This window comes from Kitasatospora sp. NPDC007106 (assembly GCF_040634455.1).
GTDB classification, from domain to species: domain Bacteria; phylum Actinomycetota; class Actinomycetes; order Streptomycetales; family Streptomycetaceae; genus Kitasatospora; species Kitasatospora arboriphila.
Genome location: NZ_JBEYFP010000014.1, coordinates 1 through 41,796 on the forward strand (window position 1 = coordinate 1; position 41,796 = coordinate 41,796).

The 41,796-nt window shown below is 74.8% G+C and carries 44 protein-coding genes and 1 pseudogene; 25 read left to right on the plus strand and 20 right to left on the minus strand.

The features are described from left to right. Positions 1-122: 122 nt before the first annotated feature. Entirely contained in the window at positions 123-1,034 is a 912-nt protein-coding gene (locus ABZ641_RS03115) for an alpha/beta hydrolase (RefSeq protein WP_344628423.1), read from the minus strand. A 206-nt stretch (positions 1,035-1,240) separates the two neighbouring features. On the opposite strand from ABZ641_RS03115, the gene ABZ641_RS03120 reads away from it, so the two are divergent. The 3 genes from ABZ641_RS03120 (at position 1,241) to ABZ641_RS03130 (ending at position 2,745) form a co-directional block, all read left to right on the plus strand. Then, positions 1,241-1,897, plus strand: a complete 657-nt coding sequence (locus ABZ641_RS03120; RefSeq protein ID WP_344628422.1) for a TetR/AcrR family transcriptional regulator — start codon at positions 1,241-1,243, stop codon at positions 1,895-1,897. Between the two features lie 124 nt (positions 1,898-2,021). Continuing rightward, positions 2,022-2,249 carry a DUF3107 domain-containing protein gene (locus ABZ641_RS03125; RefSeq protein ID WP_030274939.1) on the plus strand — a complete coding sequence of 76 codons (228 nt, stop codon included), beginning with the start codon at positions 2,022-2,024 and terminating at the stop codon, positions 2,247-2,249. A gap of 205 nt (positions 2,250-2,454) precedes the next feature. Continuing rightward, positions 2,455-2,745: a hypothetical protein gene (locus tag ABZ641_RS03130; RefSeq protein WP_344628421.1), complete on the plus strand. Its 291-nt coding sequence runs from the start codon at positions 2,455-2,457 to the stop codon at positions 2,743-2,745. Between the two features lie 252 nt (positions 2,746-2,997). Here the strand turns inward: ABZ641_RS03130 and ABZ641_RS03135 are convergent, their stop codons facing one another. Further along, positions 2,998-3,735, minus strand: coding sequence for a ferritin-like fold-containing protein (locus tag ABZ641_RS03135; RefSeq protein ID WP_344628420.1), 738 nt, complete (start codon positions 3,733-3,735; stop codon positions 2,998-3,000). A gap of 590 nt (positions 3,736-4,325) precedes the next feature. On the opposite strand from ABZ641_RS03135, the gene ABZ641_RS03140 reads away from it, so the two are divergent. The 6 genes from ABZ641_RS03140 to ABZ641_RS03165 all read left to right on the plus strand — a co-directional run bounded on the left by ABZ641_RS03140 (position 4,326) and on the right by ABZ641_RS03165 (position 10,303). Beyond that, complete coding sequence (locus ABZ641_RS03140; RefSeq protein ID WP_359978771.1) at positions 4,326-6,119, plus strand: DEAD/DEAH box helicase; 1,794 nt, start codon at positions 4,326-4,328, stop codon at positions 6,117-6,119. A gap of 240 nt (positions 6,120-6,359) precedes the next feature. After that, entirely contained in the window at positions 6,360-7,217 is an 858-nt protein-coding gene (locus tag ABZ641_RS03145) for an alpha/beta hydrolase (protein ID WP_344626747.1), read from the plus strand. A 392-nt stretch (positions 7,218-7,609) separates the two neighbouring features. Continuing rightward, positions 7,610-7,756, plus strand: a complete 147-nt coding sequence (locus ABZ641_RS03150; RefSeq protein WP_263103774.1) for a hypothetical protein — start codon at positions 7,610-7,612, stop codon at positions 7,754-7,756. Between the two features lie 237 nt (positions 7,757-7,993). After that, entirely contained in the window at positions 7,994-8,632 is a 639-nt protein-coding gene (locus ABZ641_RS03155; protein ID WP_344626746.1) for a DUF6758 family protein, read from the plus strand. 130 nt (positions 8,633-8,762) lie between these two features. Next, positions 8,763-9,611 carry a PHP domain-containing protein gene (locus tag ABZ641_RS03160; protein WP_344626745.1) on the plus strand — a complete coding sequence of 283 codons (849 nt, stop codon included), beginning with the start codon at positions 8,763-8,765 and terminating at the stop codon, positions 9,609-9,611. An 86-nt stretch (positions 9,612-9,697) separates the two neighbouring features. Further along, entirely contained in the window at positions 9,698-10,303 is a 606-nt protein-coding gene (locus ABZ641_RS03165) for a MarC family protein (protein ID WP_359978775.1), read from the plus strand. Between the two features lie 21 nt (positions 10,304-10,324). Here the strand turns inward: ABZ641_RS03165 and ABZ641_RS03170 are convergent, their stop codons facing one another. Then, complete coding sequence (locus ABZ641_RS03170; protein ID WP_344626744.1) at positions 10,325-10,972, minus strand: suppressor of fused domain protein; 648 nt, start codon at positions 10,970-10,972, stop codon at positions 10,325-10,327. A gap of 405 nt (positions 10,973-11,377) precedes the next feature. Between ABZ641_RS03170 and corA the strand changes: the two genes are divergently transcribed. Then, complete coding sequence (gene corA / locus ABZ641_RS03175; protein WP_263103779.1) at positions 11,378-12,490, plus strand: magnesium/cobalt transporter CorA; 1,113 nt, start codon at positions 11,378-11,380, stop codon at positions 12,488-12,490. Positions 12,491-12,514: 24 nt separating this feature from the next. Here the strand turns inward: corA and ABZ641_RS03180 are convergent, their stop codons facing one another. Next, positions 12,515-13,363 (minus strand): DMT family transporter, encoded by an 849-nt coding sequence (locus ABZ641_RS03180; protein WP_359978802.1) that lies wholly within the window; start codon positions 13,361-13,363, stop codon positions 12,515-12,517. A gap of 232 nt (positions 13,364-13,595) precedes the next feature. Here ABZ641_RS03180 and ABZ641_RS03185 point away from each other — a divergent pair, with 232 nt between their 5' ends. The 4 genes from ABZ641_RS03185 (at position 13,596) to ABZ641_RS03200 (ending at position 17,575) form a co-directional block, all read left to right on the plus strand. Further along, positions 13,596-14,135, plus strand: a complete 540-nt coding sequence (locus tag ABZ641_RS03185; RefSeq protein ID WP_344626743.1) for a hypothetical protein — start codon at positions 13,596-13,598, stop codon at positions 14,133-14,135. Positions 14,136-14,412: 277 nt separating this feature from the next. Beyond that, entirely contained in the window at positions 14,413-15,687 is a 1,275-nt protein-coding gene (locus ABZ641_RS03190) for a CBS domain-containing protein (protein WP_344626742.1), read from the plus strand. Then, positions 15,680-16,315: a DUF1003 domain-containing protein gene (locus ABZ641_RS03195; RefSeq protein ID WP_344626741.1), complete on the plus strand. Its 636-nt coding sequence runs from the start codon at positions 15,680-15,682 to the stop codon at positions 16,313-16,315. Before ABZ641_RS03190 ends, ABZ641_RS03195 begins: the two co-directional genes overlap by 8 nt. Positions 16,316-16,414: 99 nt before the next feature. Continuing rightward, complete coding sequence (locus ABZ641_RS03200) at positions 16,415-17,575, plus strand: Mrp/NBP35 family ATP-binding protein (protein WP_344626740.1); 1,161 nt, start codon at positions 16,415-16,417, stop codon at positions 17,573-17,575. A gap of 111 nt (positions 17,576-17,686) precedes the next feature. On the opposite strand, the gene ABZ641_RS03205 is transcribed toward ABZ641_RS03200, so the two are convergent. The 4 genes from ABZ641_RS03205 to sigE form a co-directional block, all read right to left on the minus strand. After that, positions 17,687-18,364, minus strand: coding sequence for a hypothetical protein (locus ABZ641_RS03205; RefSeq protein WP_344626739.1), 678 nt, complete (start codon positions 18,362-18,364; stop codon positions 17,687-17,689). A gap of 234 nt (positions 18,365-18,598) precedes the next feature. Continuing rightward, the gene (locus ABZ641_RS03210) at positions 18,599-19,018 is read right to left on the minus strand and encodes a sec-independent translocase (protein ID WP_344626738.1); all 420 of its coding nucleotides are present in this window, start codon (positions 19,016-19,018) and stop codon (positions 18,599-18,601) included. A gap of 163 nt (positions 19,019-19,181) precedes the next feature. After that, on the minus strand, positions 19,182-20,207 hold the full coding sequence (locus ABZ641_RS03215; RefSeq protein ID WP_344626737.1) for a zf-HC2 domain-containing protein: 1,026 nt from the start codon (positions 20,205-20,207) through the stop codon (positions 19,182-19,184). Continuing rightward, positions 20,204-21,031 carry an RNA polymerase sigma factor SigE gene (gene sigE, locus ABZ641_RS03220; protein ID WP_344626736.1) on the minus strand — a complete coding sequence of 276 codons (828 nt, stop codon included), beginning with the start codon at positions 21,029-21,031 and terminating at the stop codon, positions 20,204-20,206. Before sigE ends, ABZ641_RS03215 begins: the two co-directional genes overlap by 4 nt. Before the next feature lie 185 nt (positions 21,032-21,216). Between sigE and ABZ641_RS03225 the strand changes: the two genes are divergently transcribed. Continuing rightward, positions 21,217-21,873, plus strand: coding sequence for an O-methyltransferase (locus tag ABZ641_RS03225; protein ID WP_263107973.1), 657 nt, complete (start codon positions 21,217-21,219; stop codon positions 21,871-21,873). A gap of 174 nt (positions 21,874-22,047) precedes the next feature. On the opposite strand, the gene ABZ641_RS03230 is transcribed toward ABZ641_RS03225, so the two are convergent. Beyond that, entirely contained in the window at positions 22,048-22,215 is a 168-nt protein-coding gene (locus ABZ641_RS03230; RefSeq protein WP_014137929.1) for a DUF3117 domain-containing protein, read from the minus strand. Between the two features lie 324 nt (positions 22,216-22,539). On the opposite strand from ABZ641_RS03230, the gene ABZ641_RS03235 reads away from it, so the two are divergent. Next, positions 22,540-23,340 (plus strand): enoyl-CoA hydratase-related protein, encoded by an 801-nt coding sequence (locus ABZ641_RS03235; protein WP_344626735.1) that lies wholly within the window; start codon positions 22,540-22,542, stop codon positions 23,338-23,340. On the opposite strand, the gene ABZ641_RS03240 is transcribed toward ABZ641_RS03235, so the two are convergent. After that, positions 23,325-23,918, minus strand: coding sequence for a DNA-3-methyladenine glycosylase I (locus tag ABZ641_RS03240; RefSeq protein WP_344626734.1), 594 nt, complete (start codon positions 23,916-23,918; stop codon positions 23,325-23,327). The two genes, ABZ641_RS03235 and ABZ641_RS03240, sit on opposite strands and share 16 nt — an antisense overlap. Then, the gene (locus ABZ641_RS03245; RefSeq protein WP_359978782.1) at positions 23,915-24,430 is read right to left on the minus strand and encodes a DivIVA domain-containing protein; all 516 of its coding nucleotides are present in this window, start codon (positions 24,428-24,430) and stop codon (positions 23,915-23,917) included. Before ABZ641_RS03245 ends, ABZ641_RS03240 begins: the two co-directional genes overlap by 4 nt. Before the next feature lie 159 nt (positions 24,431-24,589). Here ABZ641_RS03245 and folP point away from each other — a divergent pair, with 159 nt between their 5' ends. Continuing rightward, positions 24,590-25,402 (plus strand): dihydropteroate synthase, encoded by an 813-nt coding sequence (gene folP / locus ABZ641_RS03250; protein WP_344626749.1) that lies wholly within the window; start codon positions 24,590-24,592, stop codon positions 25,400-25,402. Between the two features lie 16 nt (positions 25,403-25,418). Here the strand turns inward: folP and ABZ641_RS03255 are convergent, their stop codons facing one another. Next, positions 25,419-26,231 carry a TIGR00730 family Rossman fold protein gene (locus tag ABZ641_RS03255; protein WP_344626732.1) on the minus strand — a complete coding sequence of 271 codons (813 nt, stop codon included), beginning with the start codon at positions 26,229-26,231 and terminating at the stop codon, positions 25,419-25,421. Between the two features lie 63 nt (positions 26,232-26,294). Then, on the minus strand, positions 26,295-27,371 hold the full coding sequence (gene dapE / locus ABZ641_RS03260; protein ID WP_344626731.1) for a succinyl-diaminopimelate desuccinylase: 1,077 nt from the start codon (positions 27,369-27,371) through the stop codon (positions 26,295-26,297). 122 nt (positions 27,372-27,493) lie between these two features. Here dapE and ABZ641_RS03265 point away from each other — a divergent pair, with 122 nt between their 5' ends. Then, on the plus strand, positions 27,494-28,492 hold the full coding sequence (locus tag ABZ641_RS03265) for a hypothetical protein (RefSeq protein WP_344626748.1): 999 nt from the start codon (positions 27,494-27,496) through the stop codon (positions 28,490-28,492). 321 nt (positions 28,493-28,813) lie between these two features. Further along, positions 28,814-29,536, plus strand: a complete 723-nt coding sequence (locus ABZ641_RS03270) for a hypothetical protein (RefSeq protein WP_359978787.1) — start codon at positions 28,814-28,816, stop codon at positions 29,534-29,536. A 73-nt stretch (positions 29,537-29,609) separates the two neighbouring features. Here the strand turns inward: ABZ641_RS03270 and dapC are convergent, their stop codons facing one another. Then, entirely contained in the window at positions 29,610-30,755 is a 1,146-nt protein-coding gene (gene dapC, locus ABZ641_RS03275; RefSeq protein WP_359978790.1) for a succinyldiaminopimelate transaminase, read from the minus strand. Between the two features lie 26 nt (positions 30,756-30,781). Continuing rightward, entirely contained in the window at positions 30,782-31,108 is a 327-nt protein-coding gene (gene fdxA, locus ABZ641_RS03280; RefSeq protein WP_030275917.1) for a ferredoxin, read from the minus strand. A 199-nt stretch (positions 31,109-31,307) separates the two neighbouring features. Here fdxA and ABZ641_RS03285 point away from each other — a divergent pair, with 199 nt between their 5' ends. Then, positions 31,308-32,255, plus strand: a complete 948-nt coding sequence (locus ABZ641_RS03285) for a GNAT family N-acetyltransferase (protein WP_344626728.1) — start codon at positions 31,308-31,310, stop codon at positions 32,253-32,255. 37 nt (positions 32,256-32,292) lie between these two features. Beyond that, entirely contained in the window at positions 32,293-33,162 is an 870-nt protein-coding gene (locus tag ABZ641_RS03290; RefSeq protein ID WP_344626727.1) for a transglutaminase-like domain-containing protein, read from the plus strand. Positions 33,163-33,204: 42 nt separating this feature from the next. On the opposite strand, the gene ABZ641_RS03295 is transcribed toward ABZ641_RS03290, so the two are convergent. The 5 genes from ABZ641_RS03295 to ABZ641_RS03315 all read right to left on the minus strand — a co-directional run bounded on the left by ABZ641_RS03295 (position 33,205) and on the right by ABZ641_RS03315 (position 38,996). Next, positions 33,205-33,810, minus strand: a complete 606-nt coding sequence (locus ABZ641_RS03295; RefSeq protein ID WP_263103795.1) for a response regulator transcription factor — start codon at positions 33,808-33,810, stop codon at positions 33,205-33,207. Continuing rightward, positions 33,807-35,048 carry a histidine kinase gene (locus ABZ641_RS03300; protein ID WP_359978794.1) on the minus strand — a complete coding sequence of 414 codons (1,242 nt, stop codon included), beginning with the start codon at positions 35,046-35,048 and terminating at the stop codon, positions 33,807-33,809. Before ABZ641_RS03300 ends, ABZ641_RS03295 begins: the two co-directional genes overlap by 4 nt. An 8-nt stretch (positions 35,049-35,056) precedes the next feature. Then, positions 35,057-35,779, minus strand: coding sequence for an ABC transporter permease (locus tag ABZ641_RS03305; protein WP_344626725.1), 723 nt, complete (start codon positions 35,777-35,779; stop codon positions 35,057-35,059). Continuing rightward, on the minus strand, positions 35,776-36,744 hold the full coding sequence (locus ABZ641_RS03310) for an ABC transporter ATP-binding protein (RefSeq protein WP_359978796.1): 969 nt from the start codon (positions 36,742-36,744) through the stop codon (positions 35,776-35,778). Before ABZ641_RS03310 ends, ABZ641_RS03305 begins: the two co-directional genes overlap by 4 nt. Before the next feature lie 128 nt (positions 36,745-36,872). After that, positions 36,873-38,996 (minus strand): prolyl oligopeptidase family serine peptidase, encoded by a 2,124-nt coding sequence (locus tag ABZ641_RS03315; protein WP_359978798.1) that lies wholly within the window; start codon positions 38,994-38,996, stop codon positions 36,873-36,875. A 299-nt stretch (positions 38,997-39,295) separates the two neighbouring features. On the opposite strand from ABZ641_RS03315, the gene ABZ641_RS03320 reads away from it, so the two are divergent. From ABZ641_RS03320 to ABZ641_RS03335, 4 genes and pseudogenes are all read left to right on the plus strand, one after another. After that, complete coding sequence (locus ABZ641_RS03320) at positions 39,296-39,490, plus strand: DUF2304 family protein (RefSeq protein ID WP_030275935.1); 195 nt, start codon at positions 39,296-39,298, stop codon at positions 39,488-39,490. 28 nt (positions 39,491-39,518) lie between these two features. Then, positions 39,519-40,406, plus strand: coding sequence for an N-acetyl-1-D-myo-inositol-2-amino-2-deoxy-alpha-D-glucopyranoside deacetylase (mshB, locus tag ABZ641_RS03325; protein ID WP_344626722.1), 888 nt, complete (start codon positions 39,519-39,521; stop codon positions 40,404-40,406). Next, positions 40,403-40,858 (plus strand): DUF6113 family protein, encoded by a 456-nt coding sequence (locus ABZ641_RS03330; RefSeq protein ID WP_344626721.1) that lies wholly within the window; start codon positions 40,403-40,405, stop codon positions 40,856-40,858. The genes mshB and ABZ641_RS03330 overlap by 4 nt, the downstream gene beginning before the upstream one ends. A 322-nt stretch (positions 40,859-41,180) precedes the next feature. Next, positions 41,181-41,796 (plus strand): annotated as a pseudogene (locus tag ABZ641_RS03335) (hypothetical protein); the annotation flags it as partial.

A 41,796-nucleotide genomic window follows, 5' to 3' on the forward strand; every position in this document is an offset into this window, starting at 1 on the left:
GCCCCCGGTCCGGTCGGACCGGCCGCCGGCCGGGCAACGGCCGGGGTCCAGGGGGTCGTCGAAAGTCGTCGGGGTCGTCGGGGTCGTCGAGGGTCCCCGGTGGTCGCCGGGGACCGCGGCCGTCAGGCCTCGGCCAGCAGTTCCCGGACGGCCCGGGCGACCTGCCCGGGGTGCTCCATCATCGCGACGTGCCCGGAGTCGGGCAGCACCAGCAGGCGGGCGTCGGGGAATGCCTCGCAGGCCCGCTTCGCGGAGCGGTAGGAGACCAGCTTGTCCTTCATCCCGTACACCAGCAGCACCGGCGCCTTGACGTGCGCGGCCTGCCGCCAGAGCGCCTGCTCGCCGCGCTCGGTGTAGGCCGACACGATGCCGCGGGCCGAGCCGATGCTGGCCTGCAGCGCGTAGGGCAGCCCGAGGCGGCGCCGGTACTCCGCCACCGCGCGGTCCCGGCGGTCGGCGGGGATCCCGTCGACGTCGGCGTAGACCAGGCGCAGCAGTTCGTCGGTGGCCTGCTCGGCGTTCTTGCCGTGGGTGGCGGCCCGGCGGCGCAGCAGCGCGGGGACGCCGGGGACGGCGAGCGCGGCGGTCGGCCAGGCGCTGAGCTGCGGGGGCAGCTCGGGCAGGGCCGGGGAGATCAGGGTGAGGCTGCGCACCAGGTCGGGGCGGAGCGCGGCGAGCCGGACGGAGACGGCGCCGCCGAGCGAGTTGCCGAACAGGTGCACGGGCCCGCGGGCGGTCTTCTCCAGGTAGCCGATCACCGCGCGGACGTGGCCGCTGAGGGTGAGGTTGCCGTCCTGCGGCGGCGCCGACCAGCCGAAGCCGGGGAGGTCGATCGCCTCGCCGGAGACCTCGTCGGCCAGCTCGGCCATGAGGTCGGACCAGTTGTCGGCGGAGCCGCCGAGGCCGTGCACGAAGAGCGCGGGCGGCAGGCCGTCCGCCGCGGGGACGCGCGGTCCGACCGCGAGCACCGCGCCCGGCACCTCGACCGTGCGGTGGGGCCCGGGCTCGCTCTGCACCTGCTGATCAGCGCTCATGGAGGACGATCGTAGTGAGCGCAGGTGCCGTTTCCCCAGTACCCCGGCCCGTCTCACCCTGTGGACGGGGCGCACGCGGGTCGTATTGTGGGCTCCCGACAAGCCGATTTCTGCGCTTTACTCGGCTTTCCCAGGCGCAGATCCGGTTACCGAAAAGTAGACTCGGGGCCTGCCGGAGACGCCCAGATCGTGAAGTGAGGACCGCCGTGACGGCCATCCAGGAGGCGCAGGAGCGTCCGCGCGGTGCCCGACTGCCGCGAAGCGCCCGCCGTGAACAGCTGCTCGGAGCCGCTCAGGAGGTGTTCGTCGCGCAGGGCTACCACGCCGCCGCGATGGACGACATCGCCGACCGGGCCGGCGTCAGCAAGCCGGTGCTGTACCAGCACTTCCCGGGCAAGCTGGAGCTCTACCTCGCACTGCTGGACAAGCACTGCGACGCCCTCGTCGACGCCACCCGCACCGCGCTCGAGGCGACCAGCGACAACAAGCACCGCGTCGCCGCCACGATGGAGGCGTACTTCCACTACGTCTCCAGCGAGTCGGGCGCGTTCCGGCTGGTCTTCGAGTCGGACCTGACCAACGAGCCGGCCGTCCGCGAGCGGGTGGAGCGCGCCTCCGACCTGAGCGCGACGCTGGTCAGCAAGGTCATCGCGGAGGACACCGACCTGCCGGAGGCCGAGGCCAAGCTGCTGGCCGCCGGCGTCTGCGGGCTGGCGCAGATCACCGCGCGCTACTGGCTGTCGCAGGGCCGGGAGATCCCGCGCGACGAGGCCGTCCGGCTGGTCGCCAGCCTGGCCTGGCGCGGCCTGAAGGGCTTCCCGATGCACCCCGAGACGGGCGAGCGCCCGGCGGGCGCCGAGTAGCGATCCCACGACCTTCGCCGCACGGCCTGGCCAGTGCTCTAAGGTGAAGCCGTACGGCGCGGCGATCTCGGACGCCTGTTCGAACAACGCGCGTGGATGGCTGCAACCCGGAGGGACGGAAGCCGTGGAGGTCAAGATCGGCGTGCAGAACGCGCCCCGAGAGATCGTTCTCGAGAGCCCGCAGACTGCCGACGAGGTCGAGGGTGCCATCGCCAAGGCGCTGGAGGGCACCTCCAAGCTGCTGGTGCTGGCCGACGAGCACGGCCGCCGCGTGATCGTCCCGGCCGAGCGCCTGGCGTACGTGGAGATCGGCGAGCCCAGCATCCGCAAGGTCGGCTTCGGCACGCTCTGAGCCCGAGGCCCTGCCCGCAGGGCCACCCGCGCCCCGTCCTCCTCCCGAGGACGGGGCGCTTCGCCGTTCCCGGGCCTCGCGGTGGGGCCGGGGCGGCCGCGGGCCGGGGCCGGGCGGGGGAGATCGCCCGCCGAGCGCGTACGCACCGGCGGCCCCGGGTATGGGCCGGGTCAGGCACACGCCGTACGACCCCGGGAGGCCGCCCGTGCTGGTGGAGACGATCGCCTACGCGCTCATCGGCCTGGCCGTGGGGGCCGGCGCCCTGGTCCTGCTGCCCGAGTACTTCCCGGCGGCCCGCACCCTGACGGTCTCGACCGCCGTCGTCTCGGCCCTGCTCGCCGGGCTGATCGCCCGCTTCACGCTGAACGAGCAGGCGCCCGGCGTCTCGCTGGCCCTCAGCGCGGTCTGCTCGGTGCTGCTGGTCTCCGTCCTGGCCCGGCCCGACCTGGTCGACCGGACCGGCGGCCGGCACCCCGGCCGCCACCGGCCGGCCTGAAGACACCGCCGGACACCCGACGGGGACCCCGGCGGGGAGACCGACTAGGGCACGGCTCCAAAGGTCAGGGGTGCACCACAAGGAGCGGGTGGAACTGCGCGATGCGGATGCGGGCCGCCGTACGGATCACGCCCGGCCCGGTGCTGTCGTGACACCCGCCCCCGGAATGCGCAGTTCTCCCCCGGCCTCCGGCCGGGAGGTGCCCCCACGCGCCCCTGGAGCGACCGCCGGGCGCCTGCGAAGACACGGCCCCTAGGACGCGAGGCCGAGGGCCGCCATCCGCCGGGTGTGGGCCTCGGTGATCCTGGTGAACATCTTGCCGACCTCGACCAGGTCGAAGCCCTCCACGCCCGACCCGCCGACCAGCAGGTTCGACAGCGCGTCGCGCTCCGCCACCACCCGCTGGGCCTGGCTGAGCGCCTCGCCCATCAGCCGCCGGCCCCACAGCGCCAGCCGCCCGCCGACCCGCGGGTCCTCGTCGATGGCCTGCCGCACCCGCTCGACCGCGAACTCGGCGTGCCCGGTGTCGGCCATCACCTTCAGCACCAGGTCCCGGGTGTCGTCGTCCAGCCGGACGGCGACCTCGCGGTAGAAGTCGGTGGCGATCGCGTCGCCGACGTACGCCTTGACCAGGCCCTCCAGCCAGTCGGAGGGGGCGGTCAGCCGGTGGAAGGCCTCCAGCGGCTCGACGAACGGGGTCATCACCTCGGTCGGGTCCGCCCCGACCTCGGCCAGCCGGTCGTGCAGCTGCTGGTAGTGCTGGAACTCGGCGGACGCCATCCGGGCCAGCGCGGCCTTGTCGACCAGACCGGGCGCGAACTTCGCGTCCTCCGCCAGCCGCTCGAACGCGCTCAGCTCGCCGTACGCCAGCGCGCCGAGCAGGTCGAGCACCGCGGCCCGGTAGCCCGGGTCGGCCGAGCAGGACGCCCAGTCGCCGATCGAGGTGGTCGCGCCGATCGGGGTGACATCGCCAGATTCCTGAGACTCCATGGCTCGCCACCCTAGCCGGGCCGGTCGGGAACGGAGTAAGGCGCGTCACGTGTTCGAGTCGTCGCGCCCCTGTATGGTGGTAGTGAGGCCTGGTGTGATCGCGCGGCCCGCCACTGGTGGCAGGCCGCGCAGACGTGCACAGCACCGACACGCACCCGGCACTCACGTACGCGGATGCCCGGTCGGAGAGCCGATCGGCTCCGACCTTGGCCCGGACTTCGGGCCCAGGCACCGCATCAGTGGCCGAGCGAGGGCCGCCGCGGACCGCGCCGCCCGGCGCAGGTCCCGCGCCAGCCCCTCACGGGAATCCTCCCCGGCGCCGCCGACGACGCCCCGTGACGGGGCGCCGGCCGGCCGGCCGCCCAGGGGCGGGCGCGGTTGTGCGACCCCCACGCAGTGACGGGCCCGAGGCCCGAACGCGCGGGGCCGCCCGCTGCACCTGACTCGCTCTCGGCCCCCACCATGGAAGAGGCAGCACCCTGTCCACCACCGAGACCCCCAAGACCACCTTCCGGGACCTGGGCATCCTCCCGGAGACCGCCGAGGCCCTCGAGTCCGTCGGCATCGTCCACCCCTTCCCGATCCAGGAGATGACCCTGCCGGTCGCGCTGACCGGCCACGACGTCATCGGCCAGGCTAAGACGGGCACCGGCAAGACCCTCGGCTTCGGCCTCCCGCTCATCGAGCGGGTCGTCGTGCGCGCCGACGTGGACGCCGGCCGCGCCACCGAGGACGACCTGACCGAGAGCCCGCAGGCCCTCATCGTGGTGCCCACCCGCGAGCTGTGCACCCAGGTCACCAACGACCTGCAGACCGCCGGCAAGGTCCGCGACGTCCGCGTCCTCGCCGTGTACGGCGGCCGCGCCTACGAGCCGCAGGTCGAGGCGCTGCAGAAGGGCGTCGACATCGTCGTCGGCACCCCCGGCCGCCTGCTCGACCTGGCCGGCCAGCGCAAGCTGGACCTCTCCAAGGTCCGCGCCCTGGTCCTCGACGAGGCCGACGAGATGCTCGACCTGGGCTTCCTCCCGGACGTCGAGAAGATCATCACCATGCTGCCGGCCAAGCGGCAGACCCTGCTGTTCTCGGCCACCATGCCGGGCCAGGTGATCAGCCTCGCCCGCCGGTACATGAGCCAGCCGACCCACATCCGCGCGGCCGCGCCGGACGACACCGGCGCCACCGTCGCCAACATCGAGCAGCACATCTTCCGCGCGCACTCGCTCGACAAGGTCGAGCTGGTCTCGCGCATCCTGCAGGCCGACGGCCGCGGGCTGGCCATGATCTTCTGCCGCACCAAGCGCACCGCCGCCGACGTCGCCGAGCAGCTGACCAAGCGGGGCTTCGCCGCCGGCGCCGTCCACGGCGACCTCGGCCAGGGCGCCCGCGAGCAGGCGCTGCGGGCCTTCCGCAACGGCAAGGTCGACGTGCTGGTCTGCACCGACGTCGCCGCCCGCGGCATCGACGTCGAGGGCGTCACCCACGTCATCAACTACCAGTGCACCGACGACGAGAAGACCTACCTGCACCGCATCGGCCGCACCGGCCGGGCCGGCGCCTCCGGCACCGCGGTCACCCTGGTCGACTGGGACGACATCCCGCGCTGGCAGCTGATCAACAAGGCGCTGGACCTGCCGTTCAACGAGCCGGAGGAGACCTACTCCACCTCGGCCCACCTGTACGAGCTGCTCCGCATCACCCCCGGCACCAAGGGCGTCCTGCCGCGTTCCGAGCGCACCCGCGCCGGCCTGGACGCGGAGGAGGTCGAGGACCTCGGCGAGACCGGCGGCCGCGGCGCCCGCTCGCGCGGCCGCGGTGGCCGTGCGGCCGCCGCCGAGGCCGCCGAGCCGGCCGAGAAGCCGGCCCGCCGCCCCCGTGAGCGCCGCCGCACCCGCGGCGGGGCCGGTGCTGCCGCCGAGGCGGCCACCGAGGCCGTCACGGCCGAGACCGCCGCTCCCGCCCCCGTCGCGAACGGCGAGGGCGACACCGACGCGGCCCCGCGCCGCCGTCGCCGCCGCACCCGCAGCGGTGCCGGCGAGGCCGCTGCCGCGGTCACGGCTCCGGCGGAGGGCGCCGTCGCGACCGCCACCGTCGAGGCTCCGGCCCAGCCGGCCGCCGAGACGGTGCCGGCACCCCGTCGGCGGACCCGTGCCGCGGCCGCCAAGCCGGCGGCCGAGGATGCCGTTGCCGAGGCGACCGACGGCGCAACCGCGGCGACCACCCCGGCCCCGCGTCGGCGGACCCGCAAGGCCGCGGCTCCGGCCGCTGCCGCTGAGGCGGGCACCGAGGCCGCTGCCGAGGCGACCGCGGAGGGCGAGGCCGCGCCGCGCCGCCGTACGCGCACCCGCCGCCCGGTGGCTGCCGCCGAGGCCGTGCAGGAGAGCTGACACGACGCACCGGAGGGCGGGCCCGTTTCGAACGGGCCCGCCCTCGGGCATGTCCGGGGCCCGGCGAACGGGCACGACGCTCGGGCCGCCGTACTCGAAGGGGCCGGAGCGGTGCGGCGCACGGGTGCGGCCCCGGCCCTCCCGTCCCGCGCGGTTCCCCGCGCCCTTGGCGGGGGCGCCGTGGCGGCGGCGCCTAAGCTCGGAGGACGAGATCCGCCGCCCCGTCTGGAGCCCCTTGCGATGAGCACTCCGCCGTTCCTGGCCCTCCCCCGGTGCGCCCGGGCGCTGCGTCTGGCCACGGCCCGCGGCGAGTTCGCCGCGCTGCTGGCCGAGCCGGAGGGGCCGGTGCGCGGCACGGCCCTGCTGGTGCCCGGGTTCACCGGCAGCAAGGAGGACTTCATCGCGCTGCTGGAGCCGCTGGCCGCGGCCGGGTACCGGGTGGCGGCGGTCGACCAGCGCGGCCAGTACGAGACCGGCGGCCCGGCCGACCCGGAGGCGTACCGGATCGGGGAGCTGGCCCGGGACGTGCGGGCGCTCTCGGCGGAGCTCGGCGACCACGGGCCGCTGCACCTGCTCGGTCACTCGTTCGGCGGACAGGTGGTGCGGGAGGCCGTGTTGGACGCCCGGGGTCCGCTGCCGTGGCGGTCGCTGACCCTGCTGTCGACCGGCCCGGGCGCCATCGACCCGGCCGAGGCGGCCCGCACCAAGCTGCTGCTGGACGCCCTGCCGGTGATGGACCTGGAGGCGATCTGGCAGGTCATGAAGCAGATGGAGGAGGGCAGCGGGGCCGGTCCCGCGCCGCGTCCGGAGATCGCCGAGTTCCTGCACCGCCGGTGGGTGGCGAACGTGCCGCAGGCGCTGTCCGCGATGGGCGGCCACCTGGTGGCGGCCCCGGACCGGGTCGCCGAGCTCGCCGCCGTGCCGCTGCCCGTGCAGGTGGTGTCGGGCGTGCGCGACTACGCGTGGCCGGTCGAGGAGCAGGCGGCGATGGCCCGGCGCCTGGACGCCCCGTACACGGCGGTGCCGGACGCCGGGCACTCCCCCAACGCCGAGCAGCCCGCCGCGACCGCCGCCGCCCTGGCCGCCTTCTGGGGCTGAGACCCAGGCCGCTGAGACCTGGGCCCGACCCGGCCCCGACCCCCTGCCCGCCGGGCCTGCCGCGCCCGGCGGGCAAAATCAGGGACAAAATTGTTTAGCTCGGGTAATATTTGAGTCTGTCCGGGAATCGTTGCGCCACGAGCCCGGTTGCCCCTCACTGCGGCATACGCCGAAACCGGGACTTTACGGACGGGCAACCAGCAGGAATCAGCGGTGCGGCACTGTGAACCCATGAGGCGATGTCGCCTCGGCTGCACGGGCCGCACGGCGCGCGAGGGGGGACGATGCGAGCAGCAGCCGGACGACAGACCCAGCAGGTGCCGGCCGACGACCGGGTGGTCGGCGGCCTGCCGCATCCGCCGCGACCCACGGGGCGGAGAAGGGAGAGGCCCATGCGTTTCGAGATCCTCCGACTGGACGACGCCTCCGGTGTCGCCACCGATCGACTGATCGTCGACGCCGAGACCGTCGGGCAGTACGTGAAGGATGCCGCCGCGACCGGCGAGCGCCTGTACATCCGGCCGTGCAAGAACGTGTGAGCGGAGCCGGACGGGCACCTGCCGCGTCCGACGTTCCGAGACCCGCTGACGCCCCGTCATCCCGAACAGGGACGACGGGGCGTCAGTGCGTCCCCGGACACCCGGTGCGACCAGGGTGGTGTTTGCCGCCGCCCGGGACGGGACATTTCCCAACGGGGCCGAGTGCCCCGACGCGAGGCACCCCGTACGGGTGATCGTCCTTGACGCGGCGGTCCGGAGGGAGGAGCGTTGTCGGCTATGAGGGGCGAGCCCAGCTGCCCGAGGTGCGCCGGTCGGGTCCGCGCCCCCGGGCTCTTCTCCGACACCTGGCAGTGCGACCAGCACGGTGCGGTCCACCCGATGCAGCCGGTGCTGCCGCCCAGCGTCGAGGCCCTGAACGTCGCGGTGGCCCGCTCACAGGTGCCGGTCTGGCTGCCCTGGCCGCTGCCGGTCGGCTGGCTGTTCACCGGGATCGCGCACGTCGGTGACGACCTCTCGGGTGCCCGCGCGACGGCGGTCGCCTGCGCCGGCCCTGCCCCGCTGGGCGGCTTCGGCGAGCTGGTGCTCGTCGCGGAGGAGCTCGGCGTGGGCCTCGGCGCCCGCTACGCCGGCCTGGACGGGCCGGACCCGGGCGAGAGCGTCTCGCTCTACAAGCCGGCCGACGCCAAGCTGATGGCGGCCGGCCGGCCGACGCCGATGTTCCACGTGCCCGACGCCCCGGTCGACCGCGCGGTGTACGTCGGCGAGGCGCGCGGCCTGTGGCTCTGGGCGGTCGCCTGGCCCGAGCAGTCGGCGCTGCTGATGCACGACGAGCTCGTCCTCACCGACCTGAGGGACGCCGGCGCGGAGCTGGGCCTGCTGCCCTGCGGCGCGCTGACCCCGCGGCTGCTGGGCTGACGCACGGGCGGCCACGCGGCCGGCCGTCGGGCCGGTCCGCGGTTCGCCGCCCGGCCCCCGGCGCGCCCGCCGGGCGCACTAGGCTGGGCCGGGCCAGCAGCAGCCCCCACCGGCCCCTGGAGCCCCTCCCGTGCGCATCGACCTGCACGCCCACAGCAACGCCTCCGACGGCACCGACAGCCCGGCCGAGCTGGTCGCCGCGGCCGTCGCGGCCGGGCTGGACGTGGTGGCCCTGACCGACCACGACACGGTCGCCGGGCACGCCGAGGCCGCGGAGGCCGTCCGGGGCACCGGTCTGACCCTGGTGCCGGGCGCCGAACTCTCCTGCCACGTCGACGGCATCAGCATGCATCTGCTGGCCTACCTGTTCGACCCCGCCGAGCCCGCCTTCGCCGCCGAGCGGGAGCTGGTGCGCACCGACCGGTTCCGGCGCGGGCGGGCGATCGTCGAGCGCTGCCGCGAGCTCGGGGCGCCGATCGACTGGGAGCAGGTGGAGCGGATCGCCGGGGCGGGCTCGGTGGGCCGTCCGCACATCGCCAGCGCCCTGGTCGAGGCGGGCGTGGTGGCCACGGTCTCCGACGCGTTCACCGCCGAGTGGCTGGCCAACGGCGGGCGGGCGGACGTCCGCAAGCACGAGACGGACCCGGTGACCGCCGTCCGGCTGGTGCGGGCGGCGGGCGGCGTCCCGGTGTTCGCGCACCCGGGCGCGGTCAAGCGCGGCCGGACGGTCTCCGACGAGGTGATCGCCGACCTGGCCGCCGCGGGTCTGGGCGGCCTGGAGGTCGACCACACCGACCACGACGGGCCGACCCGGGAGCACCTACGCGCTCTGGCGGCCGAACTCGGCCTGTTCACCACCGGCTCCTCGGACTACCACGGGCACCGCAAGACCGTCCGGCTCGGCGAGTACACCACCGACCCGGCCGCCTACGAGCAGCTCGTCGGCCAGGCCACCGGGGCCGCACCGATCCGCGGCTGACCCCGGGCACCCCGGGGCCGGCGGCCCGACCCGCCGTCAGTCGCGCCGAACCGGGGCACGGCGCCCCGGAACCGGACAATTCACCCATGGATGCCAGGGTGTTCGGGTCGCTCTTCGTGACCCTCTTCGTGATCATGGACCCGCCGGGCACCATCCCGATCTTCCTGGCGCTCACCTCGGGGCGGGCACACCGGGTGCAGCGGCGGATGGCCTGGCAGGCCGCGCTGGTCGCGCTGGGGGTGATCACCTGCTTCGGGCTGTTCGGCCGGCAGATCCTGGACTACCTGCACGTGTCGATCCCGGCCCTGCAGGTCTCCGGCGGCATCCTGCTGCTGCTCATCGCGCTGGACCTGCTGACCGGCAGGATCGAGGAGCCGACCCAGACCAAGGAGGTCAACGTCGCCCTGGTGCCGCTGGGGACGCCGCTGCTGGCCGGGCCCGGCGCGATCGTGGCGGTGATCCTGGCGGTGCAGAAGGCGGACGGCGCCGCGCAGTACGCGGCGGTCTGGGCGGCCATCGCGGCGATCCACGTGGTGCTGTGGCTGACGATGCGTTTCTCGCTGGTGATCATCCGCATCATCAAGGACGGCGGTGTGGTTCTCATCACACGCCTGTCCGGCCTGCTGCTGTCGGCGATCGCCGTGCAACTGGTGGCGAACGGCGTGTTCGCCTTCGTCGACCAGGCCACCTGACCGCCCGTCGGGCGCCCCCGGTCAGTCGAGCGGGACGGCCCGCCGGTTCGGGTCGCGCAGGTCGGTGCCGTGCCGCAGCCACCGCTCCTGGAGCTCGGCGGCGCCGTGCACGCGCTTGTGGCCGGCCTCGTTCGGGGTCATCGGGAGGAGCGGCAGGAAGCGCACCGGCTCGGCCGGTCCGGCGAGTTCGACGTCCTCGACGAGGCCGCCCGGCTCGGCCACCAGGACGGAGGTGAAGGGCGCGCCCTCCCACAGCGGGGCGCCCAGGTCGAGGGAGCCGCCGGGGGCCACCACCAGGCCCTCGACCTGCGGCGTTGCGGCGAAGGTGGCCAGCGTGCGAAGCACGTCGTCGCGCCCTCCGCGGACGGTGAGCACCAACTCGGCGCGGGGGCCGCGCACCGGGTCGGCGACCGCCGCGGTGGGGTCGGCCATCGGGCTCGCGGCCATGCCGAGGGTGGCGTAGCGGACGAGCCCCTCGGCGTCCGGGCCGAAGCGCAGCACCTCGATCCGCTCGGTGCCGAGGAAGGTGACCGAGGCCCGGCCGCTGCTCTCGCCGAAGGTGGTGAGCAGGCGCGCCTCGACGGCCGCCAGCACGGCCGTGCGGGTGAGTTCCGCGGAGCCGCCGGAGGGATCGGAGAAGTCGCCGAACAGCGGGAAGTCGTGGGCCATGCACGCGACCTTAGCGCCCGGGGAGTTGTCGCTTCGCGCACACCCCAGCGGCGGCACGCCGACAACTGTTAGTGTGGGGGGCTGGCTACCGGGGATGCTGACCCTTGGGGCCGCGGCATGAAGGAGGTGGTTGTGGTGGATACCAGCCGACCATGCAGTACCGGCAGCTCTGCCCGGCCTGTCCTTCTCCGCCGCACCCACCCCTGACGAGGTAGTTGAGGCGGCGTCACACCCGGCCGGGAGAGCACCTTCCCGGGCGCCGGGGCGCCCAAACCGAAGTCTTGCCGATTCTTTGGCGATTTCTTGGTGAGCCCCGTCCGACCTGGGCGTCCATCGGTGTTCCTCGCCGTCGCACCACGGCCGTCACCGCCTGCCGTGCGGCGGCTCCTGCCCCAGGAGCCTGCCATGTCGATGATCAACAACCTCCGTGCGGCCGTCCGTCCGCACCGCCGCCGCGACACCTCCTTCGACACCCTCCGTCCGGGCCACGCCCCTTCGGCCGTGGTCGACTGCGCCGTCTACCAGGACGGCAAGCGGGTCGGCGAGAGCTGCAGCCCGCGCGAGGCCGTGGCCCGGGTCAAGCTGTGCCGCCAGCAGGACGCCGGCTCGTTCAGCTGGATCGGCCTGCACGAGCCCACCGAGGCCGAGTTCGAGGGCATCGCCCAGCGCTTCGGCCTGCACCCGCTGGCCGTCGAGGACGCGGTGCACGCGCACCAGCGCCCCAAGGTCGAGCGGTACGACGACGTGCTGTTCGCCGTCTTCAAGACGATCCGCTACGTCGAGCACGACCAGCTCACCCCGACCAGCGAGGTCGTGGAGACGGGCGAGCTCATGGTCTTCGTCGGCCAGGACTTCGTCATCACCGTCCGGCACGGCGGGCACGGTTCGCTGCGCGAGCTGCGGCGCCGGCTGGAGGGCGACGCCGACGGCTCCGGCCTGCTCGCCAAGGGCCCGTCCGCGGTGCTGCACGCCATCGCCGACCACGTGGTCGACAACTACCTGCTGGTCGCCGAGCGGTTGCAGACCGACGTGGACGAGGTCGAGTTCGACGTCTTCGCCGGCAAGGCGGGCCGCGGCGCCGACGTCGGCCGGGTCTACCAGCTCAAGCGCGAGGTGCTGGAGTTCAAGCGGGCGGTGGCGCCGCTGCTGCGTCCGATGCAGCTGCTCTCCGAGCCGATCCAGCGGCTGATCGACCCGGACATCCAGAAGTACTTCCGGGACGTCGCCGACCACCTGGCCCGGGTCACCGAGCAGGTGCACGGCTTCGACGAGCTGCTGAACTCGCTGCTCCAGGCCAACCTGGCGCAGGTGTCGGTGGCGCAGAACGAGGACATGCGCAAGATCACCGCCTGGGCGGCGATCTTCGCGGTGCCGACCATGATCACCGGCATCTACGGCATGAACTTCGACTACATGCCGGAGCTGCACCACAAGTACGGCTATCCGATGGTGCTGGGCAGCGTCGTGGTGATCTGCATCGCCATGTACCGCGGGTTCCGGCGCAACGGGTGGCTCTGACGCCCGGTCGCGCCGGGCGACCCGTCAGCCGCCCTTCCGGCCGCCCCGGGCGACCAGCACCAGTCCGAGCAGGATCAGGCCGACCGCCGGGTACGCGGCCACCGGCGGCCACTGGCCGAGCCACACGGCCGCGATCAGGGCCGCACCCGGGGTCTCCAGCAGGATCGCCGTCGAGGTGACCGAGGGGCCCAGGGTGCGGACCACCCGGTTGCTCAGCGAGTGCCCGAGCAGCTGGGCGGCCACCATCAGCAGCACGATCTGCCACCACACCCCGGCCGGCCAGCCCGACAGCGGGGAGCCCGCCACCAGGCAGACGCCGAACAGCGCCGCGGCCGTGGTGGTGTAGCAGACCAGCGTGTACGCGGTGGTGCTGACGGTCCGCCGGACCTCGGCGCCGAGCAGCACGTAGCCCGCGGCCGCCGCCCCCGCGCCCAGCGCGAGCGCGTCGCCGAGCAGAGCCCGCGGGGAGAGCGACAGGTCGACGCCGGTGAGCACCAGCACGCCCGCGAAGGCGACCGCCACGCCGATCCGCACCGGCCGCGGCGCCCGCTCGCCCATCAGCCGCAACAGCAGGATCGTCCACAGCGGGGTGGTGGTGACCAGCGCGGTCGCCGAGGCCACCGAGGTCATCCGCAGGCTGGGCATCCACAGCCCGAAGTGCACCGCGAGCAGCACGCCGGCGGCGACCGCGAGCAGCAGCGCCCGGCGCCCGATGCCGCGCAGTTCGGCGCGGTGCCGCAGCAGCGCGTACGGGCCGAGCACGCCGACCGACATGAAGTTGCGCCAGAAGGCGATGGCCAGCGGCGGCGCGGCGGTGGCGCTGATCAGCGGGGCGGAGAGCGAGATGCCGGCGATGGAGACGGCGAGCAGCATCAGGTCGACCCGCGGCAGCGCCGGCCGGCCCGGTGCGGGGGCGGCGGGACGGAGGTCCGCGGGGGCGGCGGTGGCGGCGGGCCGGGCGGGCACGGCTCTCCTTCGAACGGGTCGGGTGCGACCGTCCTACGGTAAGGCCTCAAATGCACTGACGGCGCTGTCGTCCCGGGTGGTGGGACGAAGCGCCGAGCGGCCTCGGGCCGACCGCCCGCCAGGCCGTACGCTGTGGGCCATGGAGCGTACGACGACCCCCGCCGAGGACTTCCTGGACCGCGCCCTGCTGGAGGAGGCGGCGAAGAAGTCCGGACTGCTCTGGGTCCGCCCGGAGGGGGTGCCGAACGGCCGGGCGCTGTGGCACGCCTGGCACGACGGGGCCGTGGTGGTGGTCGGTGACGGCGGCGAGCAGCCGCTGCACGGGCTGGCCGCGGGCGGCCGGGCCGAGGTGACCGTCCGCAGCAAGGACAAGGGGGGACGGCTCACCGGCTGGCTCGCCGACGTCACCGAGCTCGCCCCGCGGAGCGAGGCCTGGCAGGGCGCCGTCGAGGAGCTCAAGTCCAAGCGGCTCAACGCCCCCGACACCGACACCATCGGCGACCGCTGGGCCCGCGAGTGCCGGGTGCTCCGGCTGGAGCCCGCCGGCGCCCTCACCGAGCGCCCCGGCGCCATGCCGGACGGCTCCCACGCGGCCGTCCCGATGCCGACCGGGGCCACCACCCGCCGCCCGATCCCGGCCGGCCTGCCCAAGCTGCTGCTGGGCCGCCGCAAGGGCTGACGCGCCGACGGCCGGCCGGTCCGACCGCCCACGGGGTCCGCGGACCACCGGGCGGGGCGGACGCGCCGGGCTGCGGCGGGCCACCGCGGGCTCCGGCCCACTCCCGCAGGTATCTTTGGCGCCGGAGGACGCGCCGGACGCAGCCGTGCGGACGCAGTCGTACGGGCGACGGCGCGACGGACCGCGACCCGTACCGCGGCCGCAGGCCCTACGCGGCCGCACCGACACCAGCGCACCGGCCCGCACCTCGCGGGCCCCGTCCGGAGAGAGGGAGCCGATGGCAGGCGCAGGCAGTCGGGTCTTCATCTCGCACCTCTCCGGGCTCCCGGTCTTCGACCCCAACGGCGACCAGGTGGGCCGCGTCCGCGACGTGGTCGTCTCGCTGCGGATCGGCGGGCGCCCGCCCCGGGTGCTCGGCCTGGTGGTCGAGGTGATCGGCCGGCGGCGGATCTTCCTGCCGATGACCCGGGTGACCAGCCTGGAGTCCGGCCAGGTGCTCGCCACCGGCGTGATCAACCTGCGGCGCTTCGAGCAGCGCCCTTCGGAGACCCTCGTCCTCGCCGAACTGCTGGACCGCACCGTCGTCCGGACGAAGACCGGCGAGGAGGTCACCGTCCTCGACGTGGCCATGGTGCAGGCCCGGCTGCGCGAGTGGGAGATCCGCAAGGTCTTCGTGCAGGTCGGCCGGGTCGGCCGGCTGCGCAAGGCGCGCGGCGAGTCGCTGACCCTCGACTGGTCCGAGCTCACCGGCTTCTCCCTCACCGAGGAGGGCCAGGGCGCCGCCAACCTGCTCGCCACCTTCGAGCAGCTCCGCCCGGCCGACCTCGCCAACGTGATGCACCACCTGTCGGCGAAGCGCCGCGCCGAGGTCGCCGCCGCCCTCGACGACGACCGGCTCGCCGACGTCCTGGAGGAGCTGCCCGAGGACGACCAGGTCGAGATCATCGGCAAGCTCAAGGAGGAGCGGGCCGCGGACGTCCTGGAGGCGATGGACCCGGACGACGCCGCCGACCTGCTCTCCGACCTCCCCGCGGAGGACGCCGAGCGGCTGCTGCGGCTGATGGAGCCGGAAGACGCGGCCTCGGTGCGCCGCCTGCTCTCCTACGAGGAGGACACCGCCGGCGGTCTGATGACGACCGAGCCGATCGTGCTGGAGCCGGACGCGACCGTCGCCGAGGCGCTCGCCCGGGTGCGGATCGCCGAGAACAAGCCGGCCCTCGCCGCGCAGGTCTACGTCTGCCGTCCGCCGAACGAGACCCCGACCGGCAAGTACCTGGGCACGGTGCACTTCCAGCGGCTGCTGCGCGAGCCGCCGTTCACCCTGGTCGGCTCGCTGGTCGACGACGACCTCGACCCGCTGCCGCCGGACACCCCGCTGCCGCTGGTCACCAGCTACCTGGCCGCCTACAACCTGGTCGCCGCGCCGGTCGTGGACGAGGCCGACCACCTGGTCGGCGCGGTCACCGTCGACGACGTCCTGGACCACCTGCTGCCGGAGGACTGGCGCGAGGCGTCCCTGCACGCGGCCGAGAGCGAGACCGTCCATGGATGACCGCAAGCGGGAGGACCGCAAGGGCCGCCGCGACGACAGCCCCCGCCAGCGCATCCAGGGCGAGCTGCGGGAGCTGCGGCAGCTGCGCGAGCTGCGGGCCCGCGAGGGCGTCCGCCCGCAGCGGCCCGAGGGCGGCACCGGACGCAGCCGGCTGGACCAGCCGCGCACCGGCCGCCGCGCCCTCATCCCGATGCCGACCTACGACCCGGAGGCCTTCGGCAAGCTCTCCGAGCGGATCGCCCGCTTCCTGGGCACCGGCCGCTTCATCGTCTGGATGTCGGTCGTCATCGTCGCCTGGGTGGTCTGGAACACCCTGCTGCCGGCGACCGTCCGCTTCGACGAGTACCCCTTCATCTTCCTGACCCTGATGCTCTCGCTGCAGGCCTCGTACGCGGCGCCGCTGATCCTGCTCGCGCAGAACCGCCAGGACGACCGGGACCGCGTCAACATGGAACAGGACCGCGCCCGCAGCGACCGCAACATCGCCGACACCGAGTACCTGACCCGGGAGGTCGCCGCGCTGCGGCAGGGCCTCGGCGAGGTCGCCACCCGCGACTTCGTGCGCTCCGAGCTGATGGCGCTGCTCAAGGAGCTCGACGACCGGCGGGAGAGCCGCGACCTGGTGTGAGGCCCGGGCGCCGGGCGCCGGCGCCGGCCGTGACCTCGTGTGACGGGCGGCACGCTACCGGCGAGTCGGGGTCCGTCCGCGGCGCCGTACCATCAAGGCATGGCCAACGAGACCGAGATTGCCGCAGGCGTGACGGAGGAGTCCGTCCGCAAGGCGCTGGCGACCGTCAACGACCCGGAGATCAACCGCCCGATCACCGAGATCGGCATGGTGAAATCCGTCGAGATCGCCGAGGGCGGCGCCGTGAGGGTCGGCGTGTACCTCACCGTCTCGGGCTGTCCGATGCGCGAGACGATCACCAACCGGGTGACCGACGCGGTCGCGAAGGTGCCCGGTGTCACCGGTGTCGAGGTCGAGCTCGACGTGATGAGCGACGAGCAGCGCAAGGAGCTCTCGCAGCTGCTGCGCGGCGGCGCGCCCGAGCGCGAGATCCCCTTCGCCAAGCCGGGCACGCTCACCCGGGTCTACGCGGTCGCCTCCGGCAAGGGCGGCGTCGGCAAGTCCTCGGTCACGGTCAACCTGGCGGCAGCGATGGCCGCGGACGGCCTCAAGGTCGCCGTGGTCGACGCCGACATCTACGGCCACAGCGTGCCCCGCATGCTCGGGGTCGAGGGCCGGCCCACCCAGGTCCAGGACATGATCATGCCGCCGTCGGCGAACGGCGTGAAGGTCATCTCGATCGGCATGTTCACCCCGGGCAACACCCCGGTGGTGTGGCGCGGCCCCATGCTGCACCGCGCGCTGCAGCAGTTCCTGGCCGACGTGTACTGGGGCGACCTCGACGTCCTGCTGCTGGACCTGCCGCCCGGCACCGGCGACATCGCGATCTCCGTGGCCCAGCTGGTGCCCAACGCCGAGATCCTGATCGTCACCACCCCGCAGATGGCCGCCGCGGAGGTCGCCGAGCGGGCCGGCACCATCGCGCTGCAGACCCACCAGAAGATCGTCGGCGTCATCGAGAACATGTCGGGCATGCCCTGCCCGCACTGCGACGAGATGATCGACGTCTTCGGCACCGGCGGCGGCCAGACCGTCGCGGACGCCCTCACCCGGAGCGTCGGCGCCACCGTGCCGGTGCTCGGCTCGATCCCGATCGACGTCCGCCTGCGCGAGGGCGGCGACGACGGCCGCCCGGTCGTCCTGTCGAACCCCGAGTCCCCGGCTGGCGCCGCCCTGCGGTCCGTCGCCGGCAAGCTCGGCGGCCGCCAGCGCGGCCTGTCCGGCCTGTCCCTGGGTCTCACCCCCAAGAACAAGTTCTAGCGGACGCACAGGGGCGCGGGGCCGCACCGCGGGAGGCACACCGTGCCGTCCCGTCGTGCGGACCCCGCGCCCCTTCGTGCTGCCCGGACGGCGCGGCCGGCCGGTGGCCGGTCAGCGGCCGTTGTAGGCGGTGAGGTCGGGGACGACGCCGAAGCCGATCCCGTAGGCGCTGATGCCGCGGCCGTAGGCGCCGAGCAGGACGCCCGGGGCCTCGCCGGCCAGCACCCAGCCGTACTCGGACTCGCGGTAGCGGAAGGGCTGCGGCAGGCCGTTCACCGGCAGGGTGAGGGCGGACCAGCCGGGGCCCTCCAGGTCGTCCGCGAGGTCCCAGGCGAGCCCGGTCTGCTGGTCGAGCCAGTCCTGCCGCAGCGAGCGGTCGAGCTGGCCCGGCGGCACGGTGGCGATCAGGCCGGAGCCGGCCAGCCAGGCGGCGGAGGAGGCGGAGGTCGCCTCCAGCGTGCCGGTGTTGTCGGCGCTGCGGCGGCCGGGGCGGCGGGCGACCGTCACCACCACGGCGAAGCGGCCGGCCTCCCGCGACCCGTACGGTCTGGCGGGCTCGTCGCCGTGGCCGAGCGAGCCGTAGTCGGTGCCGGCGCCCTGGCCGGCGCGGCCCGCGCCGACCGGGAACGGCCAGCGGCGGCCCGTCCAGCCCTCGTCGAGCCCGTACCAGGGGAAGTCGGCCTCCAGGTAGGGCGTCAGCGGGTCGGCGGACCCGGCCCGGGCGCCCACCACGGGCGCCGTCCGCCCGCCCGGGGCGACCGTCCCGCCCGCTCGGCTCGTCACGTCCATCGCCGGCCTCCTCCGTGCACCTGTCTCCTGCGGCGGCGTTCCATGGTGGCGCACCGGGCGCGCCGCCGGGTGCGGTCGGCCGCCGACACGTCGTGGCGTGACCGACGGCACAGTGGATCCGGCCTGCGGTCAACCTGAACACCATAGCGGCGCGGACGCCGACGCCCCGCCCGGCGAAGCGGCCCGGGCGGGGCGTGGGAAGTGTGCAACGGCGCGCGGCCGCACCGGGTCGCGTCAGGTGGCGTCCAGGTCGAACGGCGGGCGCTCACCGGCGGCGAGCGGCGCACTCGTCTCGGCGGGGGCGCTCTTGGTGAGGTCCGGGGTGGCGGCGACCCGCCGCGGCGCCTCGTCGTTGAGGGCGGACTTGAAGTCGAGGCCGTCCTTGAGCTCCTTGAAGCCCAGCGGGTCCTCGTTGCCGCCCATCAGCTGCTTGCGGACGAAGGTCTTCGGGTGCAGGTCGGTGAACTCGAAGTCCTGGAACTCCGGGCCCAGCTCGCTGCGGATGTCGTCCTTGGCGCTGTCCGCGAAGGACCGGACCTTGCGGATGAAGCCCATGGTGTCCTGGATGAGCTTCGGCAGCTTGTCCGGCCCGAAGATGACGATGGCCATGACGGCCAGCGCGACGACCTCCAGTGGGCCTATGTCACTGAACACGTACGCTCCCAGCTCCTGATGGACAACCCGACGAGCTCGGCGGCAGCCGTCGCCACCAGGGTAATGGCCGCCGGCCGGTCTGTGACCCCGCCACCTGCGGATTGCGGTCCAGACCACCCGGCGGCCCGGTGCGTGCGCCCCGACGGCCCAGCGCGCGTGTGCCCTAACGGAGCAGGTTGTGCGGACCGAGGCGGTTCACGCCGGCATCGGCCGGGCCGGGCTGGGGGAGGTAGCCGGGCGGCGCCGAGGCCATGGCGGGGACCGGGAAGTCGGCCGGCAGCTGCGCGTTGACCGGGACGGCGGCGCCGCCCGGGTTGCTCACCGGGCTGACCCGGGTGCCGTGCTGGTCCTCGCCGCCGACGGCCGAGGGGCCGCCCACACCGGCCAGGGTGACCGCGGCCACCGAGAAGGCACCGGCCGCGGCGAACACGAAGCGGCGCCCGAACGGCGTCGGACCGGGCCGGGCCGCCGCCGCGGCGGGCTCGGGCAGCACGCCAGCCCGTCCGCGGGAGGGTTGCTCGGCGCGGCGTCCGCGCGGCTCGGTGAGGCTGCGCAGCGCGGCCGCCGGACGGGCGGCGGAGGGCACCAGGGAGAGCCGGTTGCCCGGCGTCGGCAGCCCCGGCCGGCCGGCCCGCGGGTCGACCCCGGGGATCGGCGTCCCGGCGCCGAGCGCACCCGAGCCGAAGGAGGCGCCGGCGCCGCGGCCGAAGGAGCCGCCGGTGAGCCGGCTGCCGCCGAGGGTGCCGGGGACGGCCGGCATGCCGCCGCCCGGGCCGGAGCCGTCCTCGTCCTCGGGCAGGGCGGCGACGGCGAGCAGCCGCGCCATCAGCGTCGAGGAGGGGCCCGGGTTGTCGGTGCGGGTCAGCAGGTGCTTGACCGCGCGGCCCTCGTCGGCCTCGGCGAGGCAGTCGGGGCAGGTGGCGAGGTGCGCCTGGACGCGCTCACGGGAGTCGTGGCCGAGTTCGCCGTCGAGGTAGGCGGAGAGGCGGTCGCCGAGATGGTGCTCCTCCGCGGGCTCGGCGGGGCGCACGGCGACGGCCCGCGGTGCGGCGGGCTCGGCGGCGGGGTGCTCCGCCGGGGCGGCGGGGGCCTGCGGGTGGTCGGCCCGGCGGCCGAGCTGGGCCCAGGAGGGGCCGCGCCGGGACCGGCCGGTCGGCTCGGGCCCGCCCTGGTGGGCGTCGGCGTTCACGAGCCCCTCCGGTCCAGGCCGCCCGGAGAGCCGGGATCGGCGCCGACCGGGACGGGCTCGGCGGAGCCGCCGCGGCGCAGCCGGCCCGGGGCGACGCCCGGCGCCCGGTGCTTGAGGGCGGCGCGCAGGTGCGAGCGGCCGCGGTGGATCCGGCTGCGGACCGTCCCGAGCTTGACCCCGAGGGTGGCCGCGATCTCCTCGTAGGAGAGGCCCTCGATGTCGCACAGCACCACGGCGGCGCGGAACTCGGGGGCGAGGGTGTCGAGCGCCTGCTGGACGTCGGCGTCGAAGTGGGTGTCGCTGAAGTGCTGGGCCGGGCTGGGCTCGCGGCTGGGGAGGCGCTCGGCGGCGTCCTCGGCGAGGGCGTCGAAGCGGATCCGCTGGCGGCGGCGCACCATGTCCAGGAACAGGTTGGTGGTGATGCGGTGCAGCCAGCCCTCGAAGGTGCCGGGGGTGTAGGTGGAGAGCGAGCGGAAGACCCGGACGAAGACCTCCTGCGTGAGGTCCTCGGCGTCGTGCTGATTGCCCGTCAGCCGGTAGGCCAGGCGGTAGACCCGGGCGCTGTGCGCCTCGACGATCTCCTCCCAGGTCGGCGGGGTCCAGCTCTGCGCGTCGGGGCCCTCGGCGAAGGTCGCGAGCGCGGCCGGCTCGGCCGCGGCCCCGGCCGCCTCGGTGGTCGCGTCCTGGGGGGAGTGCGCGGGCTGGTTCATCACGGGCTTCGGCGTACGGGCCGACGAGGTGCGGCGTGGATCGCGCTGCACGGGGACGTCGCCCTCGGCCACACCTCCTCGGTCGGCTCTTCTGCCCAGCAGGGCCACCACCATATCCACCTCGCCCGTCAGATCCGGATAAAGTGCACGACCCCCTCCGCCGCCGCCCCGGCGGGGCCGCGCGGACGGCGTCGTGCGCACCCCGATCGCCAAGTCCTGTTCCCATCAACGGCCCGCCGCCGAACGCGGTTCCCGGTCGGCCAGTAATCTGTGGCTGAAAATGTCGACATCGGGTCGGCATCAGGCGTTCCGGAGAGGCAGCCATCACCGAGTTCGGGCCCGAGCGGGCGGCTCTCGCCGACACCTACGTCGGCGAGGACGCGGTGCTGACCTACGCCCGGGCCCAGTCGGCGCGGGCCGGAATACGCGCGATCGGGCCGAGCGGCGGAGCCTTCCTGCGGCTGCTGGCGGCCGCGCTGGACGCCAAGTCGGTCGCCGAGATCGGCACCGGCACCGGCGTCTCGGGGGTCTACCTGCTGCGCGGGATGCGGCCGGACGGCGTGCTGACGACCGTCGACACCGAGCCGGTGCGCCAGCAGTGCGCGCGGGAGGCGTACCTCGCGGCCGGCTTCGCCCCCAACCGGGCGCGGTTCATCCCGGGCCGGGCGCTGGACGTGCTGCCGCGGCTCGCGGACGGCCAGTACGACCTGGTGTTCTGCGACGGTGACCCGGCCGAGTCCCGCGCCTACCTCGCAGAATCGTTGCGGCTGCTGCGGCCGGGCGGGATCGTCTGCTTCGAGGGGGTCTTCCAGGAGGGCCGGTTGGCCGAACCGGACCTCGACGACCCGCAGACCCACGCGGTGCGCGAGCTCGTCCGGGACGTCCGGGAGAGCGACCGGCTGCTGCCCGCGCTGCTGCCGGTCAGTGACGGGCTGCTCTGCGCCGTCAAGCGCTGACAGGGCGTCCGGCGGGCGTGTCGGCCGGGTCCCGCGGGTCAGTCCCGCAGGTCAGCCGCCGGGCTGTCCCGGCGCGGGCCGCGCAGGTGTCCGGGCACGGCACAGGGCCCGGATTCTGGCGCGAATCCGGGCCCTGTCGGCATCTCCAGGAGATGAGGGGAGCACCCGCTGCGGTCAGCCGCAGGCCTTCTTCAGGGCCTCGCCCAGGGCATCCGCCTCATCGGGCGTCAGCTCCACCACCAGGCGACCGCCGCCCTCGAGCGGAACTCGCATGATGATGCCCCGCCCCTCTTTGGTGACCTCGAGCGGGCCGTCACCCGTCCGCGGCTTCATGGCCGCCATGCTCGTTCCCCTTCCTGCAACCGCTCAGCTACGTACCGGAGGTCCGTCCACCACCGGTATCGAACGCATTGATCGGAAGCCATTATCCCGCATCCCGCACCCCGATGACCAACATCACTCTCCGCGCAACCGTGCCCGCACCCGCCCAAACCGTCCGACAACCTGCTCAAAGCCCCATTTCGCCGGTGCTCGGCACGACATTCGAAGGTGCGGTACCTCACACTCCCCAGCCGGCCCCGCGCTCCGTCATGCTGAGTCCGTGGCCGAGGCCACGAGCCGCGGCGCCGCCGTGCCACCCACCACGACCAGGGGAGCCCTCACCCGATGTCCGACTCCGTGCTGTACGAGCTCGACGGCGGCCTGGCCGTCATCACCATCAACCGCCCGGACGCGATGAACGCGCTCGACACGGCGACCAAGGTGGCGCTGCGCGACACCGTCACCGAGGCCGCGAACGACCCGGCGGTGCGGGCCGTGCTGCTGACCGGCGCCGGGGACCGGGCGTTCTGCGTCGGGCAGGACCTCAAGGAGCACCTGGGCCTGCTCAAGCGGGCCGAGGAGACCGGCGAGGGCGCGCTGAAGACCGTCTCCGAGCACTACAACCCGCTGCTGCGGGCGCTCGCCGGGATGGCCAAGCCGACCGTGGCCGCGGTGAACGGGGTGGCGGCCGGTGCGGGCGCCGGGCTGGCCTTCGCCTGCGACTTCCGGATCGTCGCCGACACCGCCGGCTTCAACACCTCCTTCGTCGGCGTCGCGCTGACCGCCGACTCGGGCGTCTCCTGGACGCTGCCGCGGCTGGTCGGCCACGCCCGCGCCACCGAGCTGCTGATGCTCCCCCGCACGGTGAAGTCGGACGAGGCGCTCGGCCTGGGCCTCGCCACCAGGGTGGTGCCGACCGCCGAACTCGCCGCCACCGCACGGGCCTTCGCCGCGGAGCTGGCGGCCGGCCCGACGGTGGCCTACGCCGCCGTCAAGGAGTCGCTGGCGTACGCCGCCTCGCACTCCTTCAGCGAGCTGCTGGAGAAGGAGGACGAGCTGCAGACCCGGGCCGGCGAGAGTGAGGACCACCGGATCGCCGTCCGGGCCTTCGTCGCCAAGGAGAAGCCGGCCTACGTCGGACGCTGACCGGCGGCCGCCCCGCGCGCGTGACAGTCCGCCAGGTGGTCGTCGACCAGGCCGCAGGCCTGCATCAGCGCGTAGGCGGTGGTCGGGCCGACGAAGCGGAAGCCGCGCTTCTTGAGCTCCTTGGCCAGTGCGGTGGACTCCGGGGTCACGGCCGGCACCTCGGCGAGCGTGCGGGGGGCCGGCCGGGCCGGGTCGGCGGCGAACCGCCAGACCAGCTCGTCCAGGCCGCCGTCCAGGTCGAGGGCGGCGCGGGCGTTGGCCACCGTCGCCTCGATCTTGGCCCGGTTGCGGATGATGCCGGTGTCCTGCAGCAGCCGCTCGGTGTCGGCCGGGCCGTACGCGGCGACCGCGGCGATGTCGAAGCCCGCGAACGCGGCCCGGAAGCCCTCCCGGCGGCGCAGGATGGTGATCCAGGACAGCCCGGACTGGAAGGCCTCCAGGCTGATCCGCTCGAACAGGGCGGCGTCGCCGTGCACCGGCCGGCCCCACTCGGTGTCGTGGTAGAGGCGGTAGTCGTCCGCGGACTCGCCCCAGCCGCATCGCAGCAGCCCGTCGGGGCCGAGGACGGCGCCGGTCACGACTGCTCCGGTCCGTGCTTCTTGAAGAGGTCGGCGCGCGGGTCCGCGGGCCGCTCGTCGGCCGTCCGCTCGTCGGCCGCCTGCTCCGGCAGCGGCTCGTCCTGCGGCTGCGCGGCCGGTTCGGTCCGGGGCTCGGCGGGCTCGGCGGGCTCGACCACCGCGGCGAAGGCCTCCAGCCCCGGCAGCGGCTCGTCCTGCGGCTGCCCGGGCGCCGGCTCCACCGCGCCCCGGACGACCGCGGCGGCCTCCAGCTCGGCGATCCGCGCGTCCCGCAGCGAGAGCTCCGCGCCGAGCCGGTCGAGCACGTTGTCGACCTCGTCCATGCGGTAGCCGCGCAGCGCCATCGGCAGCCGCAGTTCGTCCACGTCGTGCCGGCCGAGCGGCCGGTCCTGCGGCAGCCGGGCGGTGATCCGGTCGGGCAGCGCCTCCGGAAGCGTGCCGCCGCCACCGAGCGCCACCAGCGCCGCACCGCCGACCACCACGGCCATCGCCGCCACGATCACCCAGAACACGAGCCGCCTCCGTCAGTCACCGGCCCGTCTCCGGCAATGGTGGGATCATGGTCCCCGGACAGGCCGGGGCCCATCATTGCACCCGGGCGAGCTGTGGAGGAGATTCCGGTGGCACTGCGCCTTGGCCCGCGCGAGTTCGGCGACGACGAGCTGGTGATCATGGCGATCGTCAACCGCACCCCGGACTCCTTCTTCGACCGGGGTGCGACCTTCGCCGACGAGGCCGCCTTCGCCGCCGCCGACCGCGCGATCGCCGAGGGTGCGGCGATCCTGGACATCGGCGGGGTGAAGGCCGGACCCGGCGAGGAGGTCACCGTCGAGGAGGAGCTGCGCCGCACCGTGCCGTTCGTCGCCGAGCTGCGCAAGCGCCACCCGGACGCGGTGATCAGCGTGGACACCTGGCGGCACGAGGTCGGCGAGGCGGTCTGCGAGGCCGGCGCCGACCTGCTGAACGACGCCTGGGGCGGCGTGGACCCGAAGCTCGCCGAAGTCGCCGCCCGGTACGACGCCGGCCTGGTCTGCACCCACGCGGGCGGCGCCGAGCCGCGCACCCGGCCGCACCGGGTCGGCTACGAGGACGTGATGGCCGACATCCTGGCGGTCACCCTGGGCCTCGCGGAACGCGCGGTGGAGCTCGGGGTGCGGCGGGACGCCGTGGTCATCGACCCGGGCCACGACTTCGGCAAGAACACCCGGCACTCGCTGGAGGCCACCCGGCGGCTGCCGGAGATGACCGCGACCGGCTACCCGGTGCTGGTCTCGCTCTCCAACAAGGACTTCGTCGGGGAGACCCTGGACCGGCCGGTCGACGAGCGGCTGCTCGGCACCCTCGCCACCACCGCGGTCTCGGCCTGGCTGGGTGCACAGGTCTACCGGGTGCACCAGGTCGCCGAGACCCGGCAGGTGCTGGACATGGTGGCCTCGATCCGCGGCACCCGGCCCCCGGCGGTGGCCCGCCGGGGGCTCGCGTAGGGCCTCGGCCCGGCCGTCAGATCCGGGCGCCGTTCGGGCGGCGGGTCTCCGCCAGGATCTTCAGGACGTCGTCGACGTCGTCCACCACGTGGAAGAGGTCGAGGTCCTGGGGGGAGGCCTTGCCCTCGGCGATGAGGGTGTTCTTCAGCCAGTCGACCAGGCCGCCCCAGTAGGCGGTGCCGAAGAGGATCACCGGGAACCTGGTGACCTTGCGGGTCTGGACGAGGGTGAGCGCCTCGAACAGCTCGTCCAGGGTGCCGAGCCCGCCGGGCAGCACCACGAAGCCCTGCGCGTACTTCACGAACATCGTCTTGCGGACGAAGAAGTACCGGAAGTTCAGGCCCAGGTCGACGAACTCGTTGAGGCCCTGCTCGAAGGGCAGCTCGATGCCGAGTCCGACGGAGAGGCCGCCGGCCTCGGACGCGCCGCGGTTGGCCGCCTCCATGGCGCCGGGGCCGCCGCCGGTGATGACGGCGTAGCCGGCCTCGGCCAGGGCCCGGCCGATGGCCACGCCCGCGGCGTACTCGGTGGAGTCAACCGGGGTCCGGGCGGAGCCGAAGACGCTGACGGCGGCCGGGAGTTCGGCGAGCGCGCCGAAGCCCTCGACGAACTCCGAGGTGATCCGCAGCACCCGCCAGGGGTCGGTGTGCAGCCAGTCGGTCGGGCCGGTGGTGTCCAGCAGACGCTGGTCCGTGGTGCTGGTGCCGACCTGGTCGCGGCGGAGCAGCACCGGGCCCTTCTGCTTCTCGGGCCAGGGCTTCTTGGGCGCGGGCGCGTCGACTTCTTCGGGACCGTGCCCGTAGTGCTTTACGTCTCCAGTGCCTGTCATGACGAAACCCTACGCCCGCCGTCCACCGAATACGGCGAACGGCGGGTGGCGGCAGGGTGGACGTCAGGCGCCGGTCAGCCAGGCCGCGAGGCGCCGTTCGACCTCGGCGATCGCGCTCAGCGAGCAGTGCTCGTCGCGCTTGTGGGCGAGGTTCGGGTCGCCCGGCCCGTAGTTGACGGCGGGCACGCCGAGGGCGCTGAACCGGGCGACGTCCGTCCAGCCGAACTTGGCCCGGGCCTCGCCGCCGACCGCGTCCAGGAAGGCCCGCGCGGCGGGGCGGTCGAGGCCGGGTAGCGCGCCGGGGGCGGTGTCGGTGACGCGGAGCCCGTAACCCGCGAAGACCTCGCGGACGTGGTCGGCCGCCTGCTGCTCGCTGCGGTCGGGCGCGTAGCGGAAGTTGACCTGCACGGTGCACTCGTCGGGGATGACGTTGCCCGCGACGCCGCCGTCGATCCGGGTGGCGTTGAGGCCCTCGCGGTACTCCAGGCCGTCGATCAGCACCCGCCGCGGCTCGTACTCGGCGAGCCTGCGCAGCACCTCGACGGCCTTGTGGATGGCGTTGTCGCCGAGCCAGCTGCGGGCCGAGTGGGCGCGGGTGCCGGTGAGCACGATCTCGGCGCGCAGGGTGCCCTGGCAGCCGCCCTCGACGACGGCGCCGCTGGGCTCCATGAGCACCGCGAAGTCGGCGGCCAGCCAGTCGGGGTGCTCCTTGGCGAGGTGGCCGAGGCCGTTGCGGGTGGCCTCGACCTCCTCGCAGTCGTAGAAGACGAAGGTGAGGTCGTGGTTCGGCTCGGTGAGGGTGGCGGCGAGCCGCAGCTGCACGGCGACGCCGGACTTCATGTCGGAGGTGCCGCAGCCGTACAGCAGGTCGCCCTCGACGCGGGAGGGCAGGTTGTCGGCGATCGGCACGGTGTCCAGGTGGCCGGCGAGCAGCACCCGCTCGGCGCGGCCGAGGTTCGTCCGGGCGACGACGTTGTTGCCGTGGCGGTCGACCGTGAGGTGGGGCAGCGCCCGCAGCGCGTTCTCGACGGCGTCGGCCAGCGCCTGCTCGTCGCCGCTGACGGACGGGAAGTCGACCAGCTGCGCGGTCAGCGCACCGCCGTCGAGGGACAGGTCGAGGGGCGTGTTCGGGCTGCTCATGGTGGTTTAGCGTATCGGTGCCGCGGCCCGCCACGACGGGTGGCGCAACCGCCCGGGGCCGGCGGGCCGTCGGAGTGGGTACGGTGTGCGCACAGCGAGCGAGAGGGGCACTGGTGGCCGGAATGGCGGAGGGCGGGGCGGACGGTTCCACGGCGTCGGGACGGCGCCGCCGGCCGCGGCTGCTGCGCCGGGTGCTGATCGGCCTGGTGGCGGTGGCGCTGGTCGCGGGCCTGGTGCTGTACCTCAACCGGGACCGGCTGATCGTGCCGCCGGAGGGCTGTCGGATCACCACGGCGGCGGGCACCGGGACGCTGGACCTGGCGCAGGCCGCCAACGCCTCGACGATCGCCGCGGTGGCGATGTCCCGCGGCCTGCCGGAGCGGGCGGTGACGATCGCGCTGGCCACCGCGATGCAGGAGTCCAAGATCCACAACCTCACCGGCGGCGACCGCGACTCGATCGGCCTGTTCCAGCAGCGCCCGTCCCAGGGCTGGGGCACCGCGGAGCAGATCAAGGACCCGGTGTACGCCACCAACAAGTTCCTGGACGGCCTGGTGAAGGTACCCGGGTACGCCCGGATGCCGCTGACCGACGCCGCGCAGCAGGTGCAGAAGAGCGGCTTCCCGCAGGCGTACGCCAAGCACGAGTCCAACGCGATGCTGGTGACCTCGGCGCTGACCGGCCGCGAGCCGGCCGCGCTCGACTGCGTGGTGCACGACCTGGCCGAGCCGGTCGCCGCGGTCGCCTCCGCCTCCGGTTCGCCCTCGGCCGCGGCCTCGCCGTCGGGCGGGCCGCGCCCGGCGGACGTCGGCGAGAAGGTCCGCCGCGAGTTCGGGCGGATGGTGGCGGTGTCGGACGCGCCGAAGGCGCCCAAGGACGCGCGGGCGGTGCTGGCGCTGAGCCCGCAGGCCTCGGCCTCGACCGACTCCGGTGCGGAGGGCCAGAAGCAGTCGGGCTGGGCGGTGGCCCAGTGGGCGGTGGCGCACGCGCAGGAGCTCGGCATCGGCGCGGTCTCCTACGACGGGCGGGTGTGGCGCTTCGACCGGCCCACGGACGGCTGGCAGGCGAAGGGCGCGGAGGACCGGGCGGACCGGGTGCTGGTCACCCTCGGGGCGCCGTGACCGCGGTGACGGTGCGTTGACGAACCCGTGAACGGGTGTCGACCCGGCGGGTGACAGCGGTCAACGGCGGTGGACCGCCGGGCGCTCGGCCGCGGGCCGCCGCGCGGGGCCGGCCGGAGTAGTGCCGGCACCCGCCGCGACAAGGGAAGTGACGGTTCTTCACTCACCCCCGCGGGGGACCGGGTGCCGGGTGCGGCGCAAAGACGATCGTCCGATCTTTGCCTGCCCTTTACCTTCGGCGGGCGAAACCTTCCCGGCTCCCGAGCGGTATTCACGTCGTCCGCCCGACGGACGGCCATGTCCTCTCGTCTTAGGAGCACCATGTCTCACCCCCTCACGCGCCGGATCGCCCAGGCCGCACTGCTCGTCGCGGCCGGCGCGACGCCCCTGATCGCGGCCGGCTCCGCCTCGGCCGCCGACCTGGTGCCGCAGGGGACCGACCTGGGATCCGGCCTCACCCAGCTCGACTCCCCCTCCGGCACCGTGCAGGGCGCCGCCCACGAGCTCGGCCAGTCCGCGGGCGCCACCGGCGCCGCCACGGTCGCCACCGGTGTCCCGGCCGCGGGCGACGCCGCCGGCCACACCGTCGCCTCCGCGCTGCCGGACGCCGACACGGCCCTCGGCCCGGTGACCAACACCGCCGGCAAGACCACCGCCGCCACCGGCGCGCTCACCACCGTGGCCGGCCGGGTCGCCCCCGCGCTGGTCGACCGGGCGGGCCCGGCGGTCGCCGAGAAGGTGCTGCCCGCGGTGCCCGGCACCCGCAGCGCCCGCGCCGGCGGCCCGCTCGGCACCGTCACCGGCGCGCTGCCCACCAGCGGCCTGCCCACCGGCACCCTGACCAGCGCACTGCCCACCGGCGGCATCCCGCAGGCGCTGCCCGGCGCGGACACCCTCGGCACCCTGACCGGCTCGCCGGCCGCGGCGAACCGCCTGGGCGGCGTGCCCTCGCTCGGCTCCAACCCGACCGACCTGCTGGGCGGCGTGCTCGGCGGCACCCCGCTCGGGGGCCTGCTCGGCGGTGTCGGCGGCATCGGCGGCTGACCGCGCCACCCGCCGCACGACGAAGGGCCGGCCCCCGAGCGGGGGCCGGCCCTTCGTCCGTCGGTCGCCGGCGTCAGCCGCCGAGCCGGGCCACGGCCGCGCGGACCCGCTCGTCGGTGGCGGTGAACGCCACCCGCACGTGCCGGTCGCCGGCCGGCCCGTAGAAGTCGCCGGGCGCCACCAGGATGCCCAGCTCGGCGAGCTCCGCCACCGTCTCCCAGCACGGCCGGCCCCGGGTCGCCCACAGGTAGAGGCTGGCCTCCGAGTGCTCGATGGTGAAGCCGTGCGCCTCCAGGGCGCCGCGCAGCGCCGTGCGGCGGGCCGCGTAGCGGGCCCGCTGCTCGGCCACGTGCGCGTCGTCCGCGAGCGCCGCGGCGGTCGCCGCCTGCACCGGGGCGGGCACGATCATGCCGCCGTGCTTGCGGACCTCCAGCAGCTCCCGGACGACGACCTCGTCGCCGGCCACGAAGGAGGCCCGGTAGCCGGCCAGGTTGGACCGCTTGGAGAGCGAGTGGACGGCCAGCAGGCCCTCGTGGGAGCCGCCGCACACCTCGGGGTGCAGCACCGACACCGGCTCGGCCTCCCAGCCGAGCTCCAGGTAGCACTCGTCGCTGACCAGCAGCGCGCCGTGCTCGCGGGCCCAGGCGACCGCGCGGCGCAGCTCGTCCGCGGCGAGCACCCGGCCGGTCGGGTTGGACGGCGAGTTCAGCCAGAGCAGCCGCACCCGGGAGCCGTCGAGCTCGTCGACGTCCTCGTACGCCACCGGCTCGGCGCCGCACAGCCGGGCACCCACCTCGTACGTCGGATAGGCCAGCCGCGGGTACGCCACCTGGTCGCCCGGGCCGAGGCCGAGCTGGCCGGGCAGCCAGGCCACCAGCTCCTTGGAGCCGACGGTCGGCAGGACGGCCTCCGGGCCGATCTCGGCGCCGCAGCGGCGGTTCAGCCAGCCGGCGATCGCCTCGCGCAGCTCCGGCGGGCCCCAGACGGTCGGATAGCCGGGGGTGTCCGTGCTGGCGGCCAGCGCCTTCTGGATCACCTCGGGCACCGGGTCGACCGGGGTGCCGACGGAGAAGTCGCACAGCCCGTCCGGGTGTGCGAGGGCGGTCCGCTTGTACGGCTCCAGCCGGTCCCACGGGAAGACCGGAAGCAGCTCGGAAACGCGGCGCGCCGCCCCCGGGTGGCCCGGGAACGGCGCGCGCGCGGTGTGATGGGTGCTCACGACTCAGTTGTCACCGATCAGTGTCGTCAGTGGTCGGCGTTCTGCGGCGGCAGGGCCGCGATGAACGGGTGGTCCTTCTCGATCAGGCCGAGCTTCGAGGCACCACCGGGCGAACCGAGGTCGTCGAAGAACTCGACGTTCGCCTTGTAGTAGTCCTTCCACTCCTCCGGAGTGTCGTCCTCGTAGAAGATCGCCTCGACCGGGCAGACCGGCTCGCAGGCGCCGCAGTCGACACACTCATCCGGGTGGATGTAGAGGGAGCGCTCGCCCTCGTAGATGCAGTCAACCGGGCACTCTTCGATGCACGCCTTGTCCTTGACGTCGACACAAGGCTGCGCGATGACGTAGGTCACGCTGTCGTTCCTCCTCGGCAGGGCCGGCGGCCCAAACTGTTTGCTTGCGTGCGCGGGTGAGCGCGGCGTCGTCGATGCCCGCCCCTAGTATCGCGGGTCGGAGACCGCAAATGCACAGGAGGTGCCCTCGATGGCGGACAGAGCCCCCGCGACAGGCCGCCCGGAGGTCCGTCTGAACCCCTCTGACGTGGGACGACGGGTGTCCGTGCGGCGCATCGCGGAGCTGGTCGACGGACGGCCGGTGTTCCGCGATGTGATCGGGGTGCTCGCATCCTGGGACGAGAACGGCCTCGCGGTGGTGCCCCGCAGCGGCGAGCCGGTGGTCTTCCCCGAGGAACTGCTCGTCGCGGGCAAGCCGGTGCCGCCCTTCCCGGCCCGCCGGGCGCCGCAGCCGGCCGCCGACCCCGTCGAGCTGCAGCGGACGGCCGCCCGCGGCTGGCCCGCGGTCGAGCAGGAGCGGCTCGGCGCCTGGGTGCTGCGCGCCTCCGCCGGATTCACCCGGCGGGCCAACTCCGTCCAGGCCCTCGGCGACCCCGGCCGCCCGCTCGCACGGGCGCTGGACGAGGTCCGCGCCTGGTACGCGGCCCGTTCGCTGCCGGCGTACGTCGAGGTGCTCGAACCCGGCTCGCCCGGCGACCTCGCCGCCGAACTCGCCCGACTCGGCGCCGGGCAGGCCGAGACGCTGTTCCGCACCGCGCCGCTCGCCCCGCTCGCCCGGGCCGCCGCCGCGTCGCACGGCCGGGTCCGGCTCTCCCGGACGGCCGACGCCCGCTGGATGTCCCGCTACCGCCGGGTGAGCGCCGACACCGCGGTGGAGCGGGCCGCCGCCGAGGTGCTGCACGGCGGCCCCTCGGTCTGGTTCGCGACCGTCCCCGACCCGGACGGCGGCGCCCCGCTGGCGATCGGCCGGGCCGTCGTCGACGGCCCGTGGGCCGGCTTCTCCGCGATCGAGGTCGACCCGTCGGCCCGCCGCTCCGGGCTCGGCACCGCGGTGATGGCCGTGCTCGCGGCCCGCGCCGCCGAGGAGGGGGCGAGCGGCGCGTACCTGCAGGTGGAGGCCGAGAACGCCGGCGCGATCGCGCTCTACGACGGGCTGGGCTTCACCACAAGTCACACTTACCACTACGCCCGGCTCCCCGAGCGGTAGCGTTCACCCCGCCACCTCAGTACCGACGAAGGCTGCTGTGACCGAGCAGAGCAGATCCCGCTTCCGCGCCGAGGCCCGGGCCGAACGCCCCGATCCCGTGCTGCTGTGCCTGCTCGCGGCCGCCGAGCACACCTTCGGCACGCCCGGGGACCCGGCGCCGCCGCCCACCCTGGACGAGCTGCTGACGGCCTGCGGCGCCGCACTGGACCGGCACGCGGCCGCCGTCCGCCGGGCGGTCGCCGAGCGGCGGCCGGCCGGTCCCGAGGAGACGGCGGCCCTGCTCGCCGCGGTGCTCGGCGGCCGCGAGCGCTTCCACGGCCGCAAGGCGGACTACCGGCGGGTGGAGTCCTCGCTGCTGCCCGAGGTGCTGCGGCGCCGGCGCGGACTGCCGATCACGCTCTCGCTGGTGTGGATGGGCGTGGCCGCCCGGGCCGGCCTGGTCGTGCACGGCATCGCGCTGCCCGGCCACTTCATCGTCGCGGTGGCCGGCCCGTCCGGCGGCAACGACTACGTCCTCGCCGACCCCTTCCACGGCGGCCGGCTGCTCGACCTGTCGGACGCGGCGCAGCTGGTGACCGCCGCCGGGCACCAGTTCGGCACCGAACTCCTCACCCCCGCACAGCCGTTGGACATCGTGCTGCGGGTGCTCGGCAACATCCGGGCCTGGGCCGCGGACCGCCCCGAGCACGCCCGCACCCAGCTGTGGGCCACCGAGCTCGCCCTGCTGCTCCCCCGGCACCCCGCCCAGCTGCGCCTGGAGCGCGCCGAACTCCTCGTCCGCACCGGCGACTTCCTGGCCGGGGCGCTCGAAATGGAGGAGTACGCGCGGATCCTGGACGCCTTCGACCCGGAGGCCGCGGCGAAGGCCCGGCAGGACGCCCGGGCGGCCCGGCACCGGCTCAACTGACGCGGTGCGCCCGCCGCGTGTGCCGGGCGGGCCGGCGGGCGTTCACAGCCAGCCCTTCTCCTTCGCGACCCGCACCGCCTCGGCCCGGTTGCGGGCTCCGGTCTTCTGGATCGCCATCGACAGGTAGTTGCGGACGGTGCCCTCGGAGAGGTGCAGCCGGCGGGCGATGTCCGCGTTGACCGAGCCGTCGGCGGCGGCGGCCAGCACGTCCAGCTCCCGCCCGGTCAGCGGGTTGGCGCCCTCGGCGAGCGCGGCGGCGGCCAGCGTCGGGTCGATCACCCGCTCGCCGCGCAGCACCCGGCGGATCGCCTCGGCCAGTTCGGCCGCCGGGGCGTCCTTGACCAGGAAGGCGTCCGCCCCGGACTCCATCGCCCGGCGCAGGTAGCCCGGCCTGCCGAAGGTGGTGGCGATCACCACCTTGGTGCCGGGGCGGCGCCGGCGCAGCTCCCCCGCCGCCTCGATGCCGGTCATCCCGGGCATCTCGATGTCCAGCACGGCCACTTCCACGTCGTGGGCGACGGCCGCGTCCACGACCTCGTCCCCCCGCCCGACCTGGGCGACCACGTCGATGTCCCCTTCGAGTCCCAGCAGGGCGGCGAGGGCCTCCCGCACCATCCCCTGGTCCTCGGCCAGCAGCACGCGAATCATTCGCGCACACTATCGGTCGCCGCGGCCGCCGGGACGGCCCTCAGCGGCACGTGCGCCCGCAGCCTGAAGCCCCGGCCGTGCGGGCCGGGGCCGGTCTCCAGCCGGCCGTCGACCAGGGCGAGGCGCTCGCCGAGGCCGGACAGCCCGTTGCCGGGGCCGGACTTGCCGGGGCCGCGGCCGTTGTCGGTGACCTCCAGCACGGCGTAGCGCCGGCCGTCGTCCTCCCAGGTCTCGTCCATGGCGACGGTGCAGACGGTGGCGTCGGTGCCGTGCCGGACGATGTTGGTGACCGCCTCGCGCAGCGCCCAGGCGAGCGCACCGGCCTCCTCGCCGTCCAGGCCGGGGCGGGCGTCGGTGAGGCCGGGTGCGGCCTCCAGGGTGATCCGGGCGGTGGTGAGCGCGGTGCGGGCCGCGGCGAGCTCGACCGGCAGGGTGGGCCGGCGGAAGCCGCTGACCGCCTCCCGGACGTCGACCAGCGACTGCCGGGCGACGCTCTCGATGTCGGCGACCTGGCTGCGGGCCTGCTCCTGCTTGCCGGCGTCCATGAAGCGTCCGGCGAGCTCGCTCTTGATGGTGATCAGCGAGAGCGAGTGGCCGAGCAGGTCGTGCAGGTCGCGGGCGAGCCGCAGCCGCTCCTCGGACGCGGCGAGGTGGGCCACCGCGGCCCGGGCCTCGCGCAGCTCCTGCATGGTGGAGATCAGCCGCTGCAGGCCGGTCATGGCGAGGCCGGAGAGGAAGCACGGCACCACGATCGCGACCAGGGTGTCCTTGTCGGCGTCGACCAGCAGGCCCACCAGCAGGGCGGCCGCGGTGGCCGCGCCGACCCCGGCGACGCTGTACCGGCTCGGCACCACCACGGCGATGCAGACCGAGGCGTAGGTGAACAGGGTCAGCCAGGCCTCCCCCAGCACGAAGGGGGTGACGAGGGCCAGCGCGACCATCACCACGACCGGCGCGTAGTGCCCGGACCAGGTGCCCGGCCGGATCGAGCGGAAGGCCACCAGCGACAGGTAGCAGGCGAGGTACACGCCGAGCGCCGCCCAGCCGAACACCGTCGCCGCGGTGCCGTGGTGCCCGTCCACCAGGTCCTTCACCGGATAGGCCAGGTAGACCGCCCACAGCGACATCCAGCAGAGCTTCACCAGCAGTTGCCGGCGGCTCTCCACCTTCGCGCCGGGGATGTTCCGGAAGGAGGTGCCGGGCTCCGCCGGGCCCGCGTGCCTGTCCTGGTCGACCATGCCGGCCATCATGCCGCCCGGGTGTCCCGGCGGTACAGGAAGGCCGCCGCCGCGACGAACAGCGCCAGGAATCCGGCCATGCCGGCCACCGCGACGCCGTCCAGTCCCTGGCCGGGCTGCACGAAGGCGGCCAGCCGGTTGTACAGGTAGACGGGGTCGAACCGGGCGAAGGCCACCAGCGAGTCGCCGACCGGGAACCAGGTCCCGCCGAACAGCGCCATCAGCATGTAGACGATCATCACGATCGGCTGCACCGCGTCGGGCGCCGCCGCGTAGCCGAGCGCCACGCCCAGCGCGGCGAAGACGAAGCTGCCGAGCCACAGCACCGCCGCGAGGCCCAGCCAGCGGCCCGCCGACAGCTGCACGCCCTCGACCGCGCCGATCGCGAAGACCACCAGGATCGCCGGCAGCGTGGTCACCGCACAGGCGGCGATCTTGCCGACCGTGTACGCCCGCCCGGGCAGCGCGGTCAGCCGTAGCTGCCGCACCCAGCCGCTGCGCCGCTCCAGCGAGATCCGCTGCGCCGAGCCGGTGAGCACCGCGCCGACCGCGCCGAAGGTGGCCATCGAGACCATGAAGTACGACTTCGCCGGGACGCCGCCGGCCACGTCGCCGCCGCTGTAGGCGCTGATGAAGAAGACGTACAGCAGCGCCGGGTAGAGCACCGTGAACATCAGGTACCGCTTGTTGCGCAGGGTGCGCAGGATCTCCAGCCGGATCAGAGTGGTCATCGCACGGTCTCCTTCGCGGGGGCCGCGGCCGCCTCGTCGGCGGCGGCCTGCTCGGTGATGGTCAGGAAGGCCTGCTCCAGGCCGAGGCCGGTGACCTCCAGGCCGCGCGGGTACAGTCCGGCGCGGTAGAGGGCGGCGACGCAGGCGTCCGCGTCGGTGGCGCGGATCCGCACGGTGCGCACTCCGCCGGCCCGCCCGCCGACCTCCAGGCCGGCGACGCCGGGCAGGGCGCGCAGCAGGGCCTCGTCGGCCTCGCCGTCGCCGGGGTGCAGTTCGAAGCCGACCCGGCGGGCGCCCGCCCGGGCCTTGATCTCGGCGGAGGTGCCGTCGGCGATCAGCCGCCCCTTGTGCAGCACCAGCACCCGGTCGGCGACCGAGTCCGCCTCCTCCAGGTAGTGGGTGGCGAAGAGCACGGTGCGGCTGGCCGCGGCCTGGGCCCGCATGGCGGCCCAGAAGGCCTGCCGGACGGAGACGTCCATGCCGGTGGTGGGCTCGTCGAGGACGATCAGGTCGTTGGCGCCGGCCACCGCGAGGGCGAAGCGGACGCGCTGCTCCTGGCCGCCGGAGAGCTTGTCGACCCGGCGGTCGGCGATCTCGGTGATGCCGGCCTCGGCGAGCACCGCGTCGACGGTGTGCCCGCGGGGGTGGATGCCGCAGGCGAGGGTCACCAGTTCGCGGACCTTGACCTCGGTCATCAGGCCGCCGCTCTGCAGCATGGCGCCGACCCGGCCGGCCTCGATCGCGGCCCGCGGCGGGCCGCCGAACAGTTCGACGCTGCCCGTGTCCGGTTCGCGCAGGCCGAGCAGCAGGTCGAGGCTGCTGGACTTGCCCGCGCCGTTCGGCCCGAGCAGCGCGACCGTCTCGCCCGGCCGCAGGACGAGGTCCAGCCCGTCCACCGCCGTGACGCGGCCGTAGCGCTTGCTGACGTTCCGGAAGGCCGCGACCTCCCCCGTGCCCGTACCCATCTGCCCGCCGTCCCTCCGACGCCCGCTTCGCTGACTCCACCAGGCTCGCGCGGAGCGGGGGGCGGGCGGCAGTGCGGGCCGTCGTGTCCTCGGCATGACGGATGTCATGCCGAGGACACCGGTGCGGGTCAGAGCCCCAGCGAGCGCTTCAGGAAGTCGACCTGGAGCAGCAGCAGGTTCTCCGCGACCTGCTCCTGCGGGGTCATGTGGGTGACCCCGGAGAGCGGCAGCACGGTGTGCGGGCGGCCGGCGGCGAGCAGCGCGGAGGAGAGCCGCAGGGTGTGGGCGGCGACGACGTTGTCGTCGGCCAGCCCGTGCACGATCATCAGCGGCCGTTCCAGCTTGGCCGCGTCCGCGGTCAGCGAGTTGGCGTCGTACACCTCGGGGTGCTGCTCGGGGTGGCCGAGGTAGCGCTCGGTGTAGTGGGTGTCGTACAGCCGCCAGTCGGTGACGGGGGCGCCGGCGACGGCCGCGTGGAAGACGTCCGGGCGGCGCAGCACGGCGAGGGCGGAGAGGTAGCCGCCGTAGGACCAGCCGCGGATCGCGACCCGGCCGAGGTCGAGCGGGAACTCCTCGGCGAGTGCGTGCAGGGCGTGCACCTGGTCGTCGAGGGTGATGCCGGCGAAGTCGTGCCGGATCGACTTCTCCCAGGCGGGGCTGCGGCCGGGGGTGCCGCGGCCGTCGGCGACCACCACGGCGAAGCCCTGGTCGGCGAACCACTGCGAGGTCAGGTGCGGGTTGTGCGCCTGCACGACGCGCTGGCCGTGCGGTCCTCCGTACGGGTCCATGAGGACGGGCAGCGGGCCGTCCCGCTCGGGGTCGTGGCCGGTGGGCAGCAGGACGGCGGCGGGGATCCGCCGGGTGCCGGCGAAGCGGAAGGCGGGGCGGGCGGTGAGCAGCGGCGTCTCGGCGTACGAGGCGACGGTGGCCACGGCGGTGCCGTCCCGCAGCACCTGGACGAGGGTGCCGGGGCGGTCCGGGGAGGCGCTGGAGAGCACGGTGGTGCCGCCGGCGTGGACGGCGGCCGCGGCACCGTCGCCGTCCGGCCCGAACGGGGCGACGCCGTCCGCGCCGGCCCGGAACAGGCCCGTCCAGCCGGGCGGGCGGCCGCTGCCCGCCTCGCCCTCGGAGGCGGTGAAGAGCACCTCGTCGTCGCTCACGGCGAGGACGGAACGGACGTGCAGCGCGGCGTCGGTGACGGTCCGTTCGCCGATCAGCAGGGCGCGGGCGCCGCTCTCGTCGGAGATCCGCACCAGCCGGCCGTCCGGGGTCCAGGCGGGGACGCCGCCGAAGAGCTCCAGCCAGGCGCCGTCCTGCTCCTCGACGAGCGGGGCGGTGCTGCCGTCGGCGGTGTCGACGGTGCGGATCTGCTGGCTGCGCTGGTCGCGGGCCTGGACGAGCAGCAGCGGGGCGCCGCCGGCCGACCAGTGCACCCGGGCCAGGTAGGGGAAGGCCGCACGGTCCCAGACCACCTCGGTGCGGGCGCCGCCGTCCAGGTCGACGAGCCAGAGCCCGACCTCGGCGTTGGGGGTGCCGGCGGCCGGGTAGGCGACCTCGGCGGGGGCGGCGGAGGGGTTGGCCGGGTCGGCGATCCACCAGCGCCGGACGGGGGCGTCGTCGACCCGGGCGACGAGCAGCCGGCGGCTGTCCGGCGACCACCAGTAGCCGCGGTCGCGGTCCATCTCCTCCTGGGCGGCGAACTCGGCCTGGCCCCAGGTGACTCCGTCGGCCTCGGGCTCGGCGAGGGCGCGGTCGCCGCCGCCGTCGGTGCGGGTGACGCGCAGTGCGCCGGCGGTGGTGGCGTAGGCGACGTGGCTGCCGTCGGGGGCCGGCCGCGGGTCCAGCAGCGGCCCCTCGGCGGGCAGTTCGCGGGCGGTGCCGGTGGCGAGGTCGGCGGCGAAGAGCCGGCCGGAGAGCGCGAAGGCGGCGAGCGAGCCGGTGGCGTCGAGGGCGTAGCCGACGATGCCGGCGGAGCCCTCGCGGCTGCGCTCGCGGCGGGCCCTCTCGGCGGCCGAGAGGTGTTCCTCGCCGCCGCCGAGCAGGGCGGCGGGGTCGGCGGCGACCCGCTCCTCGCCGGTGGCGGGGTCGAGGGTCCAGAGGCTGTTGGCGCGGTCGCGGCCGGAGCCGGAGCGCAGGAAGACGACCCGGCCGCCGTCGGGTGCGACGGCGAAGGAGCGGGGCGCGCCGACGGTGTAGCGCAGGGTCCGCGCGTACTGCCGGGGGAAGGTGTCCGCAGGGTTCTCGGTGGTCATGGCACCCGACCCTACGGCCTGCCCCCGCCGGTGATCACTCGTTCGGAGCAGCCCCGGGCAACGGCCCCCGGAGGGCCCACGGGCCGTGTGCCACCGGCCGTTCGGCCGTCCGGAGCACCCCCGCGCCACGCTTGCCCACCTCACGGTACGTAATACCGGGGTCACCGATCGGGTATGTGTTGCTCATCGCGATACGGAGCCGGACCGTCCCGTTCCTTCCCGGTTCCGGATCGAGAGCCCGTCCCGCACGACCCGCCGCCCGTCCCGGGCGGCGCACCCGAGAAGGGGTGTGAGCCCTCATGGCTTTGTCCGTCTCCGCAGCCGTGCTGATGCTGGTCATCGTGGTGGTCCTGGTCCGCCGGTCCGGCCTGAAACTGGCGCACGCGATCATCTGCGCGCTCCTCGGCTTCTACCTCGCCTCCACCTCGATCGCGCCGTCGATCCAGGAGGTCACCAGCAACGTGGCAGGGATGATCAATGGCCTGAAGCTCTGACGGACCGGCGGTCGCTAGGCTGACGGCCATGACCGCAGCCTCCGACCGCCCGCCCCGCCGCCTGCTCCTGGTGCACGCGCACCCCGACGACGAATCGATCGGCAACGGAGCCACCATGGCGCGGTACGCCGCCGAGGGTGCCCTGGTCACGCTGGTGACCTGCACCCTCGGCGAGGGCGGTGAGGTGATCCCGCCCGAGTCGGCCCACCTGACGGCCGATCGGGACGACACCCTGGGCGAGCACCGGATCGGCGAGCTGTCCGCGGCGATGCGCGCGGTCGGCGTCGCCGACTTCCGCTTCCTCGGGGGCCCGGGCCGCTACCGCGACTCCGGGATGATGGGCGTCGCCGAGAACGACCGTCCGGACTGCTTCTGGCAGGCCGACCCGGACGAGGCCGCCGACCACCTGGTCGCGGTGGTCCGCGAGGTCCGGCCGCAGGTGCTGGTCACCTACGACGAGAACGGCGGCTACGGCCACCCCGACCACGTCCAGGCGCACCGGGTGGCGCTGCGGGCGTACGAGCTGGCCGCGGACCCGGCGCACCGCCCGGAGCTGGGCGCGGCCTGGCGGATCGCCAAGGTCTACTACAACCGGATGCCGCGCTCGGTGATCGAGCAGGGGCTGAAGGAGACGGCCGACGCCGCGGTCTTCCCCGGCACCGCCGCCACGGGCGACGTGCCCGGCGTGGTGGACGACGCGGTGGTGACGACGGTGCTGGACGGGACGGCGTACGCCGGGGCGAAGGCGGCCGCGATGCGGGCGCACGCGACGCAGATCACCGTGGCCGGCCGGTACTTCGCGCTCAGCAACGACCTGGGGCAGCCGCTGCTGGCCACCGAGTACTACGAGTTGGTGCACGGCGAGCCGGGCGGGGTCCTGCCGGAGACGGACCTCTTCGCCGGGGTGGCGCCGTGAAGGCGCTGCAGGTGGTGCTGGGCACCCGCTCGGAGCGCATGGCCGAGCCGCTGCCGCCGCGCGGTTTCCGGGTGGCGGCCTACGTGGTGCTGTTCCTCGTGGGGGCCGCGGTCTCGTTGTGCGGAGCGTTCGTGCAGGCCCTGTGGCCCCCGTTCGGCGTGCTGCTGGCGCTGGGCGCGACCGGCGGGGTGTTCTACGGCGGGCTCCGGCTGACGGGCACGAAGCTCGGCGCGGGCATCCCGCTGGCCGGCTGGTTCGCCGTGCTGATGGTGATGATGGCGCCCCGCCCGGAGGGCGATTTCGTCCTGGCCGCCGGTCTGACCTCGTACCTCTACCTGTTCGCGGGCGCGGTCGCCGGGGTGGCCTGTGCGACGCTGCCGACCCGGACGCCCCTCGGTTTCGGCGCGGCCGGCAACGATCGGCAACGGCCCGTCAAGGACCCCCACGCATAGCCCGATAGCGGAATTATCGGACATATCGGCTTCTTTCCGATCCGGACCGGCTCCCGGCGCTTCCCAGTATGGTGGTGCCGGTGCGGGTGCCTCCGGTCCGATCGGCCGGGGAACGACAGCCCCGGATGCCTCGGACGCAGGGCGGGAAGGTACCTTCGCCCCAGTCGCGTGGCGGCGGCGCCGTCTCAGCCAACACGTGAAGAAGCTGGTGTCGGAGGGTCCGTCCGGTCCGCAGCGCGGTGCCGCACCGCACGCGGAGGGACGTCCCACAACCCGCGGCCGCCGCCCGTCGGCGCGGCCGCGAACCCGGAGCAGAGCAGCATTGAGCAGCCGCGAATCTGACAGCGCGTACCCGTCGCCCCGTGGGGCCACCCCCGGCCGCCGCACCGCGGACGGGGCGGACGCCTACCCTTCCGGCACCCCGCCGTACGGCACCGGACTGCCGGGCGCCGCCGCGTTCGCGCACGGCCGCAACGACGACCCCTTCGGCACCGCGACCCAGGGGGGCCCCGGCGCCCCGGAGGCCGCGGCCGACGAGGTGCCGAAGACCGAGACCACCCTGACCACCCGGATCCGGATCAACATCCCCGGCTCCCGGCCGATCCCGCCGGTCGTGGTGCGCAGCCCCGTCAAGAACGAGGAGCCCGCGGCCGGGGCGGGTGCGCCCGGGCCGCGCTCCGAGGGCACCGGCTCCCCCGTCCTCGGCCTCGTCGACGCCGGCACCGCCGACGCCCCGGCGAACCTGCCGCCGCAGTGGCAGGACGGCGGCCCCCAGGGTGGCCCCGCCGGTGGCCCCGCCGGCGGCCAGGGCCGCCCCGACGGCACCAGCGAGTCGGAGTCCACCGGCGCCTGGTTCCGTCCGCGCCAGAAGGGCCGCCAGGACGCGGGGCCCGCCCCCGTGCCGGCCGGCGCCCCGGGCGGGGCGCCGCAGCCGGGCC

Excerpts from the sequence above, each read along its gene's own strand:
- ABZ641_RS03115 (WP_344628423.1), bottom strand. The coding sequence starts at position 1,034 with ATGAGCGCTGATCAGCAGGTGCAGAGCGAGCCCGGGCCCCACCGCACG.
- ABZ641_RS03135 (WP_344628420.1), bottom strand. The coding sequence starts at position 3,735 with ATGGAGTCTCAGGAATCTGGCGATGTCACCCCGATCGGCGCGACCACC.
- ABZ641_RS03140 (WP_359978771.1), top strand. The coding sequence starts at position 4,326 with ATGACCCTGCCGGTCGCGCTGACCGGCCACGACGTCATCGGCCAGGCT.
- ABZ641_RS03145 (WP_344626747.1), top strand. The coding sequence starts at position 6,360 with ATGAGCACTCCGCCGTTCCTGGCCCTCCCCCGGTGCGCCCGGGCGCTG.
- ABZ641_RS03150 (WP_263103774.1), top strand. The coding sequence starts at position 7,610 with ATGCGTTTCGAGATCCTCCGACTGGACGACGCCTCCGGTGTCGCCACC.
- ABZ641_RS03155 (WP_344626746.1), top strand. The coding sequence starts at position 7,994 with ATGAGGGGCGAGCCCAGCTGCCCGAGGTGCGCCGGTCGGGTCCGCGCC.
- ABZ641_RS03165 (WP_359978775.1), top strand. The coding sequence starts at position 9,698 with ATGGATGCCAGGGTGTTCGGGTCGCTCTTCGTGACCCTCTTCGTGATC.
- ABZ641_RS03170 (WP_344626744.1), bottom strand. The coding sequence starts at position 10,972 with ATGGCCCACGACTTCCCGCTGTTCGGCGACTTCTCCGATCCCTCCGGC.
- corA (WP_263103779.1), top strand. The coding sequence starts at position 11,378 with ATGTCGATGATCAACAACCTCCGTGCGGCCGTCCGTCCGCACCGCCGC.
- ABZ641_RS03180 (WP_359978802.1), bottom strand. The coding sequence starts at position 13,363 with ATGCTGCTCGCCGTCTCCATCGCCGGCATCTCGCTCTCCGCCCCGCTG.
- ABZ641_RS03185 (WP_344626743.1), top strand. The coding sequence starts at position 13,596 with ATGGAGCGTACGACGACCCCCGCCGAGGACTTCCTGGACCGCGCCCTG.
- ABZ641_RS03190 (WP_344626742.1), top strand. The coding sequence starts at position 14,413 with ATGGCAGGCGCAGGCAGTCGGGTCTTCATCTCGCACCTCTCCGGGCTC.
- ABZ641_RS03195 (WP_344626741.1), top strand. The coding sequence starts at position 15,680 with ATGGATGACCGCAAGCGGGAGGACCGCAAGGGCCGCCGCGACGACAGC.
- ABZ641_RS03200 (WP_344626740.1), top strand. The coding sequence starts at position 16,415 with ATGGCCAACGAGACCGAGATTGCCGCAGGCGTGACGGAGGAGTCCGTC.
- ABZ641_RS03205 (WP_344626739.1), bottom strand. The coding sequence starts at position 18,364 with ATGGACGTGACGAGCCGAGCGGGCGGGACGGTCGCCCCGGGCGGGCGG.
- sigE (WP_344626736.1), bottom strand. The coding sequence starts at position 21,031 with ATGGTGGTGGCCCTGCTGGGCAGAAGAGCCGACCGAGGAGGTGTGGCC.
- ABZ641_RS03230 (WP_014137929.1), bottom strand. The coding sequence starts at position 22,215 with ATGGCGGCCATGAAGCCGCGGACGGGTGACGGCCCGCTCGAGGTCACC.
- ABZ641_RS03235 (WP_344626735.1), top strand. The coding sequence starts at position 22,540 with ATGTCCGACTCCGTGCTGTACGAGCTCGACGGCGGCCTGGCCGTCATC.
- folP (WP_344626749.1), top strand. The coding sequence starts at position 24,590 with ATGGCGATCGTCAACCGCACCCCGGACTCCTTCTTCGACCGGGGTGCG.
- ABZ641_RS03255 (WP_344626732.1), bottom strand. The coding sequence starts at position 26,231 with ATGACAGGCACTGGAGACGTAAAGCACTACGGGCACGGTCCCGAAGAA.
- dapE (WP_344626731.1), bottom strand. The coding sequence starts at position 27,371 with ATGAGCAGCCCGAACACGCCCCTCGACCTGTCCCTCGACGGCGGTGCG.
- ABZ641_RS03265 (WP_344626748.1), top strand. The coding sequence starts at position 27,494 with ATGGCGGAGGGCGGGGCGGACGGTTCCACGGCGTCGGGACGGCGCCGC.
- ABZ641_RS03270 (WP_359978787.1), top strand. The coding sequence starts at position 28,814 with ATGTCTCACCCCCTCACGCGCCGGATCGCCCAGGCCGCACTGCTCGTC.
- ABZ641_RS03295 (WP_263103795.1), bottom strand. The coding sequence starts at position 33,810 with ATGATTCGCGTGCTGCTGGCCGAGGACCAGGGGATGGTGCGGGAGGCC.
- ABZ641_RS03300 (WP_359978794.1), bottom strand. The coding sequence starts at position 35,048 with ATGGTCGACCAGGACAGGCACGCGGGCCCGGCGGAGCCCGGCACCTCC.
- ABZ641_RS03305 (WP_344626725.1), bottom strand. The coding sequence starts at position 35,779 with ATGACCACTCTGATCCGGCTGGAGATCCTGCGCACCCTGCGCAACAAG.
- ABZ641_RS03310 (WP_359978796.1), bottom strand. The coding sequence starts at position 36,744 with ATGGGTACGGGCACGGGGGAGGTCGCGGCCTTCCGGAACGTCAGCAAG.
- ABZ641_RS03315 (WP_359978798.1), bottom strand. The coding sequence starts at position 38,996 with ATGACCACCGAGAACCCTGCGGACACCTTCCCCCGGCAGTACGCGCGG.
- ABZ641_RS03320 (WP_030275935.1), top strand. The coding sequence starts at position 39,296 with ATGGCTTTGTCCGTCTCCGCAGCCGTGCTGATGCTGGTCATCGTGGTG.
- mshB (WP_344626722.1), top strand. The coding sequence starts at position 39,519 with ATGACCGCAGCCTCCGACCGCCCGCCCCGCCGCCTGCTCCTGGTGCAC.